This is a genomic window from Pusillimonas sp. SM2304, from assembly GCF_031628915.1.
Taxonomy (GTDB): domain Bacteria; phylum Pseudomonadota; class Gammaproteobacteria; order Burkholderiales; family Burkholderiaceae_B; genus Pusillimonas_C.
In genome coordinates this window covers 790,579-848,249 of record NZ_JAVLUJ010000003.1, presented here as the reverse complement: position 1 = coordinate 848,249, position 57,671 = coordinate 790,579, and the positions used below count along the sequence as shown (strand labels likewise).

The 57,671-nt window shown below is 61.1% G+C and carries 47 protein-coding genes and 2 tRNA genes (2 of these 49 only partly in view); 36 read left to right on the top strand and 13 right to left on the bottom strand.

All coding sequences use genetic code 11. The features are described 5' to 3' along the window. A protein-coding gene (locus RE432_RS18910) for an ABC transporter ATP-binding protein (protein WP_310935072.1) crosses the window boundary here: on the top strand, positions 1 to 590 show its 3' portion. The gene continues 220 nt to the left of window position 1, outside the view; 590 of the gene's 810 nt are visible here — the last part of the coding sequence; its start codon lies off the left edge, out of view; it ends in the stop codon at positions 588 to 590. Position 591: 1 nt separating this feature from the next. Continuing rightward, entirely contained in the window at positions 592 to 1,383 is a 792-nt protein-coding gene (locus RE432_RS18905; protein WP_310935071.1) for an ABC transporter permease, read from the top strand. Positions 1,384 to 1,498: 115 nt separating this feature from the next. On the opposite strand, the gene tal is transcribed toward RE432_RS18905, so the two are convergent. Further along, on the bottom strand, positions 1,499 to 2,458 hold the full coding sequence (tal, locus tag RE432_RS18900; RefSeq protein WP_310935070.1) for a transaldolase: 960 nt from the start codon (positions 2,456 to 2,458) through the stop codon (positions 1,499 to 1,501). Between the two features lie 200 nt (positions 2,459 to 2,658). On the opposite strand from tal, the gene carA reads away from it, so the two are divergent. Genes carA through RE432_RS18885 form a run of 3 tightly spaced genes read left to right on the top strand, consistent with a single transcriptional unit; the run spans position 2,659 to position 7,837 of the window. Continuing rightward, positions 2,659 to 3,813 carry a glutamine-hydrolyzing carbamoyl-phosphate synthase small subunit gene (carA, locus tag RE432_RS18895; RefSeq protein ID WP_310935069.1) on the top strand — a complete coding sequence of 385 codons (1,155 nt, stop codon included), beginning with the start codon at positions 2,659 to 2,661 and terminating at the stop codon, positions 3,811 to 3,813. A 9-nt stretch (positions 3,814 to 3,822) separates the two neighbouring features. Continuing rightward, a complete protein-coding gene (gene carB / locus RE432_RS18890) occupies positions 3,823 to 7,065 on the top strand; it encodes a carbamoyl-phosphate synthase large subunit (RefSeq protein ID WP_310935068.1) in 3,243 nt (1,080 codons plus the stop codon). A 10-nt stretch (positions 7,066 to 7,075) separates the two neighbouring features. Then, entirely contained in the window at positions 7,076 to 7,837 is a 762-nt protein-coding gene (locus tag RE432_RS18885) for an SDR family oxidoreductase (protein ID WP_310935067.1), read from the top strand. Between the two features lie 80 nt (positions 7,838 to 7,917). Here the strand turns inward: RE432_RS18885 and RE432_RS18880 are convergent, their stop codons facing one another. Next, positions 7,918 to 8,553: a histidine phosphatase family protein gene (locus RE432_RS18880; protein ID WP_310935066.1), complete on the bottom strand. Its 636-nt coding sequence runs from the start codon at positions 8,551 to 8,553 to the stop codon at positions 7,918 to 7,920. A gap of 143 nt (positions 8,554 to 8,696) precedes the next feature. Here RE432_RS18880 and RE432_RS18875 point away from each other — a divergent pair, with 143 nt between their 5' ends. Together RE432_RS18875 and greA are read left to right on the top strand one after the other, a co-directional pair. Next, entirely contained in the window at positions 8,697 to 10,019 is a 1,323-nt protein-coding gene (locus RE432_RS18875) for a solute carrier family 23 protein (protein WP_310935065.1), read from the top strand. Positions 10,020 to 10,338: 319 nt separating this feature from the next. Beyond that, a complete protein-coding gene (greA, locus tag RE432_RS18870; protein WP_310935064.1) occupies positions 10,339 to 10,815 on the top strand; it encodes a transcription elongation factor GreA in 477 nt (158 codons plus the stop codon). A gap of 146 nt (positions 10,816 to 10,961) precedes the next feature. Here the strand turns inward: greA and RE432_RS18865 are convergent, their stop codons facing one another. Next, a complete protein-coding gene (locus RE432_RS18865) occupies positions 10,962 to 11,534 on the bottom strand; it encodes a YhbY family RNA-binding protein (RefSeq protein WP_310935063.1) in 573 nt (190 codons plus the stop codon). Between the two features lie 17 nt (positions 11,535 to 11,551). Here RE432_RS18865 and RE432_RS18860 point away from each other — a divergent pair, with 17 nt between their 5' ends. The 5 genes from RE432_RS18860 (at position 11,552) to RE432_RS18840 (ending at position 17,242) form a co-directional block, all read left to right on the top strand. Continuing rightward, entirely contained in the window at positions 11,552 to 12,187 is a 636-nt protein-coding gene (locus RE432_RS18860; RefSeq protein WP_310935062.1) for an RlmE family RNA methyltransferase, read from the top strand. Positions 12,188 to 12,302: 115 nt separating this feature from the next. Continuing rightward, positions 12,303 to 14,195 carry an ATP-dependent zinc metalloprotease FtsH gene (gene ftsH / locus RE432_RS18855; protein WP_310935061.1) on the top strand — a complete coding sequence of 631 codons (1,893 nt, stop codon included), beginning with the start codon at positions 12,303 to 12,305 and terminating at the stop codon, positions 14,193 to 14,195. A 17-nt stretch (positions 14,196 to 14,212) separates the two neighbouring features. Continuing rightward, complete coding sequence (gene folP, locus RE432_RS18850; RefSeq protein ID WP_310935060.1) at positions 14,213 to 15,055, top strand: dihydropteroate synthase; 843 nt, start codon at positions 14,213 to 14,215, stop codon at positions 15,053 to 15,055. Continuing rightward, the gene (glmM, locus tag RE432_RS18845) at positions 15,048 to 16,394 is read left to right on the top strand and encodes a phosphoglucosamine mutase (RefSeq protein ID WP_310935059.1); all 1,347 of its coding nucleotides are present in this window, start codon (positions 15,048 to 15,050) and stop codon (positions 16,392 to 16,394) included. Before folP ends, glmM begins: the two co-directional genes overlap by 8 nt. A gap of 65 nt (positions 16,395 to 16,459) precedes the next feature. Then, positions 16,460 to 17,242 (top strand): GNAT family N-acyltransferase, encoded by a 783-nt coding sequence (locus tag RE432_RS18840; protein WP_310935058.1) that lies wholly within the window; start codon positions 16,460 to 16,462, stop codon positions 17,240 to 17,242. Between the two features lie 43 nt (positions 17,243 to 17,285). Here the strand turns inward: RE432_RS18840 and ppx are convergent, their stop codons facing one another. Then, positions 17,286 to 18,776 carry an exopolyphosphatase gene (gene ppx / locus RE432_RS18835; RefSeq protein WP_310935057.1) on the bottom strand — a complete coding sequence of 497 codons (1,491 nt, stop codon included), beginning with the start codon at positions 18,774 to 18,776 and terminating at the stop codon, positions 17,286 to 17,288. A gap of 202 nt (positions 18,777 to 18,978) precedes the next feature. Between ppx and ppk1 the strand changes: the two genes are divergently transcribed. The 13 genes from ppk1 to RE432_RS18770 all read left to right on the top strand — a co-directional run bounded on the left by ppk1 (position 18,979) and on the right by RE432_RS18770 (position 34,963). Then, a complete protein-coding gene (gene ppk1, locus RE432_RS18830; RefSeq protein WP_310935056.1) occupies positions 18,979 to 21,051 on the top strand; it encodes a polyphosphate kinase 1 in 2,073 nt (690 codons plus the stop codon). 103 nt (positions 21,052 to 21,154) lie between these two features. Further along, a complete protein-coding gene (pstS, locus tag RE432_RS18825; RefSeq protein ID WP_310935055.1) occupies positions 21,155 to 22,198 on the top strand; it encodes a phosphate ABC transporter substrate-binding protein PstS in 1,044 nt (347 codons plus the stop codon). Positions 22,199 to 22,368: 170 nt separating this feature from the next. Beyond that, positions 22,369 to 23,307, top strand: a complete 939-nt coding sequence (pstC, locus tag RE432_RS18820) for a phosphate ABC transporter permease subunit PstC (protein ID WP_310935054.1) — start codon at positions 22,369 to 22,371, stop codon at positions 23,305 to 23,307. Between the two features lie 9 nt (positions 23,308 to 23,316). After that, on the top strand, positions 23,317 to 24,177 hold the full coding sequence (pstA, locus tag RE432_RS18815; RefSeq protein WP_310935053.1) for a phosphate ABC transporter permease PstA: 861 nt from the start codon (positions 23,317 to 23,319) through the stop codon (positions 24,175 to 24,177). 42 nt (positions 24,178 to 24,219) lie between these two features. After that, positions 24,220 to 24,996 carry a phosphate ABC transporter ATP-binding protein PstB gene (gene pstB / locus RE432_RS18810; RefSeq protein WP_310935052.1) on the top strand — a complete coding sequence of 259 codons (777 nt, stop codon included), beginning with the start codon at positions 24,220 to 24,222 and terminating at the stop codon, positions 24,994 to 24,996. A 106-nt stretch (positions 24,997 to 25,102) separates the two neighbouring features. Continuing rightward, positions 25,103 to 26,443 carry a S8 family serine peptidase gene (locus RE432_RS18805; RefSeq protein WP_310935051.1) on the top strand — a complete coding sequence of 447 codons (1,341 nt, stop codon included), beginning with the start codon at positions 25,103 to 25,105 and terminating at the stop codon, positions 26,441 to 26,443. A 19-nt stretch (positions 26,444 to 26,462) separates the two neighbouring features. Continuing rightward, entirely contained in the window at positions 26,463 to 26,702 is a 240-nt protein-coding gene (locus tag RE432_RS18800; protein WP_310935050.1) for a hypothetical protein, read from the top strand. A 348-nt stretch (positions 26,703 to 27,050) separates the two neighbouring features. Continuing rightward, positions 27,051 to 28,427 (top strand): substrate-binding protein, encoded by a 1,377-nt coding sequence (locus RE432_RS18795; protein ID WP_310935049.1) that lies wholly within the window; start codon positions 27,051 to 27,053, stop codon positions 28,425 to 28,427. Between the two features lie 67 nt (positions 28,428 to 28,494). Continuing rightward, positions 28,495 to 29,349 (top strand): branched-chain amino acid ABC transporter permease, encoded by an 855-nt coding sequence (locus RE432_RS18790; RefSeq protein WP_310935048.1) that lies wholly within the window; start codon positions 28,495 to 28,497, stop codon positions 29,347 to 29,349. Beyond that, positions 29,346 to 31,256, top strand: coding sequence for a branched-chain amino acid ABC transporter ATP-binding protein/permease (locus RE432_RS18785; RefSeq protein WP_310935047.1), 1,911 nt, complete (start codon positions 29,346 to 29,348; stop codon positions 31,254 to 31,256). The genes RE432_RS18790 and RE432_RS18785 overlap by 4 nt, the downstream gene beginning before the upstream one ends. After that, the gene (locus RE432_RS18780) at positions 31,253 to 31,957 is read left to right on the top strand and encodes an ABC transporter ATP-binding protein (RefSeq protein ID WP_310935046.1); all 705 of its coding nucleotides are present in this window, start codon (positions 31,253 to 31,255) and stop codon (positions 31,955 to 31,957) included. Before RE432_RS18785 ends, RE432_RS18780 begins: the two co-directional genes overlap by 4 nt. Before the next feature lie 33 nt (positions 31,958 to 31,990). Further along, a complete protein-coding gene (gene acs, locus RE432_RS18775) occupies positions 31,991 to 33,970 on the top strand; it encodes an acetate--CoA ligase (protein ID WP_310935045.1) in 1,980 nt (659 codons plus the stop codon). Between the two features lie 216 nt (positions 33,971 to 34,186). Next, the gene (locus RE432_RS18770) at positions 34,187 to 34,963 is read left to right on the top strand and encodes a helix-turn-helix transcriptional regulator (protein WP_310935044.1); all 777 of its coding nucleotides are present in this window, start codon (positions 34,187 to 34,189) and stop codon (positions 34,961 to 34,963) included. On the opposite strand, the gene RE432_RS18765 is transcribed toward RE432_RS18770, so the two are convergent. Both RE432_RS18765 and RE432_RS18760 read right to left on the bottom strand, forming a co-directional pair. After that, complete coding sequence (locus RE432_RS18765) at positions 34,960 to 35,370, bottom strand: DoxX family protein (protein WP_310935043.1); 411 nt, start codon at positions 35,368 to 35,370, stop codon at positions 34,960 to 34,962. The two genes, RE432_RS18770 and RE432_RS18765, sit on opposite strands and share 4 nt — an antisense overlap. A gap of 116 nt (positions 35,371 to 35,486) precedes the next feature. Further along, positions 35,487 to 35,960 carry an AMP-binding protein gene (locus RE432_RS18760; RefSeq protein WP_310935042.1) on the bottom strand — a complete coding sequence of 158 codons (474 nt, stop codon included), beginning with the start codon at positions 35,958 to 35,960 and terminating at the stop codon, positions 35,487 to 35,489. Positions 35,961 to 36,084: 124 nt separating this feature from the next. Here RE432_RS18760 and RE432_RS18755 point away from each other — a divergent pair, with 124 nt between their 5' ends. Next, positions 36,085 to 37,203 (top strand): PLP-dependent cysteine synthase family protein, encoded by a 1,119-nt coding sequence (locus tag RE432_RS18755; RefSeq protein WP_310935041.1) that lies wholly within the window; start codon positions 36,085 to 36,087, stop codon positions 37,201 to 37,203. 12 nt (positions 37,204 to 37,215) lie between these two features. On the opposite strand, the gene RE432_RS18750 is transcribed toward RE432_RS18755, so the two are convergent. Continuing rightward, positions 37,216 to 38,079: an alpha/beta fold hydrolase gene (locus RE432_RS18750; RefSeq protein WP_310935040.1), complete on the bottom strand. Its 864-nt coding sequence runs from the start codon at positions 38,077 to 38,079 to the stop codon at positions 37,216 to 37,218. 92 nt (positions 38,080 to 38,171) lie between these two features. Between RE432_RS18750 and RE432_RS18745 the strand changes: the two genes are divergently transcribed. After that, positions 38,172 to 39,809: an acyl-CoA synthetase gene (locus tag RE432_RS18745; RefSeq protein WP_310935039.1), complete on the top strand. Its 1,638-nt coding sequence runs from the start codon at positions 38,172 to 38,174 to the stop codon at positions 39,807 to 39,809. 80 nt (positions 39,810 to 39,889) lie between these two features. On the opposite strand, the gene RE432_RS18740 is transcribed toward RE432_RS18745, so the two are convergent. Further along, positions 39,890 to 39,966 (bottom strand) — tRNA-Pro (locus RE432_RS18740). Positions 39,967 to 40,000: 34 nt separating this feature from the next. Continuing rightward, on the bottom strand, positions 40,001 to 41,584 hold the full coding sequence (locus tag RE432_RS18735; RefSeq protein WP_310935038.1) for a TerC family protein: 1,584 nt from the start codon (positions 41,582 to 41,584) through the stop codon (positions 40,001 to 40,003). 168 nt (positions 41,585 to 41,752) lie between these two features. Here RE432_RS18735 and RE432_RS18730 point away from each other — a divergent pair, with 168 nt between their 5' ends. Beyond that, positions 41,753 to 42,334, top strand: a complete 582-nt coding sequence (locus RE432_RS18730) for a DJ-1/PfpI family protein (protein ID WP_310935037.1) — start codon at positions 41,753 to 41,755, stop codon at positions 42,332 to 42,334. Here RE432_RS18730 and RE432_RS18725 read toward each other — a convergent pair. Beyond that, a complete protein-coding gene (locus RE432_RS18725) occupies positions 42,331 to 44,220 on the bottom strand; it encodes an LTA synthase family protein (protein WP_310935036.1) in 1,890 nt (629 codons plus the stop codon). The two genes, RE432_RS18730 and RE432_RS18725, sit on opposite strands and share 4 nt — an antisense overlap. Before the next feature lie 393 nt (positions 44,221 to 44,613). On the opposite strand from RE432_RS18725, the gene RE432_RS18720 reads away from it, so the two are divergent. From RE432_RS18720 to RE432_RS18705, 4 genes are read left to right on the top strand one after another with little or no spacing between them, the layout of a single operon-like run. After that, on the top strand, positions 44,614 to 45,810 hold the full coding sequence (locus RE432_RS18720) for an ABC transporter substrate-binding protein (protein ID WP_409079893.1): 1,197 nt from the start codon (positions 44,614 to 44,616) through the stop codon (positions 45,808 to 45,810). 50 nt (positions 45,811 to 45,860) lie between these two features. Next, entirely contained in the window at positions 45,861 to 47,744 is a 1,884-nt protein-coding gene (locus tag RE432_RS18715; protein WP_310935034.1) for an ABC transporter permease, read from the top strand. Next, positions 47,741 to 48,520 carry an ABC transporter ATP-binding protein gene (locus RE432_RS18710; protein WP_310935033.1) on the top strand — a complete coding sequence of 260 codons (780 nt, stop codon included), beginning with the start codon at positions 47,741 to 47,743 and terminating at the stop codon, positions 48,518 to 48,520. Before RE432_RS18715 ends, RE432_RS18710 begins: the two co-directional genes overlap by 4 nt. Further along, entirely contained in the window at positions 48,517 to 49,266 is a 750-nt protein-coding gene (locus tag RE432_RS18705; RefSeq protein ID WP_310935032.1) for an ABC transporter ATP-binding protein, read from the top strand. The genes RE432_RS18710 and RE432_RS18705 overlap by 4 nt, the downstream gene beginning before the upstream one ends. Before the next feature lie 15 nt (positions 49,267 to 49,281). Here the strand turns inward: RE432_RS18705 and RE432_RS18700 are convergent, their stop codons facing one another. Continuing rightward, positions 49,282 to 52,839, bottom strand: a complete 3,558-nt coding sequence (locus RE432_RS18700; RefSeq protein WP_310935031.1) for an indolepyruvate ferredoxin oxidoreductase family protein — start codon at positions 52,837 to 52,839, stop codon at positions 49,282 to 49,284. Positions 52,840 to 52,899: 60 nt separating this feature from the next. Continuing rightward, the gene (locus RE432_RS18695; protein WP_310935030.1) at positions 52,900 to 54,210 is read right to left on the bottom strand and encodes a phospholipase A; all 1,311 of its coding nucleotides are present in this window, start codon (positions 54,208 to 54,210) and stop codon (positions 52,900 to 52,902) included. Between the two features lie 99 nt (positions 54,211 to 54,309). Between RE432_RS18695 and RE432_RS18690 the strand changes: the two genes are divergently transcribed. The 3 genes from RE432_RS18690 (at position 54,310) to RE432_RS18680 (ending at position 56,685) form a co-directional block, all read left to right on the top strand. Beyond that, positions 54,310 to 54,386, top strand: a tRNA-Arg gene (locus RE432_RS18690). Positions 54,387 to 54,716: 330 nt separating this feature from the next. Then, positions 54,717 to 55,688 carry a tripartite tricarboxylate transporter substrate binding protein gene (locus RE432_RS18685; protein ID WP_310935029.1) on the top strand — a complete coding sequence of 324 codons (972 nt, stop codon included), beginning with the start codon at positions 54,717 to 54,719 and terminating at the stop codon, positions 55,686 to 55,688. A 67-nt stretch (positions 55,689 to 55,755) separates the two neighbouring features. After that, complete coding sequence (locus RE432_RS18680; protein ID WP_310935028.1) at positions 55,756 to 56,685, top strand: alpha/beta fold hydrolase; 930 nt, start codon at positions 55,756 to 55,758, stop codon at positions 56,683 to 56,685. Positions 56,686 to 56,708: 23 nt separating this feature from the next. On the opposite strand, the gene RE432_RS18675 is transcribed toward RE432_RS18680, so the two are convergent. Then, positions 56,709 to 57,428, bottom strand: coding sequence for a helix-turn-helix domain-containing protein (locus RE432_RS18675; protein ID WP_310935027.1), 720 nt, complete (start codon positions 57,426 to 57,428; stop codon positions 56,709 to 56,711). A gap of 203 nt (positions 57,429 to 57,631) precedes the next feature. On the opposite strand from RE432_RS18675, the gene RE432_RS18670 reads away from it, so the two are divergent. Next, on the top strand, positions 57,632 to 57,671 hold the beginning of the coding sequence (locus tag RE432_RS18670; protein ID WP_310935026.1) for a hydroxymethylglutaryl-CoA lyase. Its footprint extends 935 nt past the window's final position; the window shows 40 of its 975 coding nt (coding positions 1–40); its start codon is at positions 57,632 to 57,634; the stop codon falls past the right edge of the window.

Here is a 57,671-nt window from a genome sequence, read left to right as displayed (position 1 = left end):
AAACCCTGAACGGCGTGAACCACCGGGCGGGCTATATGTTCCAGGGCGAGGCGCTCATGCCCTGGCGCAGCGCCTTGTCCAATGTCACGGCGGGCCTGGAGTTCGCGGGGGTGCCGGCAGAGCAGGCGCGCGCCCAAGGCATGGAATGGCTCAAGCGGGTCGGGCTGGGCGGCTTTGAAAACCGCTATCCCCACCAGATGTCCGGCGGCATGCGCAAGCGCACCATGCTGGCGCAAACGCTGATTCGCGACCCCGACATCATCCTGATGGACGAGCCATTCTCGGCGCTCGACATCCAGACTCGCCAACTGATGGAGAACGAGGTGCTCGAACTCTGGATGGCCAAGCGCAAGGCCGTCCTGTTCATCACCCACGACCTTGACGAAGCCATTGCCATGAGCGACAGGGTCGTAGTGCTGTCGGCCGGGCCGGCCACGCATCCCATCGGCGAATTCGCCATCGATATCCCCCGCCCACGCGACGTGGCCGAGGTGCGCGGCAACCCCCGCTTCATCGAGTTGCATCAGGCAATCTGGAGCGTCCTGCGCGACGAAGTATTAAAGGGCTACGCCCAACAGAAACGGGCTTGATATGTCGAAACACCAATCCAACTCACTCGTCATGCGTTTCTGGCAGATCTCGCTGCTGGTCGTTGTGCTGCTTGCCTGGCATTTTTTATCACTCGATCGAAACTTCGCCTTCTTCTTTGGCCAGCCCGTTGAAGTGGCTCGCGTCATCTGGGCCTGGTTCGTCACCAATGCCGACATCTACCGGCACCTGGGCATTACCCTGACTGAAACCGTGCTGGCCTTCGTGATAGGCACGGTGGCGGGGCTGGCTTTTGGACTGTGGCTGGGCCTGTCGCGCGGGGCCAGCGCCTTGCTCGACCCCTACATCACGGCGGCCAACTCTATGCCGCGTGTCATTCTGGCGCCCATATTCGGCATGTGGTTCGGGCTGGGCATCTGGTCGAAAGTGGCGCTGGCCGTCACCCTGGTGTTCTTTATTGTGTTCTTCAACGTGTACCAAGGGGTGCGCGAGGTCAGTTCCACGCTGCTGGACAATGCGCGCATGCTGGGGGCGAATCGCAAGCAGTTGCTGCGCCACGTGTACATCCCCTCGGCCACCAGTTGGGTGTTTTCCAGCCTGCATACGTCGGTGGGCCTGGCGTTCGTGGGCGCCGTAGTGGGTGAATACCTGGGTTCAGCCAGCGGCGTCGGCTACCTTATCCTGCAGGCCGAAGGTACGCTGGACGTCAATACTGTGTTTGCGGGTATTGTGGTCCTGACCGTATTTGCCCTGTTGCTGGACTGGCTGGTCACCGTGGTAGAAGACCGCCTGCTGGCCTGGAAGCCCAAGGCGGGCGAGACCGAAAAACTGTGATGCGACCCATGCAATAACGATGCGTCGGGCAGGCTGCGCGCCTGATCAATGCATGGAACAACGCCGCCCCGTGGGGCGGCGTTTGCTTGGCCGGCATAGGCATGCCGGCAGTGTGTCACTTTTGCCGGGCCTGCGCGATGATGGCATCCAGCTTGACGCCGTCGGCGGCAAACGCCCTGATGCCTTCGGCCAGTTTTTCCGTGGCCATGGCGTCCTGATTCAATTCGGTCCGAAAAGCGACCTCGTTGCTGGCCAGCCACTCCGGTGCATTCCGCTTGGCGCTGCCGGGGTCCAATTGGCGTTCCAGCGGCTCGGTGCTTTCCGATAGCTGGTTCAGCAGGTCGGGGCTGATGGTCAGCAGGTCGCAGCCTGCCAGCGCCCGGATCTGGCCGATATTGCGGAAGCTGGCGCCCATGATTTCGGTAGGGATGTCGTAGGCTTTGTAATAGTCGTAAATGCGCCTGACCGACTGCACGCCGGGGTCGGCCGCGCCCGTGTTGGCCGCTTCGTCCCACTGCGCGCCTGCCGCTTTCTTGTGCCAATCGTAAATCCGCCCCACAAAGGGTGAAATCAACTGTACCTTGGCCTGTGCGCAGGCCAGCGCCTGGGGCAGGCAGAACAGCAGGGTCATATTGCAGCGTATGCCCTCTGACTGCAGCACCTTGGCCGCCTGTATGCCTTCCCAGGTCGAGGCCAGCTTGATCAGCACGCGCTCGCGCGCGATGCCGGCGCGCTCATACAGTTCGATGATCTGGCGGGCACGCTCGATGCTGGCCTGGGTATCGAAGGACAGGCGGGCGTCGACCTCGGTGGATACCCGCCCGGGAATGATGCCCAGGATTTCGCGTCCGAAAGCAACCAGCAACTGGTCGACCAGGTCGCTGACCGGCGCGCTGCCGTGGTCGGCGATCACCTTGTCGAGCAGATGGCGGTTTTCTTCTTGCCCCACGGCTTTGAGGATCAGCGAAGGATTGGTCGTGGCGTCGGTGGGCCGATGCCGGCGCATGGTCTCGAAGTCGCCTGTATCGGCCACCACGGTTGTAAACTGACGAAGGGAATCAAGCTGGTTGGACATAAGTTTTTACACCATTCAAAACGGGCCAGGGCCTACCCTTGCCACTGTAGATCATTTTTACAGCGCTGAGCGTCGCGCCGAAGGGGCAAGGCGATCCGCGCGCGGCGTTCTTTGTGCATTTGCGCCCGTTCAATCAGGGCGCAGCCTTCTCAATGTATAATTAGAAGGTTTAATTATCGACTTTACAACCGGGGTTTACAGTGCTGCCGTCACTCTTTTCCGAGGGGTCCAATCAGGCTCCTTCTGCAATTCTTGCCTTGGCAGACGGTACCATCTTCAAGGGTGTCTCTATCGGCGCCGATGGTTATTGCGTCGCCGAAATCGTATTCAACACGGCCATGACAGGCTACCAGGAAATCCTGACCGACCCCAGCTACAGCGGTCAGATCGTCACTTTAACGTATCCGCACATTGGCAATACCGGCGTCAACGAAGAAGACGTCGAGTCCAACCGTGTGCATGCCGCCGGGCTGGTGGTGCGCGACTGTTCTTTGCGCGTGTCCAATTTCCGCGCTACGCAATCGCTGCCCGACTACTTGAAGGCGGAAGGCATTGTCGCCATTTCAGGGGTCGACACCCGCAAGCTCACGCGTATTTTGCGTGACGGCGGCGCGCAGGGCGCCTGCATCCTGGTGGGCGACGATGTCGGCCGCGCCGTGCAGCTGGCCAAGGATTTTCCCGGCATGTCGGGCCAGGATCTGGCCAAGGGCGTCTCCATCAAGGCCGCCGACAACTGGCGTGAAGGCACCTGGCAACTGGGCAAAGGCTTCAGCCAGCCCTCCGATGCCTCGTATCATGTCGTGGCCTACGACTACGGCATCAAAACGAATATTTTGCGCCTGCTGGCCGACCGCGGCTGCCGTATTACGCTGGTGCCCGCCCAAACGCCGGTCCAGGATGTCCTGGACCTGAAGCCCGACGGCATTTTCCTGTCGAATGGCCCCGGCGATCCGGAACCCTGCAACTATGCCATCGATGCCTGCAAGGCCGCGCTCGAGCAAAAGATCCCGCTGTTCGGCATTTGCCTGGGCCAGCAGATCCTGGGGCTGGGCCTGGGCGCCAAAACCATCAAAATGAAAACAGGCCACCACGGCGCCAACCATCCGGTGCAAGACCTGGATACCGGCAGGGTGTTCATTACCAGCCAGAATCACGGCTTCAACGTCGACAAAGACAGTCTGCCGGCCAATGCCCGCATGACGCACGTGTCTTTATTCGACGGCACCCTGCAGGGCTTCGAGCTTACCGATACCCCGGCCTTCTGCTTCCAGGGGCACCCCGAGGCCAGCCCCGGCCCACATGACATTGTGGTGCTCTTCGACAAATTCATCAGCCTCATGGCCGGAAAAAAATAATTCAGCATCATGCCAAAGCGTTCAGACATAAAAAGCATTCTTATCATCGGCGCGGGCCCGATCATCATTGGTCAGGCCTGCGAATTCGACTACTCGGGGGCACAGGCCTGCAAGGCGCTGAAAGCCGACGGCTATCGCACCATCCTGGTCAATAGCAACCCGGCCACCATCATGACCGACCCGGAAACGGCCGATGTCACCTACATCGAGCCCATTACCTGGCAGGCCGTCGAAAAAATCATCGAGCGTGAAAAACCCGATGCGCTGCTGCCCACCATGGGCGGCCAGACCGCGCTGAACTGCGCGCTCGACCTGGTCCACCAGGGCGTGCTGGCCAAGCACGGGGTCGAACTGATCGGCGCCAACGAGCATGCCATCGAAAAGGCGGAAGACCGCCAGAAATTCAAGCAGGCCATGACCAAGATCGGCCTCGAATCGGCCAAATCCGGCGTGGCGCATTCCATGGACGAAGCCTGGGCGGTGCAGCGCCGCATCGGCGAAGAGGCCGGCAATGCGGGCTTCCCGGTCGTCATTCGCCCCAGTTTCACCATGGGCGGCTCCGGCGGCGGCATTGCCTACAACAGCGAAGAATTCGAAAGCATCTGCCGGCGCGGGCTGGAAGCATCCCCGACCAACGAACTGCTGATCGAAGAATCCCTGCTGGGCTGGAAAGAATACGAAATGGAAGTCGTGCGCGACAGCGCCGACAACTGCATCATTATCTGCTCCATCGAAAACCTGGACCCCATGGGGGTGCACACGGGCGATTCCATCACCGTGGCTCCGGCGCAAACCCTGACCGACAAGGAATACCAGATCATGCGTAATGCATCGATCGCGGTATTGCGCGAAATCGGCGTCGATACGGGGGGCTCCAACGTGCAGTTTGCGCTCAACCCCCAGAACGGCCGCATGATCGTCATCGAGATGAATCCGCGCGTGTCGCGTTCGTCGGCGCTGGCCTCCAAGGCAACCGGCTTTCCCATTGCCAAGGTGGCGGCCCGCCTGGCCGTCGGCTATACGCTGGACGAGCTCAAGAATGAAATCACCGGCGGCGCCACGCCGGCTTCGTTCGAGCCCGCCATCGACTACGTGGTCACCAAGGTACCGCGTTTCGCCTTCGAAAAATTCCCGCAGGCCGATTCCCGCCTGACCACCCAAATGAAGTCCGTGGGCGAGGTCATGGCCATAGGCCGCACCTTCCAGGAGTCCTTCCAGAAGGCCTTGCGCGGCCTGGAAGTCGGGGTCGACGGCCTGAACCAGAAGACCACCGACCGCGAAAAGCTCCAGATCGAGCTGGGCGAGCCCGGACCCGAGCGCATCTGGTACGTGGGCGATGCGTTCGCCCAGGGATTCAGCCTGGATGAAGTGCACAGCCTGACCAGCATTGATCCCTGGTTCCTGGCGCAAATCAAGGAAATCGTCGATATCGAACTCGCGCTCGAGCAAAAGACGCTGGCCGACCTCGACTACGACACGGTCTGGCAGCTCAAGCGGCGCGGGTTTTCCGACCGCCGCCTGGCTTTCCTGCTGGACACCTCCGAAAGCGAAGTGCGCAAGCTGCGCCATCAACTGGGCGTGCGTCCGGTGTACAAGCGCGTGGATACCTGCGCCGCCGAATTCCCGACGCGCACAGCCTATATGTATTCCACGTACGAGGACGAGTGCGAATCCGCGCCCACCGATCGCAAGAAAATCATCGTGCTGGGCGGCGGCCCCAACCGTATCGGCCAGGGCATCGAGTTCGACTATTGCTGCGTGCACGCCGCGCTGGCCCTGCGCGATGATGGCTATGAAACCATCATGGTCAACTGCAATCCCGAAACGGTTTCCACCGACTACGATACGTCCGACCGCCTGTATTTCGAGCCGCTGACGCTTGAAGACGTGCTCGAGATCGTCCACAAGGAAAACCCCGTCGGCATGATCGTGCAATACGGCGGCCAGACGCCATTGAAGCTCGCGCGCGCGCTCGAAGCCAACGGCGTGCCCATTATCGGCACCAGCCCCGAATCGATCGACGTGGCCGAAGACCGCGAGCGCTTCCAGAAACTGCTCAACAAGCTGGGCTTGCGCCAGCCGCCCAACCGCACGGCGCGCACAGAAGGCGAAGCCCTGGCGCATGCCGCCGAAATCGGCTACCCGCTGGTGGTCCGCCCCAGCTACGTGCTGGGCGGGCGTGCCATGGAAATCGTGCATGAACAGCAAGATCTCGAGCGCTACATGCGCGAAGCCGTGAAAGTCAGCAACGATTCACCGGTATTGCTGGACCACTTCCTGAACAATGCCACTGAAGTCGACGTCGACTGCCTGGCCGATGGCGAGGTCGTGTTCATCGGCGGCGTCATGGAGCACATTGAACAGGCCGGCGTGCACTCGGGCGACTCGGCCTGCAGCCTGCCGCCGTACTCCTTGTCGGCTGACACCATTGCCGAGATCAAGCGGCAGACATCGCTGATGGCGCGCGCCCTGAATGTAAAAGGCCTGATGAACGTACAGTTTGCGATTCAGGACGGTGATGTCTACGTGCTGGAAGTGAACCCCCGCGCCTCGCGCACGGTGCCTTATGTGTCCAAGGCCACGGGCCTGCAACTGGCCAAGATCGCCGCGCGCGCCATGGCCGGCAAAACGCTGGCTGAGCAGGGCATACGCAAAGAAATTGTCCCTCCGTATTTTTCGGTCAAGGAAGCGGTGTTCCCCTTCGTGAAGTTCCCGGGCGTGGACACCATCCTGGGGCCTGAAATGAAGTCCACCGGCGAAGTCATGGGCGTAGGCGAAAGTTTCGGCGAAGCCTTCGTGAAGTCGCAACTGGCGGCCAGCGCCTGGCTGCCCGAGTCGGGCACGGTATTCATCAGTGTGCGGGCGCAAGACAAGCCGCGCGCGGTGGACGTGGCCCGCGGGCTGTCCGACCTGGGCTACAAAATCGTTGCCACGCGCGGCACCGCCGCGGCCATCGAAGCGGCGGGCCTGCAGGTTCAGGTCGTCAACAAGGTCACCGAAGGCCGTCCGCACATCGTGGACATGATCAAGAATGGCGAAATCGCCATGGTCATCAACACGGTGGAAGAACGGCGCAACGCCATTGCCGACTCACGGGCCATACGCACCAATTCGCTGGCGGCGCGCGTGACGTTCTTTACCACCATCGCGGGTGCGCGGGCGGCGGTAGAGGGCTTGCAGTACTTGCGCCAGGGCAGCGGCCTGAAGGTCTATTCCTTGCAAGACCTGCACGCCTCCTTGCCTGCGCAATAAAGGCAGCGCGTTGCCACGACGCGTATTCATTACCGGAGCCAGCAGCGGCATAGGTGCCGCGCTGGCTTTGTCGTATGCGCAGCAAGGCGCCCAGGTCGGTCTGTTGGGCCGCCGCCGCGATGCCTTGCAGGCGGTCGCGGACAGCCTGCCGGGCGCGGGGCATTCGATTTATGCGCTGGACGTGCGCGACCGGGCCGCGCTGCATGCAGCCGCCGCCGATTTTCTGGACGGCGGGCCCGTCGACATCGTGATTGCCAGCGCCGGGATCAGCGTGGGTACGCTGACCGAAGAGCTGGACGACTATCGCGTCTTCGAGGCCATCGTGGCGACCAACCTGAACGCTACGGTCGCCACGTTCGAGCCCTTTGTCGCGGCCATGAAGCAGCGCGGGCAGGGGCGTTTGGTGGGGGTTGCCAGCGTGGCGGCGGTCCGCGGCTTGCCGGGGGCCGGCGCATACAGCGCGTCCAAGGCGGCCGTGCGCACCTATTGCGAGAGCCTGCGGGTCGAACTGAGCCAGACAGGCGTCAAGGTGGTGACGCTGGCGCCGGGGTTTATTCAAACCCCTATGACGGCGCACAATCCTTACAAAATGCCTTTCCTGATGCCGGTTGGCCGATTTGCCGCCGCCGCGCTGCGCGCCATAGACCAGGGTGTTTCGTACCGGGTCATTCCGTGGCAGATGGGCTGGGTGGCCCGATTGCTCCGCGTGGTGCCCGACCCGCTGTATGACTATTTTGCCGTCAGGCGCAAGCGCAAGCCCCGGCAGGCATAAATAATCCCGCTTCGCTCCCGGCTGTTCCACCAGGCCTGGCACGCCGTCCCAGGGGCGCGGGGTCTCAAGCCGGGGGCGGTCTATATGACATCGTCCAGCGCGGCATCTTCCAGGTGCGTGGTCTGGCCCCAGGCGTGGGCGCTCCAGAGGCGGTCTTCGCTGATGGCGAACTGATTGATGCTGGCGTTCATGATGGGGGCATGCCGGGGAGCGTCCAGCGCCACCCCGCTTGTTTTGCGCCAGGCAATGTCGATGACGCCGCCGTGCGAAAACACCATGATGTTGCGGCCGCGATGGCGCTGCGCCAGCTCTTCGAATGCATTGACGATCCGCTGCGCAAAGACCGGCAAGGTTTCGCCCTGTTCGACCGCCTGTTCCGGATCGCGAAAGTTCAGGGCGCGCAGGCTTTCCAGGCTGGCCCAGTCCTGCCCCTCGTAGACCCCATAGCAGCGCTCGCGCAGTTGCGGGCTGCGTTCGATGGACAGGCCGAAATGGCTGGCGGCCGCCACCGCGGTGGCATAGGCGCGGCCCAGATCGCTGCTGATCAGAACGTCGATGCGCGCATCGAATGACGGCGAGCGCAGGTATTGCCCCAGGCGCTCCGCCTGCAGGATGCCTGCGGCGTTCAAGGGAATATCCAGGCTGCCCTGAAGGCGCCTTTCGGCATTCCATTGGGTTTCGCCATGCCGGATCAGCCAGAATCGAGTCGTATTCATATCGGGAATATCGCTGCTGCGGACCAAGCCGCCAGATTGTGCGTAAACCAAGAGTATAGGAATTATGTTGCGGTTTCGCCTACCGTAACCGTACACTTTCGCCTCAGCAAAGCTCCAATTTTAATAAAAAGGCGTATTTCCCCATGTCCAACACCTATTTTCCCCGCTGGCGCAAAGTACAGGGCGGTGCCAGCGGCGCCGTCGTGCAGCCCGACGAATGCATGTCGTGGCCGCAAAACATTGCCATGGGCGCGCAGCACGTCGTGGCCATGTTCGGATCCACGATTCTGGCCCCTTTGCTGATGGGCTTCGATGCCAATGTGGCGATTCTGATGTCCGGTATCGGCACCCTGATCTTTTTCTGCTTCGTGCGCGGCAGGGTCCCCAGCTACCTGGGGTCCAGCTTCGCCTTTATCGGCGGCGTGATCGCTGTCACCGGCTACGCCGGTGCGGGCGCCAACGGCAACATCGGGGTCGCCCTGGGGGCCATCATCGCCTGCGGTTTCGTCTATACGCTGATCGGCCTGGTCGTTTGGTGGGTGAATGCCCGGTCGGGGGGCGGCGCCCAATGGATCAATAACTGGATGCCTCCGGTGGTAACGGGCGCCATCGTTGCCGTCATCGGTCTGAACCTGGCGCCTATCGCGGCCAAAGGGGCGATGGGCGGCTCGACCTTCGATGCCTTGATGGCCTTGATGACCGTGTTGTGCGTCGGCGGGGTCGCCGTCTATGCGCGCGGCACGGCCCAGCGCCTGCTGATTCTGGTCGGCCTGCTGCTCGCCTGCGTCATTTACGCTGTGCTGGCCAATGGCCTGGGCTGGGGCAAGCCCATCGATTTCAGCGGCGTGGCCAACGCCGCCTGGGTCGGGCTGCCTCGGTTTGCGGCGCCTGTGTTCGAGCTGCACGCCATGAGCGTGATCGTGCCCGTGGCCATCATCCTGGTGGCCGAGAACCTGGGCCACATCAAGGCCGTCAGCGCCATGACGGGGCAGAACCTGGACCGCTATCTGGGCCGTGCCTTCGTGGGCGACGGCGTGGCCACCATGGTGTCGGGCGCGGTGGGCGGCACGGGCGTCACCACTTACGCCGAAAATATCGGCGTCATGACCGTGACCCGCATCTACTCGACCCTGGTGTTTGTGGTGGCTGCCTGCATCGCCATTCTGTTGGGTTTTTCACCCAAGTTCGGGGCCTTGATTCAAACCATACCGGGGCCTGTGCTGGGCGGCATGTCGGTGGTGGTGTTTGGCTTGATCGCCGTGGCCGGCGCCCGCATCTGGGTGGTGAACCAGGTCGATTTCAGCGATAACCGCAATCTTATCGTTGCCGCCGTCACGCTGGTGCTGGGCGCGGGCAATTTCTCGGTCCAGTTCGGCGCTTTCAAGCTCGACGGCATCGGCACCGCCACCTTCGGGGCGATCATCCTGTACGCCTTGCTGCGCAAAGGGTCGGCGCCGCGCGTATGATGATCGTTTATGCACGGCCGGCATGCGTTTGTTTTCAACCATGCTGACACGGCAAAAATAAGTCAAACCCGCCGTGAGCCTGTATTTAACACGGCGGCTTGCAATTTTCGCCAACTTTGCCGACAATAGACGCATATCCCCGGTTTGTGTCCAGGCCGGGGTTTTATTTTGAGCTAGACCTAATCCCTGTTTACAGCTATAACAACCCAGCGATTCCTTTAGTTCAACTCACCGGGCGGTGAATCTCCCGCCCAGGCAACGATTTTATTAGGCGCTCCTTTGTGGGGAGCGTCTTTTTACTTTTTACTCAGGAATACCTATGTCTGCGATACCGTTGACAGCACGCGGCGCTGAGCGCCTGCAAGCAGAATTACATCGTTTGAAAACTATCGAGCGTCCGGAAGTCATTAATGCCATCGCCGAGGCCCGCGCCCAGGGCGATCTCTCCGAAAATGCCGAATATGATGCCGCGCGCGAGCGCCAGGCTTTTGTCGAGGGCCGCATCCAGGAACTGGAAGGCACCTTGTCCAACGCCCAGATCATCGACCCGTCCACGCTCGATGTCGAGGGCAAGGCCGTATTCGGCGCCACGGTCGAGATCGAGGACCTTGAGTCGGGCGAGCGCGTCACCTACCAGATCGTGGGCGACGTCGAGGCCGATATCCGCTCCAACCTGATTTCCGTCTCCAGTCCGGTTGCCCGGGCGCTGATCGGCCGCGGCGAAGGCGATGTCGTCGAGGTCAAGGCCCCGGCGGGTATTCGCGAATACGAAGTGCTTAACGTCAGCTATCGGTAGAAACAGCCGTGGCCCGGATGCGCATGTAAAATGCGCAAGGCGGGTGCTGGACAGCATGCAATGAACAAAGCCCATACGCAGGAATGCGATGGGCTTTATAATTTGGGCGCTTTGATCGGCCGGCAGGCCGCCGCCGGCGCAAGCCGCTAGCGTTTGCCGGTACGGGCGCCACTGCGCCGGGCGCCGGCGCGCAGCGACAAGGCGCTGCCGGCACGGCGCGGAATACCGTGAGCCGGGCGTTCGGCGGCCGCGGCGCCCGCCCGGCGCGCGCGTGGGGCTGCTGTTTCGGGCCTTTCGGCTTTCTGGCTTGCGCGCTTGGCTTTTTCAGTGCGGCGCGTGCGGGTAACGCCCTGGGCCGCCTGTTTTTTCGGGGTGTGGGGTTCCGTCGGCTTGCGTACGGCGCGGGTGGCGTTTTCGGCCTCGGCCTTGGCTTTTTGGGCGGCGGTATCGGGGCGATAGATGATCAGTGTTTTGCCCAGATGGTGAACCAGTGCGCACGACAGCGTGTCGCAGATGGTTTCCAGCATGGCGTTGCGCGCTTCGCGCTCTTCGCCCGCAATACGGACCTTGATCAACTGGTGGGCATTCAGGTTAAGGTCGATTTCTTTAAGTACTGAATCAGACAGGCCTCGGTCGCCAATCAGCACGACGGGACGCAAAGGGTGGGCGGCAGCGCGCAGTGCGCTACGCTCTTGGGAAGTAATGTCGAGTTTTGGCATAATGAGATTGTACGGGAATGGCCAAAAAAAAATTCTCAAAAGAATGGGTTATGCAGCATATAAATGACCCTTACGTCAAAATGGCGCAACAAAAAGGGTATCGGGCCAGGGCGGCGTTCAAGCTCACCGAAATACTCGATGCCGAAAAACTGCTCAGGCAGGGCGATGTCGTGGTCGATCTGGGTTCCGCCCCCGGCAGTTGGTCGCAGGTGGCCCGTGAACGGCTGGCCGGGGCGGGCGGCGTCGTGCAGGGCCGCATCATTGCGCTGGATATGCTCCCCATGGAGCCCGTTGCCGGCGTCGAGTTCATCCAGGGCGATTTCCGCGAAGACGCCGTGCTGGAACAACTGAAAGAACTGCTCGGCGATGCCCGGGTGGATCTTGTTATTTCCGACATGGCCCCCAACTTGTCCGGTGTGGGTTCGGCAGATTCAGCTAGAATTCAGCATGTGTGCGATTTGGCGCTGGACTTTGCCTGCCAGCATCTCAAGCCCGAAGGGGCGCTGATCGTCAAGGCATTTCACGGCAGCGGCTTTTCACAAATTGTGGAATCGTTCAAGCGCCACTTCCAGCGAGTGGTCGAGCGCAAACCCAAGGCGTCCCGTGACAAGTCGTCTGAAACATTCCTGGTGGCGCGTCGTCTAAAGCCGTAGGATTTCTTAAAACATGATTCGCTCTATCTCAGGTAGAATGAGTTATTGACATACTTGTTTTGCTGCCGTTATTGCGGAAGTCTGGCAAGCCGAAGTTACAAGTAGGAGGTTGGCTTTGAACAACTCGTTTTCCAAGGTTGCGATCTGGATGGTGATCGCGCTGGTCCTGTTCACTGTATTCAAGCAGTTCGACGGGCGCGCGACCACGACCGAAACCGTGACCTACACCCAGTTCATGAGCGATGCACAGGCTGGGCGCATCAACAAGGTCGATATTCAGGGCGATACGCTGTATGTCACGCCCGATGCCGGCCGGCCGTACAGCCTGACCTCGCCAGGCGACCTCTGGATGGTGCCTGAACTGGTCAAGTCCGGGGTGCAGGTGTCCGGCAAGGCGCGCGAAGAACCATCCTTCCTGACCAGCCTGTTCATTTCCTGGTTCCCCATGCTTCTGCTGATCGGGGTCTGGATCTTCTTCATGCGTCAAATGCAGGGCGGCGGCAAGGGCGGGGCATTCAGCTTCGGCAAGTCGCGCGCCCGCATGCTCGATGAAAACACCAATCACGTCACCTTTGCCGACGTCGCCGGCTGCGACGAAGCCAAGGAAGACGTCCAGGAACTGGTCGACTTCCTGCGCGATCCCACCAAGTTCCAGCGCCTGGGCGGCCGCATTCCGCGCGGCGTGCTCATGGTCGGCTCGCCGGGTACGGGTAAAACCCTGCTGGCCAAGGCCATTGCGGGCGAGGCAAAAGTACCGTTCTTCAGCATTTCGGGTTCCGACTTCGTCGAAATGTTCGTCGGCGTGGGCGCCGCCCGTGTGCGCGACATGTTTGAAAACGCCAAGAAGCAGGCGCCTTGCATCATCTTCATCGACGAAATCGATGCCGTGGGCCGTCAACGCGGCGCGGGGCTGGGCGGCGGCAACGATGAACGCGAGCAAACCCTGAATCAATTGCTGGTCGAAATGGACGGCTTTGAAACCGGCCAGGGCGTACTGGTCATTGCGGCCACCAACCGTCCCGACGTACTCGACCCGGCGCTGCTGCGCCCGGGCCGCTTCGACCGCCAGGTCGTGGTTTCCCTGCCCGACATCCGCGGCCGCGAGCAAATCCTTAAAGTGCACATGCGCAAAGTGCCGCTGGCCACCAACGTCGATGCGCTGGTCCTGGCGCGCGGCACGCCCGGGTTCTCGGGGGCCGATCTGGCCAATCTGGTGAACGAAGCCGCCTTGTTCGCGGCGCGGCGCAATGGCCGCACGGTCGAAATGAGCGACTTCGAAAAGGCCAAGGACAAGATCATCATGGGTGCCGAGCGCCGTTCGCTCATCATGCCCGAAGAAGAGCGCCGCAACACCGCCTACCATGAGTCCGGCCATGCGCTGGTGGCGCGCCTGCTGCCCAAGACCGATCCGGTCCACAAGGTCACCATCATCCCGCGTGGCCGCGCACTGGGCGTCACCATGCAGTTGCCTGAAGGCGACCGCTACAGCATGGATAAAGAACGCCTGCTCAACACCATTGCGGTGTTGTTCGGCGGGCGCATCGCCGAAGAAGTCTTCATGAATCAAATGACGACGGGCGCATCCAACGACTTCGAGCGTGCCACGGCCATTGCGCGCGACATCGTCACGCGCTACGGCATGACCGACTCCCTGGGGCCTGTTGTGTACGCCGAAAACGAAGGCGAAGTCTTCCTGGGCCGCAGCGTGACCAAAACCACGCATGTCTCTGAAGCCACCATGCAGAAGGTCGATCACGAGATTCGTGCCATCATCGACGAGCAATACACCATTGCCCGCAAGCTCATCGAAGACAATCGCGACAAGATGGAAGCGATGACGGCGGCCTTGCTCGAGTGGGAAACCATCGACGCCGACCAGATCCAGGACATCATGGAAGGGCGTCCGCCCCGTGCGCCGCAAACGCCGGCGCCCAACGATACGTCCGATCACACCCCGCCAACCGGGTTGTCGTCGGCGGGTGGCAACGCGGCGGCAACCCCTGTATAGGGCTCAACAGCACGTCAATGGGCTCTACTCTACTTTGTGGGCGCTTCGAGCTCGATCTCGAGCGCCCATTAATGATGGGGATCGTCAATGTCACCCCCGACTCTTTCTCCGACGGCGCCCAGCATTTCAGGCCTGAGCAGGCCATCGTCCACGCCAGGCTGCTGATAGAGCAGGGCGCCGACATCCTGGATATCGGCGGCGAATCGACCCGGCCCGGCGCCGATCCGGTCTCGGCCCAAGAGGAACTGCAGCGGATACTGCCTGTGATCGCAGGGCTGCGCGATGCCGGCGTGCCGCTGTCGGTCGATACGTTCAAGCCCGAAGTCATGCGTAGCGTGCTCGAGGCCGGCGCCGACATGATCAACGACATTTACGGTTTTCGCCGTCCCGGCGCGCTGGACGCGGTGGCGGGGTCGCGCTGCGGCCTGTGCGTCATGCATATGCAGGGCGAGCCCAAGACCATGCAACAGGCCCCGCAGTACGATGATATCGTGCATGACGTCGAGCATTTCCTGCATGAGCGCGTGGCGGCGCTGCGCGCGGCAGGTGTCGATCGGCGCCGGATTGTCCTGGACCCCGGCTTCGGCTTCGGCAAGACCCCGCAACAAAATTACTTTTTATTACGAAATTTGCATCAACTCGACAGCCAGGCATATCCCTGGCTGGTCGGCCTGTCGCGCAAATCCATGATCGGACATGTCACCGGCCGTGCGCCCGCGGAACGTGTGCCGGGCAGTGTGGCGGCAGCGCTGGCGGGCGTGGCGCGCGGCGCGCGCATCGTCCGGGTGCACGATGTGGCAGCAACGGTGGACGCCATAAAAGTGTGGCATGCAATTGAACACGGAGTTTCTTATGACTGAACGCAAATATTTCGGCACCGACGGGGTGCGCGGTGAAGTAGGCGGCCCAACGATCAATGCCGAATTTGCGCTTCGCCTGGGCTATGCGGCCGGGCGTGTGCTGGCGCGCAAGCATCCTGGGCGCGGCCGGCCCGCTGTGGTGATCGGCAAGGACACGCGCATATCGGGCTATATGCTGGAATCAGCGCTCGAGGCGGGCTTGTCCGCCGCCGGCATCGATGTTCTGCTGGCCGGGCCGGTTCCCACGCCCGCGGTAGCCTACCTGACGCGGGCATTGCGGCTGGTTGCGGGTATTGTGATCAGTGCGTCGCACAATCCTTTTCAGGACAACGGCATCAAGTTCTTCTCGGCTCAGGGCATGAAGCTGCCCGACGAAATTGAAGCCGAGATCGAAGCCGCGATTCACGAGCCTCTGGGTTGCGTCGGATCGGCGGCATTGGGCCGGGCACGCCGTATCGACGATGCGGCCGGGCGCTATATCGAATTTTGCAAAAGCACTTTTCCCAATGAGCTGGACTTGTCCGGCCTGTCCATCGTGGTGGATGCCGCCCACGGCGCCGCCTATCAAGTGGCCCCCCACGTGTTTCGCGAGCTGGGGGCGGAAGTATTCGCCATAGGCTGCCAGCCTGATGGTTTCAATATCAATGAAGGCGTGGGCGCCATGCACCCCGAGCGGCTCGTTGCCGAGGTGCAGGCACGGGGCGCCGACCTGGGCATCGCGCTGGACGGCGATGCCGATCGGCTGCAGATGGTCGATGGCTCCGGACGCCTGTTTAACGGCGACGAGCTGCTGTATGCCATCGTGCGCGACCGCATGACGCAAGGCAAGGTCGATGGCGTGGTCGGGACCCTGATGACCAATCTGGGTTTTGAAAAACAGATGGAGGCGCTCGGGGTGGGTTTCGAGCGGGCCAACGTGGGCGACCGCTATGTGCTGGAAGGCATGCAGAATCGCGGCTGGCTGTACGGCGGCGAGAGCTCGGGCCATTTGCTGTGCCTGGACTGCCATACGACCGGGGACGGCATTATTGCCGCCTTGCAGGTACTGACCGCCATGAGCCGCAGCGGCGCGAGCCTGAGCGGGCTGATATCCGGCCTGAAAATGTATCCGCAGAAGATGGTGAATGTGCCGCTGGCCCCGGGTGTGCAGTGGCAGGATCACCCCGGCTTGCAGGCTGCCCGCCAGAAAGTTGAGCACATGCTCGATGGCCGAGGGCGTGTTTTGATACGCGCCTCGGGCACCGAACCCAAGCTGCGCCTGATGGTCGAGGCTGAAGACGAAGCGCTGGCCGAAGAAGGCGTCCGGCAATTAGTGGCGGTGGATTTAACAAACGCGTAACGTCGGCATAAAATACTTGCAACATTCCGGGCTCATAATGGCAGAACGTTTACGGAGTTACACGTATGTTAGAGCTTGCACGTATTCAGCCAGAAGCCGCGGCCGGTCCAAACTGGCCCACCCCCAGGGCATCGGGCTTTGTCCTGGGGCTTGCGCGCACCAACGAAGAGCTTGAGTCCATACAGCGCCTGCGCTACAACGTTTTCACCGACGAAATGAACGCCGTGTTTCCGGATGCCGTCGATGGCCTGGATGCGGACCGCTACGATCCGTGGTGCGAGCATCTTATGGTCAAGGAGCTCGGCACGGGGCTTGTGGTGGGCACCTACCGTTTGCTGACGCCCGCCAATGCCCGCAAGGCGGGCGGCTACTATTCCGAAACAGAGTTCGATCTATCCGGCCTGGGCGCCTTGTATGGCGAGGTCGTCGAGGTCGGGCGCTCGTGCACCCACGCCGATTACCGCAACGGATCGGTCATCATGCTGCTGTGGTCCGGCATTGCCGGCCTGGTCCAGCAGTATGGCTTTCGCTATGTGCTGGGCTGTGCCAGCGTCAGCTTGCGCGACGATGGCGTCACCGCCGCCGAAGTATGGCGCACCGCCCGCACATCCATGGCCGGCAGCCCCGATCTGCCCCGGGTCGTGCCGCGCTACCGCTATCCGGTCGAGCGCCTGGACAGCGTCTTGCCGGCCCGTATGCCGCCGCTGATCAAAGGGTATCTGAAGCTGGGCGCCGCCATTTGCGGCGAGCCGGCCTGGGACCCCGACTTCAATACTGCCGACTTCCCGGTTCTGCTTGACATCACGCACATGGATGCCCGCTATCGCCGCCATTTCGGCATGGAATAGCCGTTGTATCCATCGCACAGCTGCCCGTCCGGGCAGGCCGGGCCTAATGCGTCAGCAGCTCGAGCTCAAAGCCCGCTTTGTCCCATTCGCGCTTTTCCCCCTGCAGCGAGTATTCCGACAGCGGGTGTGCATCCAGCCATTTTTTATTGACGCTAACGGTTACGTTTTTGCCGTTGGCGCTCAAGGATACGGGCGGGTTTTCCTTGTCTTCGCGGCGGCGTGAAAGCAATACGGCCAGCCGCAGGCACAACAGGGTCAGCCATTTACTGCGCGTAGGCTCGTGCACCGGAAGTTTGCTGATTTTTCCCTGGTGTCCAAGCGCCAGCCTGGCCAGCAAGAGCTGATCGTCCCGGGAAAAACCCGGCATGTCGGCATGCTCGAGAATGTAGGCGCTGTGCTTGTGGTATTCGGCATGGGCAATACTGATGCCGATTTCGTGCAGGTCCGCCGCCCATCCCAGCGTGCGTTCAAGTTCCTGCGTCTCGGGGGCGTCCGGCAGGCCGAGCTGGGCAAAGAACGCCAGGGCGATCCGCTTGACGCGTTCCGACTGGCGCAGGTCGACATGATAGCGTTTGACGAACTGGCGGGCTGTTTCGTCGCGCTTGTCGTGTTCGGAGTCGCGGCCCAGCAGATCGTAGAGCACCCCTACGCGCAATGCGCCTTCGCCGGGCGCCATGTTGTCGATCTTGAGTTCCTTGAACGCTGCCATCATGATGGCCAGGCCGCCCGACAGCACCAGGGAGCGGTCATGTTTCAAGCCCGGCAGCTCGCTCATGATGACCTTGCCGTCGCGCACGAGCTTGTCCTTGAGCTTTTCCAGGCCGTCCAGCGTGATGCCTTTTTTGGACATCCCGCCTTCTTGCAGGACGGCCAGCAGGCCCTTGGCGGTGCCCGAGGACCCGTAGGCCTCTTGCCAGCCCGTTTTCCGATACTGCCGGGATATGCCTTCAAGCTCGCGGCGCGCCGCGATCTGGGCCTCTTGCATGCGCGCTTCGGTAATACGGCCATCCGGGAAGAACCGCCGCGTATAGCTGACACAGCCCATATAGAGCGACGACATGTGCAGCGGCTTGAAACCCTTGCCGATAATGACTTCGGTGGACCCGCCGCCGATATCGATCATGAGGCGGCGATTGTCGGAGGGCGGCAGTTCGTTGGTAATGCCCGAAAAGATAAGCCGCGCTTCTTCCTGGCCGGCAATCACCTCGATCGGAAAGCCCAGGGCCGCTTCCGCGCGGGGCAGTATCTCATCCACATTGCGGGCCACCCGGAAGGTGTTTGTGGCGACGGCGCGCACTCGGTTGGGATGGAAGCCCTGAAGCCGTTCGCCAAAGCGCTTGAGCACCGTAATGGCGCGCTGGATGGCTTCTTCGTCGATGACTTTGTCATCGCCCAGGCCCGCAGCCAGCCGGACCGATTCCTTGAGGCGATCGATGGCGTAGATTTGTGCCTTGCCATCTTGTTGCACGACGCGTCCGATTGAAAGTCGGAAGCTGTTTGAGCCTAGATCGACTGCGGCAAGTAGGTGGTCCATATTGGATAAACTCGGGTGAATACCGGTGAATTATAAGGACCCAGCGCCCGGCGGCGGGCGCGGCGGCATTCAAACGCCCCAAAAAGGCTGCAAAAACTGGCATATTGCCAGTATTGACACTGTTTGCTGAATTTTGGCCGGGCGTCATATAACGGTAATAAAAATGAAGTAAAACGTTGTCTCCTTTCTTATGGGCGCCTATATGCTTCCTTCATCGTCTGATCCCACCTTATTGAATCGGGAATTGTCCTTGCTCAAGTTCAACGAGCGGGTGCTGGCCATGGCTGAAAACCGCAATACGCCCTTGCTGGAGCGCTTGCGCTACCTGTGCATCGTCAGTTCCAACCTGGATGAGTTTTTCGAGATCAGGATTTCCAGCTTGAAGGAGCAGCAGCGCCAGACGCCCAACGTGGTCGGTGTCGACGGCTACACGCCGGGCGAAGCGTTCGAACGGGTCCAACTGGCCACGCATGAGCTGGTGGACCGTCAGAACAGCCTGCTGACCAACCAGGTGCTGCCCAAGCTCAAGGCGCACGGCATTGCCTTGATCGAGCCGGCTGACTGGGGCGAGGAGCTGCACGCATGGGCGCACGCGGGCTTCGAGCGCGAGGTCATGCCCATGCTGACCCCCATCGGGCTGGATCCGGCGCATCCCTTTCCCCGGGTCTACAACAAGAGCCTGAACTTCATCGTGGCCTTGTCCGGGCAGGATGCGTTTGGCCGCAGCGCGTCGATCGCCATCGTCCAGGCTCCCCGCGCACTGCCTCGGGTCATGAAGGTGCCGGCCGACATCGCCGGCATGCCCCATGGTTACATTTTGTTGACGGCATTGATCAGCACTTTTGTCGGCGAGCTTTTCCCGGGCCTGGATGTCAAGGGGGTCTACCAGTGGCGCGTGACCCGCAACAGCGACCTTTTCGTCGATGAGGAAGAAATCACCAATCTGCGCCAGGCGCTGCAGGGCGAACTGTCGCAGCGCAATTTCGGCGCTGCGGTCCGGCTGGAAATCGATCAGTTCATGCCGCCCGACCTGGAAGCCTTCCTTCAGCAGGAATTCATGCTGCAGCCGCAGGATACCTATCGGGTCAGCGGGCCGGTGAATTTGTCGCGGCTGATGCAGTTGTGCAATGTGGTCGACCGGCCCGAGCTGCTGTTTCCCGATCACCGCCCCAAAATGCCCGCGCCGTTCGACCAGGCGGGCGATGACCCCGAGTCGATGTTTGCGGCGATTGCCCAGCAGGACCAACTGCTGCACCATCCCTACCAGTCTTTCCAGCCGGTGCTGAGCTTTCTTACGGCCGCGGCCCTGGATCCGGCCGTCGTGGCGATCAAGCAGACCATTTACCGCACGGGCGAGGACTCCGAGCTCATGCGTCTGCTGCTGGCGGCGGCCAAGGCGGGCAAAGAGGTGACGGTGGTGGTCGAGCTCATGGCCCGGTTCGACGAACAGACCAACATCAATTGGGCGGCCAAGCTGGAAGAGGTCGGCGCCCATGTCAGCTACGGGGTGGTGGGGCATAAAACCCATGCCAAGATGGCCCTGGTGCTGCGGCGCGAAAAAGGGCATATTCGCCGTTATGGCCATCTGGGCACCGGTAACTATCATCCCCGGACCGCCAGGCTCTATACCGATTTCGGCCTGTTGACCGCCGATCAGAAAATGTGCGAGGACATGGACAAGGTGTTTTCCTTGCTGACGGGGCTGGGCGCGCGGCGGCCGCTGAAGTTGCTGCTGCAGTCGCCTTTTACCCTGCATGAAACCATGGTGGCCCTGATCCGCAGCGAGGCGGCCCATGCCAAGGCGGGCAAGAAGGCACGCATCATGGCCAAGATGAATTCGCTGCTCGAACCCGTCATTATCGACGCCCTGTACAAGGCGAGCGCGGCGGGCGTCAAGATAGACCTGATCATTCGCGGGGCGTGCGCGCTGCGCGCCGGCGTGCCGGGCCTGTCCGAGAATATCCGGGTGCGGTCCATCGTCGGCCAGTTCCTGGAGCATTCACGCGTGTTTTATTTCTATAATAATGGGGCGGAGAACGTGTATTTGTCCTCTGCGGACTGGATGGACCGTAATTTTTTCCGGCGTGTCGAGCTTGCTTTCCCCATACTCGACAAAACGCTGAAAAAACGCGTCATCAACGAAGCCTTTACTTACGCCTTGCGCGATAACCAGCTGGCCTGGCGCGCCCTGCCCAATGGGGGCTACGCAAAGGTCAGCGGCCGAGGCAAAGCCTTCAATTTGCACCAGCATCTGGTCAAGCAACTGGGATCGTGAAAGTTTTGCCCACTGTCACGAACATGTCATATTACTTACTTACTATGACGGCTGTACAGGATTAACCCTGTCTTCAACCAGTACAGATCAATAGGATACCCTTATGTTCAAGCGCGTTTTATTACAGGTTTCGGTCGGTATCGCCTTTGGCGCGGCCACGCTGGCAGCCCAGGCTGCCGATATCACCGGCGCGGGTGCGTCGTTCCCCTATCCGATTTATGCAAAATGGGCTGACCAGTACCAAAAAGAAACCGGCCATCGCGTCAACTACCAATCGATCGGCTCGGGCGGCGGCCAGCAGCAGATTATTGCGAAAACGGTCGATTTCGGCGCTTCCGACGACCCGATGAAGGGCGACGCGCTCGACAAGAACGGCCTGTTCCAGTTCCCCGCCATTGTGGGCGGCACGGTGCCCGTCATCAACGTCGACGGCATCAAGCCGGGCGAACTGAAGCTGTCGGGCGAAATTGTCGCCGACATCTTCCTGGCCAAGATCACCAAATGGAATGACCCGGCCATCACGGCCATCAATCCCGACGTCAAGCTGCCTGACGCCGCCATCATCGTGGTGCACCGTTCCGACGGTTCGGGCACGACTTTCGGCTGGACCAACTACCTGTCCAAGGTGTCGGCCGAGTGGAAAGAAAAAGTCGGCGAAGGTAAAGCTGTAAAATGGCCCACAGGCCAAGGCGGCAAGGGTAACGAAGGCGTGGCCGCTTACGTTCGCCAGCTCAAGAACTCGATTGGCTATGTCGAGTACGCGTATGCCAAGCAGAACAATCTGTCCTGGACGCAGTTGAAGAACCTGGACGGCCAGTTCGTCCAGCCTACGCAAGGCGCCTTTGCAGCGGCTGCCGCCAATGCCGACTGGAAAAGCGAGCCCGGCATGGGTGTTGTGCTGACCAACGAGCCCGGCGCCGAGTCCTGGCCTGTGACGTCCGCCAGCTTCATCCTGGTGCACAAGAAGCAGGACAAGCCCGAGAACGGCAAGGAAGTCCTGGCATTCTTCGACTGGGCTTTCAAGAACGGCGGCAAGTCGGCCGAAGAGCTGGACTACGTGCCCATGCCCGACAGCGTGACGGCTCAGATCGCCGAGGGCTGGAAAGCGGAAATCAAGGCTGCTGACGGTAGCGCAGTCTGGAAGTAACAGGTGAACTCGGGGCTGCCTGGCGGCCCCGACAACACCCGTCAAGACGGTGCTGTGCAGATGGCACCGTCTTTGTTGTGTTAAAAACCCGGCGGTTCACGTGCGATCACTTTGTTTGATGTCCGTGTATTTATCTTACTGGTCTTACTGCGAAATGCTAAAAAACCGACATGAAAAATAATCAGAACGCACTCATGGACGCCGTATTCAAGAATCTGACGCGTACGTTTGCGTTTCTGGTGTTTATTTTGCTGGGCGCCATCATGGTGTCCTTGATATACGGCAGCAGGGAGTCCATTGCCCAGCACGGGCTGGCCTTCCTCTGGACCAATAACTGGGACCCTGTCCAGAATATCTACGGCGCCATGGTCCCCATTGTGGGCACGGTGCTCACGTCGGCCATTGCCCTGGTCATCGCCGTGCCGGTGTCTTTCGGCATTGCCATGTTCCTGACCGAACTGTCGCCGGTCTGGCTGCGCCGGCCATTGGGCACGGCTATTGAAATGCTGGCGGCGATTCCATCGATCATTTACGGGATGTGGGGGCTGTTTGTATTCGTCCCCCTGTTCCAGCAGTATGTGCAGCCCCACGTCATCGACTTTTTCGAGGGTGTGCCCGTGCTGGGCGACATTTTTGCGGGCCCCCCGTTTGGTATCGGGGTGTTCACGGCCGGCCTGATCCTGTCCATTATGGTCATCCCTTTCATTACGGCGGTGATGCGCGATGTTTTCGAGCTGGTCCCGCCCATGCTGAAAGAGTCCGCCTACGGCCTGGGCAGCACGACCTGGGAGGTGGTCTGGCGGGTCGTATTGCCTTTTACCAAGAATGGCGTGATCGGCGGCATTATGCTCGGGCTTGGACGGGCCCTGGGCGAAACCATGGCTGTCACCTTCGTGATCGGCAATGCCTTCAATCTGCCGAATTCGATTTTCGCGCCGTCCAATTCGATTGCCTCGGCATTGGCCAACGAGTTCAACGAGGCCGGCGGCATGCAAAAGTCGGCGCTGCTTGAACTGGGGCTGATCCTGTTCCTGATCACCACTGTGGTCTTGGCTTTTTCCAAAATCCTGCTCCTGCGCCTGCAAAAGGGCGAGGGCACATCGCACTAGGCCGGCTCCATGTTCTCTTCCGATTCCCTCGTCAATGTATCGAATCCGGTCTACAAGAAGCGCCAGCGCGTAAACCGGGTCTTGCTCACCTTGTCCAGCGCCACGGTGGTGTTCGGCCTGTTCTGGCTGTTCTGGATTATCCTGACCTTGCTCCTGAAAGGCGGCTCGGCCCTGTCTCTGACCCTGCTGACCGAGCCCACGCCTCCGCCAGGCGCCGACGGCGGCCTGCTGAATGCCATTTTTGGCAGTGTGGCCATGGCCGTGGTCGCCACCCTGATCGGCACCCCCATCGGCGTGCTGGCCGGTACTTACCTGGCCGAATACGGCCAGCGCGGCTGGCTGGCCCCCGCCACCCGGTTTCTGAACGACGTGCTGCTGTCCGCGCCGTCCATCATCATCGGCCTGTTCATCTATGCCGTCTATGTGGCGCAAGTGGGGCATTATTCCGGCTGGGCCGGCTCTTTCGCCCTGGCCATCCTGGTCATCCCGGTGGTGGTGCGTTCTACCGACAATATGCTGTCGCTGGTGCCGAACAGCCTGCGCGAGGCGGCGGCGGCCCTGGGCTGCCCCCAGTGGCGCATCGTCATGTACATTTGCTATCGCGCGGCGCGTTCGGGCATTATTACCGGCGTGTTGCTGGCCATTGCGCGTATTTCGGGTGAAACCGCGCCCTTGCTGTTTACCGCGCTGAACAACCAGTTCATGTCGATGAACATGAATGCGCCCATCGCCAACCTGCCCGTGGTGATCTTCCAATATGCCGCCAGCCCTTACGAGGACTGGAACCGCCTGGCCTGGGCGGGCGCCGTGCTGATCACGTTGTTGGTACTGGGCATCAATATTATCGCTCGCAGCCTCTTTCGCAAATAACACGTAGGTAAAGGGGCCTGGCCCCTTGCCCGGGAAACGACTATGCAAACTTCTCCATCCACAGAACGCACGAAGCTGGAAGTCAAGAACCTTAATTTCTATTATGGCAAGTACCAGGCTATAAAAGATGTGAATCTGTCCATCAAGGAAAACAAGGTAACAGCTTTCATCGGCCCGTCGGGCTGCGGTAAATCGACCTTGCTGCGTACCTTCAACCGCATGTACGAACTGTATCCCGGCCAGCGCGCTGAAGGCGAAATCAATCTTGATGGAGAAAACCTGCTGGCGTCCAAAATGGACATCTCGCTGATCCGCGCCAAGGTGGGCATGGTTTTCCAGAAGCCTACGCCGTTTCCCATGAGCATCTACGACAACATCGCATTTGGCGTGCGGCTGTTCGAAAAACTCAGCAAGGGCGAAATGGATGAACGGGTCGAATGGGCCTTGTCCAAGGCGGCCTTGTGGAACGAAGTCAAAGACAAGCTGAATCAAAGCGGCAATGGCTTGTCGGGCGGCCAGCAGCAGCGGCTTTGCATTGCCCGCGGCGTGGCCATCAAGCCCGAAGTGCTCTTGCTGGACGAACCCTGCTCGGCGCTCGATCCGATCTCCACCGCGAAAATCGAAGAGCTGATTGCCGAAATCAAGTCCGAATACACGGTCGTCATCGTGACGCACAACATGCAGCAGGCGGCGCGCTGTTCCGACTACACGGCCTACATGTACCTGGGCGAACTGATGGAGTTTGGCGAAACCGATCAGATTTTCGTCAAGCCGGCGCGCAAGGAAACCGAAGACTACATTACCGGCCGCTTCGGCTGACGACATCAAATGTAGCAGTTTCGGCTTGACGCGTCGGCCGGCTGCTTGCATGCTGTCTGGGTAACGGAATGCGTGCCGCGTTCCGTTGCATGCCCAGGAGACCGCAATGCCACGCGAGCAGCATGAAACGGGCCGCTACCTGGTTCTGTTGTGCCAGGACCGGCCGCAGGAAGGCGTAAAAAAACTCATTCAAATCACCGGCGCCAGTCTGGTCCGCGCCTCTGCCGGTAAAAGCAAAACAGGTAAAAGCGCCAAGCTTGCGCCGCAATGCGCCCTTGTCTTCGATCGCCTGGGCGTTGCGCTGCTGCGTTGCGAACTGAGCAAGCAGGCGATGCTGGAACGGGCCGTCGCCGACAGCGACGGCGCCATACTGGCGGTGGAGCCTGAAAGGACGGTGTATGCGGTGGGACGCAGCCAGGTGTCGATACCGACACCGGTGCCGCCCGATGCAAGCCTGGATGCGCACGATCACGATCATGATGCTTTGCTCCAGGCCTATCTGAAGGGCTATGGCGATGCGGTCGATGACCTGGCGGAACGCTTGGCTTTGGGGCGCTGGAAGGCCGAGGAAACGCGCCCAGGGGCTGCGGCCGATGAGTCCCGGCTGACGTGGGGCATTCAGGCGATCAAGGCGGGGCAATCGTCTTATAGCGGCAAGGGGGTGCGCCTGGCGATCCTGGATACCGGCATGGATATGCAGCATCCCGATTTTGCCGGGCGCGACATGGCTTCCCGTTCGTTTGTCGACGGACAGACGGTGCAGGACGGCAACGGGCATGGCACGCACTGCGCGGGCATTGCCTGCGGTCCCGCCCAGCCGGCCGGAGGGCCGCGCTATGGTGTGGCCGGCGATGCGCAACTGTATGTCGGCAGGGTATTGAGCGACGAGGGCAGCGGGGGCGATGGGGGCGTGCTGGAAGGCATCAACTGGGCTGTCGAGAATCAGTGCCGAGTCGTATCCATGTCGCTGGGCAGTCCGGTGGAGCCGGGGCAGGGATATTCCAAGGTGTTCGAAGAGGCAGCCCGAAGAGCCCTGGCCGCCGGCACGGTCATCATTGCCGCGGCCGGCAATGACAGCCAGCGGCCCGGCGTCATTGCGCCGGTATCTCATCCCGCCAATTGCCCCGCTATCATGGCGGTGGCGGCCATCGACCAGCACATGCGGATAGCCCCTTTTTCCAGCGGCGGGCTCGAAGCCGATGGGGGGCAGGTCGACGTGGCGGGGCCGGGGGTTGCGGTACTGTCTGCCTGGCCCGGGCCCGCTCGCTATCGCAGCCTGAGCGGCACCAGCATGGCGACGCCTTTTGTCGCGGGCGTTGCCGCCTTGCTGGTCGACGCCCAGGGCGATATCAATGGGCATGCGCTACTGGGCCGTATTGTCCAGAGCACGCGCAGGATGGCGCTCCCCTCGCGCGATGTGGGGGCGGGGTTGATTCAGGCCCCCTGACAGCAAGCAAGGTGCCGTCGTGACCCATACCCAATTATCGATATCCGTTGAAGAGGCCTATCTGGACCGATACGCCGAGGTGGTCGAGGATTGCCGCAGGGCGGGCATGCGGGTGGAGCGGCAAATGGCCGCCGTCGGCATTATTAGCGGGACGATCGAAACATCGAGGATGCACGATTTATACAAAATTGCCGGCGTGCGCCATGTAGAACCCTCGCGCGTCAATCGTTGCCTGGGCCCCGCCGACGGCCTGGAATAGGGCATTCATTTCAATATCTCCCCCGTTTATCGCATTCACGTTAACCCTCGACTTTATTTATAAAGTCTGATTCAAGACAGTTAATGTCCGTTTCAAGGGAGTTGCGGCGACTTCCTTTTGATAATCTGGGCCGCATCCGTAGCAACAACTACAAGCAATACGGATTCGCTCTTGATCATAAAACGGCAGACAAAAACAAGTTTGCGGTGCTTTCAGGCATTGCGGATAAAAAAAATTCCCATGTACGGCTGACGCCTTTTCCGCTCCTGGAAAGGGGGCGTAGCTTTGCACAGGAAACCTGCGAGGCGGCTTGCATGCGCCACGGGAAACACTAAAAGGAGATTTACGGTGGAAGACAAGAAAGTTCAAGCTATGCAGTCAAGCGCCACGGACCGTCGTGGTTTTTTGAAGACCAGTTCCGCCGTGGCGGGTGGCTTGCTGGTTCCGGGGGCATACAGCTCTGCCGCGTTTGGCCAAGAGAAACAATACCCCAAGCTGGGCAACTACCCCGATGGTGTCGCGGGCGATACCGTTGTAGCCGGCCTGACGCTGGACCTGACGGGGCCGTATTCGGCCGAAGGGGCCGGGCAGAAGCGCGGCTTTGAGCTGGCCGCCGAGATGATCAACGGCGGCGACCCCCGCGTCAAGAAAGTATCGCCGCTGACCAAGCAGGGCATACTGGGCAAAAGAATCGTACTGGCCATCGGCGACGCCGAAACCAAGCCCAATAGCGCGGTACAGGCGGCCACCCGCTTCATCCGCCAGGACAAGGCCATGATGATCGCCGGCAGCGTCAGCAGTTCGGTGGCCATTGCACTGCAAAATACCTGCGAGCGCGCCAAGACACTGTACTTCCCGATCATCAGCGGTTCCAGCGACACCACCGGAAAGGACTGCCGGCGCTACGGTTTCCGCCTTTGCCATCATGCCTACACCGCCTCCAAGGCCATCGCGCCCGTCCTGGCCCAGGCCTATGGCAAAAACATGAAAGCCATCTATCTGGTGCCCGACTACAACTATGGGCACTCCATTCACGATCACATGCGTGAATTCACCGAAGCGCAAGGCTGGACCACCATCGATACGCCCCAGATCCACCCGCTGGGCGCCACCGATTACAGCGCCTATCTGCTGAACGTTGCCAATAGCGGGGCCGACATCCTGATCAACCTTGACTACGGCGCCGATGCGGTCAACTCCGCCAAACAGGCGCACCAGTTCGGCGTGCTCAAGAATATGAAAATGTGCGTGCCCTATATGCCCGCCTACATGCTCGAGGAAGTCGGGCCCGAGATCATGGAAGATGTGCACGGCACCATGGTGTTCTGGTGGACCCAGGCTGAAAAGAACGAAATCGCCAAAGACTTCGTCGACGCCTACGAGGCCAAGTTCAATGCCAAGCCCCGCGATCCGGAGCACAACGCCTACATGACCATGCTGCTATGGGCCGATGCCGTCGAGCGCGCCGGCACCTTCTATCCGGCCGAGGTCGTCAAGGCCTTCGAGGACAGCATCCATCACAAGCGTCCCTACACCATGGGCGGCGAGGTCTATTTCCGCGCCGAAGACCACGACGGCGCAGCGAACTTTGCCGTGGTGCGGGGCAAGAAACCCTCTGAAATCAAGAATAAAGACGATCTGGTCGATGTCGTGGCCGTGGCCGATGGCGTGGAAACGCTGCCGCCCATCGGTTACGCGGGCTGCAAGATGGCGCCTGCCGCCTAAGCAAACGTTGATTCGATCGTAGTCATAAAAAACGGGGGAGACAGGTATGCCTAGCCTTGGCCTATTCATGTCACAAGTTTTCAATGGTCTGGCGCTGGGGGTGCTGCTCTCCCTCATTGCTGCCGGTTTGACCATTATTTACGGCACGCTTGGCGTGATCAATTTTGCGCACGGCGCGTTGTTCGTAGTGGGCGCTTATGCCGGCTTTTCGGTCTTTACCAGCACAGGTTCCTTTGTGCTGAGCATTATCGGCGGTGCATTGGCCGCCATGGCGGTGGGCCTTGTCATGGAAAGAGGCCTGATCAAGCGGTTCTATAACCGCCCGGTCGAAGACCAGATTCTGGTTACCTTCGGCATCAGCATTGTCATCGTCGAGATCATCCGCGCCATCTTCGGCGGGGTGGGGCAACGCGTCCCGGTCCCGACCTGGGGCGAGGGCGTGGTCGATCTGGGGTTTGTCGTCTACCCCCTGTACCGGATCCAGATCCTGGCCATCGCCGCCGCGGCGCTCGGCCTGTGCTGGCTGGTGCTGTACCGCACGCGTCTGGGCCTGATCATTCGTTCGGGCATTGAAGATGCGCTCATGACACGTCTGCTGGGGATCAACATCCAGCGTGCTTTCCTGATCGTGTTTGGCGTGGGGGCGGCGGCGGCGGGGTTTGCCGGCATGATCTACGCGCCCATTGTGTCCATCGTGCCCGACATGGGGTTCCGCGTGCTCATTCAGTCGTTCGTGGTCGTCGTCCTTGGGGGCGTCGGGTCCTTCCCCGGCGCCATCCTGGGCGGCCTGATTGCGGGGCAGATCCTTAGCCTCACTTCATTGTTCAATCCCGTGTATTCAGACGTCATGCTGTTTGCAGCCATGGCGCTGATCCTAATATTGCGGCCACAAGGTCTGTTGGGTGTGGAGGGCAGGGCATGAGCCAGACTGAAAATTCCGTTGCGATCGAGTCGGGCGATGGCGTTTCGCCCGCCGGACAGGTGCATAGGCCTGCCGGGACAGCGGGCGCATTGCGGCGCCGCTACAGCGTCGAGCTGATCACAGCCATGGTGCTTTGCGTGGCGCCCTTTATGGCGCCGCTCATCGGCGCCGGCCCCGACTTGCTGGGGCGGGTCCTGATCTGGGGTCTGTTCGGCCTGGGCTTCGACCTGTTGTTCGGCTATGCCGGCCTCCTGTCCTTCGGGCAGGCAGCCTTCTATGGCACAGGCAGCTTCGTCACGGCTTATCTGCTCACCACCGGCATCATTCCCAACATGTTGCTGGCCTTGGTCGTTGCCATGCTGGTGGCGTCGGTGCTGGGCTTGATGATCGGCTACCTGACCTTGCGGCGCAGCGGCATTTACTTTGCCATGAGCACGCTGGCCTTTGCCGAAATGATTTACTTTCTGGAGTTCGGCCCATTACGTGACTGGACGGGCGGCGAGAACGGCATCCCCGGCATTCCCGAGCCAGCGATCGACCTGGGCTTCTTCAGCTATACCATACAGCCTGGCTGGCCCATGTATACCTTCCTGGCCATCATGTTCTTCCTGGGCTTTGTGATCGCCCGGCGTATTGCGCTGTCGCCGTTTGGCGTCATCCTGACCGCTATCCGCGGCAATCCGCTGCGGGCCATGGCGGTCGGCCACAAAATACAGCGCTACAAGCTGGCTGTATTCGTGGTCGCCGCGGCGTACGGCGGCGTGGCGGGCGGGCTGCTGGGTCTGTTCCAGGGTTATATGCCGCCAGACGCGTTCAACCTGCATACGTCGGCCGAGCTCGTCATTCAAACCGTCATGGGCGGGGCCGGCACCTTGTTCGGGCCTTTGCTGGGCGCGCTGATCTGGCTTTATCTGTTCGAGGTGCTGCAGTTTGTGGATGCCGTCGGCCCTTACTGGCGGCTGATCCTGGGGGTCATTTTCGTGATCCTGGTCACGGTGTTCCGCCGAGGCATTTGCGGCGAGTTCATCGCCTGGCGCAACAAGCGCATGACGCGGCGCATTGCACGGGCAGAGACCAGCGGTGCGACGGCCGCCCCACGCCGCCAGGGTGTTCAACTGGTCATGCGTGAATCAGCGCCCATGGCAGCGGGGATCCCCGTGCTGCAAGCGCATAACATTGCCAAGCATTATGGCGGTCTGAAAGCCGTCAAAGGGGTGTCCATCTCGGTCGCCGAAGGCGAGCTGCGGGGGCTGATCGGCCCCAACGGCGCCGGCAAATCCACGTTCTTCAAGATGCTGGCCGGTGAAATCCTGCCAACCTCCGGCGAAGTCTTCCTGCGTGGCGGCAATATCACCGGTATTGGCGTGACCCAAGTCTGCCAACTGGGCATGAGCAAAAGCTATCAGGTCAACGAGCTGTTCGATGCCCTGACGGTCCGGCAGAACATCCTGATGTCGGTGCTGGGCCAGAAGCGCGGTTCCTTCCGCTTCGATGCCCTGGCCAGCCTGAACGGGGTCAGCGGCTATGGCGAACAGGTCGAGGCCGCGATGGAACTGGTCGAGCTCAGCCACAAGGCCGATACGCCGGTCCACGAGCTGTCCTATGGCGAGAAGCGGCGGGTCGAAATAGGCCTGGCCTTGGCCACCGGCGCCAATGTCCTGCTGCTCGATGAGCCCCTGGCCGGCATGAGTCCGGAAGAGCGTGTGCATGCAGTGGCTCTGCTCAAGAGCATACGGCGCGGACGCACGGTGCTGATTGTCGAGCACGACATGGACGCCATGTTCGAGCTCGCCGACAAGATCACGGTTCTTTATGACGGCAACTTCCTTGCGGAAGGCACCCCTGAAGAAATCCAGGCCAGCAAGGCCGTGCAGGACGCTTATCTCGGAGGCGTAGTCGAGTCATGAGTCTATTAGAAGTCGAAGGCATCAATACCTTTTACGGCGATTCGCACATTCTGTTCGATGTGTCGCTCGAGGTCCGTGAAAACGAAGTCGTCGCCTTGCTGGGCCGTAACGGGGCCGGCAAGTCCACGCTGTTGAAGACGCTGGCTGGCGCGCTGACTCCCAAGTCGGGCCAGATCACTTTTGACGGAACGCCCATCCAGCACATGCCCGCGCACCTTATCGCCCGGCTGGGCCTGCAACTGGTTCCCGAAGAGCGGCGGGTGTTTGGCGGCATCACCGTCCACGAGAACCTGCAGCTGGCGGCCATGACAGCCAAGAAGCCCTTGAGCTTCTCGGAAATCTACCGCACCTTTCCGCGCCTGGACGAGCGGCGCGGCAACAAGGGCCGTGAACTGTCCGGCGGCGAGCAGCAAATGGTGGCTATTGCGCGTGCCATGATCCGCGATGCCCGGTTGATCCTGCTTGACGAGCCCTTCGAAGGCCTGGCGCCGCTGATTGTGCGCGACCTCATGAATGTCTGCCAGGAATTGGCGAGCCAGGGGCGCACCATCGTCGTGGTTGAGCAGAACGTGACGGCGGCCTTGTCCATGGCCAGCCGTTGTTATCTGCTCAACACCGGCCATATTGTTTTCGGGGGAACGTCACAGGAGTTGCAGCAGAAGCCCGAGATCATGAACCGCTACCTTGGGGCAGCGGCGTGATGTTCATGTTTTGAAGAAGCAGGAGTGTATGCTATGTCGTCTACCATTGATTCCATCCTGGTCGAGAACAGGGTTTTCTCGCCATCGGCCAAGGCTGTTGCAGGTGCAACGGTGTCGGGCATGGAACATTACCAAGCCCTGTGTACTGAAGCCGAAAACGATCATGACGGTTTCTGGACGCGCTTGGCCAACGAGCATCTTGTCTGGCGCAAGCCGTTCACCAAAGTGCTTGATGCGTCGAACGCGCCGTTCTATACCTGGTTCGACGATGGCGAGCTCAACGTTTCCGAGAACTGCCTGGATGTTCACCTGACCAACGGCAACGCCGATAAGACGGCCTTGATCTTCGAGGCCGACGACGGGGCTGTCGAGCAGGTCTCGTACCGGCAATTGCATGCGCGCGTCTGCCGCATCGCCAATGGCATCAAGTCGCTGGGCTACAAGAAGGGGGACAGGGCCATCATTTACCTGCCCATGTCCATCGAAGCGATCGCCTGCATGCAGGCCTGCGCCCGCCTAGGCGTGATCCACTCGGTGGTCTTTGGCGGGTTCTCGGCCAAAAGCCTGCACCAGCGTATTGTCGATGTGGGGGCGGCGCTGGTCATTACGGCCGACGCGCAGATGCGGGGCGGCCGCGCCATAGGCTTGAAGTCCGCGGTGGACGAGGCGCTGGCGGAAGAGGGCGGCGATATCGTCAAGCACGTTATCGTCTACCAGCGTGCGGACATCGACATTGCCTGGAACCGCGCGCGCGATGTCTGGCTGCATCATCTTGCAGACAGCCAGCCCGATACCTGCGAGCCCGTCCCGGTCGAGGCCGAACACCCTTTGTTCATCTTGTACACGTCCGGTTCTACGGGCAAGCCCAAGGGCGTCCAGCACGCCTCGGCGGGCTACCTGCTGTGGACGGCACTGACCACCAAGTGGGTATTCGATGCGCGCTCCGACGATGTATTCTGGTGCACGGCCGATGTGGGCTGGGTCACCGGCCATAGTTATATTGCCTACGGTTCCCTGGCCGCCGGCCTGACGCAGATCGTCTTCGAGGGGATTCCCACTTATCCCGATGCGGGCCGGTTCTGGGAAATGATACAGCGGCACAAAGTCAGCGTTTTCTATACCGCGCCCACAGCCATCCGCTCGCTGATCAAGGCGTCGCAGGCCGACCCCAACACCCATCCCCAGCGTTATGACCTGTCCAGCCTGCGTCTGCTGGGGTCGGTGGGCGAGCCCATCAACCCCGAAGCCTGGATCTGGTACTACAACAACGTCGGCAATGGCCGCTGCCCCATCGTCGACACCTGGTGGCAGACGGAAACGGGCGGCCACATCCTGACGCCGCTGCCCGGCGCCACGCCGCTCAAGCCCGGCTCGTGCACCTTGCCCCTGCCGGGCATTTCCACCGGGGTCGTCGACGAGGCCGGCAATGACGTGCCTGCCGGCCGAGGCGGCTTCCTGGTGATCAAGCGCCCCTGGCCTGCGATGATACGAACGGTCTGGGGCGATGCCGAGCGCTATAAAAGCAGCTACTTCCCCACCGATCTAAAAGGGTACTACCTGGCCGGCGACAACGCGCAGCGTGATGCCGACGGCTATTACTGGATCATGGGCCGCACCGATGATGTCCTGAGTGTATCGGGCCACCGGCTGGGCGGCACCGAGATCGAATCGGCGCTGGTCGCGCACGAAAAAGTGGCCGAAGCCGCCGTGGTCGGGCGGCCCGATGCCACCACCGGCGAGGCCATCGTGGCTTTCATCATGCTCAAAGAACCGGTGCCCGACGGCGAAAAGGCCGATGCGATTGCCAAGGAGTTACGCGACTGGGTGGCCAATGAAGTGGGTCCGATTGCCAAGCCGCGCGATATCCGGTTTGGCAATAACCTGCCCAAGACGCGTTCAGGAAAAATCCTCAGGCGGCTGTTGCGGGTGGTGGCGGAAGGCAAGGAGGTCACGCAAGACGTATCCACGCTGGAAAACCCGGATGTCCTCAAGCAGTTCACCGGCGTTTATTAATGACCGGTCCGGGCCTTCGCGGGCCCGTTCTGAAACGCAGGGCCGGCCCTTGGCATCGTATGGGCCGTTCATGTATTGCGATGGGGGTTTTCCTCCATGGCTATAAGTGCAGGGTTTACTAGAATCAATGTACGGATAACGCGATGTATGGCGAATCTGTCGTCTTGATCATTATGTGGTGGCAAGCCATTATGGTTTTGGGGGTAGGTATTCGCTATGGATTCGCAACTTGGCATCGGCTCAGCCCATGCTTACGCCGGCATTCTGGCTGGCAGCCTTAGCCGCGACTTTGCCGATTCAACCATCCTGACCGACCACACGCACGAAATGGGTCAGATCAAGTTCGCGTTAAGCGGCATCATGGTGGTGTCCAGCACGGAAGGGCACTGGGTCGTCCCGCCCACCCGGGCGCTGTGGCTGGCCCCGAATGTACGGCATCGGGTCCGCATGTTGGGCAAAGTGCGCCTGCGGTCTGTGTTCGTGAATCCCGCCTTCTCGCATGGGCTCCCGGAACAAAGCTGCTTGTTACCCGTCTCGCCCCTGTTTCGCGAAGTGATTGCCGCGGTGGCAAGCGCCAGCTTCAGCGCCATGCCCAGCCGCCGAATCAAGCTGTTGATGAATCTGCTGCTGGAAGAGGTCAATCAGCAGTCTGCCCTGCCTTTGCATTTGCCCACACCGCGCGACCACCGCCTGGCCACCATATGCATGCATATCCAGGAGCATCTTGACGACATGAAAACCCTGAAAGAATGGTCGAAAGACCTGGGGTACGACCAACGCACGCTGCACCGCCTGTTCATCCATGAACTGGGCATGTCGTTCGGGCAATGGCGTCAGCAGGCAAAACTGCTGGCGGCGCTGGAATGGCTGGCCGAGGGGCGGCAGGTGTTGGGTGTTGCGCTTGATCTGGGCTACCAGACCCAAAGCGCATTTACCGCCATGTTCCGGCGCAATCTGGGCATCACCCCCAGCGATTTCCTCAAGTCCATCTAGTTCCAGCGGCCGCCCTTGCCGCCGACGCTATAGCGCCCGGCGCCCAGCATGGCGATGGCCAGGCCCCCGAACAGGTACAGGCCTTGCAGTTCCAGGCGCCATCCGCCGCTGCCGGTAAGCTGTGTCAGGTGCCCCATGTGCGCCAGGGCGATGGCGACCAGCATGTTGGCCACGACCAGCAGGCCGCCCAGGCGGGTATACACGCCAAGAATCAGGAACAGCGGGGCGATCACTTCACCGATGTACACCGCCCAGGCGAAGAAGGCAGGCAGCCCCTGCGCCGCGACCATGCCCTCGATGCCGCTGACGCCGTTGAGCAGCTTGGCGATGCCGTGCAGAAGCAGCAGCACGCCGACGCTCAGGCGCAAAGTGAGTTTGCCGAAATCTTCCAGGGTCGTATAAGACATGTATCGCCGCTCCGCGTGTAAAGGTGACTGCCCGCCATCGCATCGTTGGCGGGCCGCGACATTATTGCACAGGGTCCGGGGCCGCCGGCGCCTGTGCGGCTGCGGAGGACCGCGACTTATACCGCAGGCGAGCCGACGGCGCCGTCCGCGTCTGCCGGCTGGCTGTCGTGACGGGCCGGCGTCTGGTCGCGATAGGTGCGGACCAGGCCTTCGAATTGGGAAAACTGGATGGTGAACTCATCGTCGGCACGGATCTTGTCGTGGCCTGTTTCATCGACGATGACCGTCGAGCAGCGCGAATCGTTGATAATCTGATGCAGGGCCTCGGTGCTGCCGTGGCAGTTCAGCGGCACGAGCACTTTCCCCGCCGCCAGGATGGCCAGCACACTGACCAGGTACTCCAGCGATTGTTCGGCGCACAGCGCCACACGCGACCCCGGTATAGGGTCTTTGGATTGCAGGGCGACGGCCAGGGCATTGACGGCAACCGAGAGTTCGGCATAAGAAACCTGGCTGTCGGCGTCTTCCAGGGCAATTTCCTGGCCATGCTGTTGAACCAGGTTCGTCCAGAAATCAAGGGTAGGCATCATATACGGGAAACCTTTGAATAAGGAAAGTGATCGTGTCGAATGAAACGGATAGTATCGAGTATAGACGGGTGTCGCTTATCATGCGGTGTTGCAGGAATCTATTACGGATAGCAGGAGGTGGGTGATGGTCAAGGCGCGCGAGTCGTGGGTGCAGCAAGCAGTTCGAAAAATCGAGGCGGATTTCAACCGCTCGGCGGATACGCACCTTATTCCGCTTTCCCTGCCCGCCTATCCCGGGGTGGATTTGTACCTGAAGGATGAGTCCAGCCACCCCACGGGCAGCTTGAAGCATCGCCTGGCGCGTTCCTTGTTCCTTTATGCGCTGTGCAATGGCTGGCTGCGTGAAGGAAGCACCGTGATCGAAGCCTCGTCCGGATCGACAGCGGTGTCCGAAGCCTATTTCGCGCGCTTGATCGGCCTGCCTTTCATGGCGGTGATTCCCAAGAACACGTCCCGGGAAAAGATCGCGGCGATCGAGTTCTATGGCGGACAGATTCACCTGGTGAATTCGGGGCGCGAAATCTATGGCGAGTCCGAGCGCCTGGCGCGCGAACTGGGCGGGCATTACATGGATCAGTTCACCTATGCCGAGCGGGCAACGGACTGGCGCAGCAACAACAATATCGCCGAATCCATTTTCAGCCAGATGCGGCAAGAACCCCATCCTGTGCCGGACTGGATCGTCTGCAGCTGCGGCACGGGGGGCACCACGGCAACCATAGGCCGCTACATACGCTATCAGGGCTACGATAGCCGGGTTTGCGTGGCCGACCCGGAAAACTCGGTCTTCTTCGACGCTTACGCAAGCGGTGACCCTACGCTGCAGATCGAGGCGGGATCGCTTATCGAAGGGATAGGCCGCCCCCGCGTGGAACGCTCGTTCATTCCCAGCGTGATCGATCGCATGGCCCGGATTCCCGACCTGGCCTCATTGGCGGCCTTGCGGTATCTGGAAAAAAGCCTGGGGCGGCGTTGCGGCGGCTCGACGGGCACCAATTTCATCGCCGCCCTGCAGCTTGCCCGCCGTATGCATGGGGCGGGCGAAGCCGGTTCCATTGTCATGGTGCTGTGCGATGGCGGCGAGCGTTATTCCCAGACCTACTACAACGATGCCTGGCTGCGGGAGCGCGATTTCGATGTGGGCCCGGCCGAATGGGCCATCGCGCAAAGCGCCGAGCAGGGTGAAGCCCTGCCCTGGGAGCTGGAAGAGCATGCGCACGAGGACCACGTGCCGGCGCGCTAGCTCGCCGGCACGTCAGCGGCGGGCAAGCGCGCCGGCTTTGTCGATGAACTGCCGCACGGCTGCCTGGTACTCGGGATGGGAGCTGGCGTTCGAATGGGAACCGCCGTCGATCTGGACCAGTTCGCGCAGCGCGCTGCTTGAAGCGGCCGAAGCCTGGAACAAGGCATCGCTCATGGCGTGCGGCACAATGCGGTCATGGGTGCCGTGCAGGATCAGCAGCGGGTTTCGGATGTTGCCGATGGCGGACAAAGAATCGAAGGGCTGGGTGATCAGCAGCGCCAGGCCGGGAATCCGTGACCACTTGCTTTGCGGAATCATGTCCTGGATGCGGGTGAAGGTGGACTCGACGATCAGCCCGTTGAACTCCGGCTGGCCTTGGCGGGCCGCCAGCGCGATGGCAATGGCGCCGCCCAGGCTGTGTCCGTATACAAAGCGGCGGTCGGCCTGGGGCTGGCGGCGGGCAAGCTCTTGCAGCGCGGCGCCCGCGTCGTCCACCGCGCTGGCTTGCGATGGCAGGCGGGGGGTGGATTGGCCAAACCCCCGATAATCGACAGCCAGGATGCCATAGCCCATGGAAGCCCAGCGTTCAATCCGGAACACGCTGCTATTCAGATTCCATCGTGAACCGTGCAGGTACAGGATGGTGGGCGCGCCGGCATCGGCCGCGGGCAGATACCAGGCCTGCAGCCGGTCGCCGTTATCCAGGCCGATGTAGAACACGTCGGTGCCTTCCGGCGGCTCGCGCCACCAGCGGCTTTCGCCCAGCTCCACCGAAAAAATAGCCGTGCGCTGCCAGCGGTCCAGGAAAACATAGGCGCCCGCAAGGCACAGGAACAAGACACAGGCGGCAGAAAGCAGGTACAGGCGTTTACGCATAGGGGAAAGCAGGGTGATTGCCTAGGTTCATAAGGGTGTTTCGAGCTTAATATAACGATACGAGCGACTTATTCGAAGGCAGGTACGCATCCATGTTGCCACTGAAACCGGACAGCTATGAAGATATCGGACAACGATTCAGCTGGAACATTCCCTCTCGCTACAACATCGGCGTGGATGTGTGCGGGAAGTGGGCGGAGCACGAGCCGGGGCGCCTGGCCCTGATCCATGTCGACCAGGGCGGCGCGGCCCGCCATTACAGCTTTGGCCAGATCCATGAAGCGTCGAACCGGGTGGGCAACTTGTTGTTGGCCCATGGACTGGTTCCGGGCGACCGGGTGGGCATTCTTTTGCCCCAGGCGCCCGAAACCGCCTTGGCCCATGTGGCGGCCTATAAAACAGGCTGTATCGCGATCCCGCTGTTTGCGCTTTTCGGGGTCGAGGCCCTGCATTACCGCCTGAAAGACAGCGGCGCGCGTGTCGTCATCACCAACGCCGAAGGGGCGGCGAAACTGGCCGAAATACGCGACCAGCTGCCAGCGCTTCAGGTGGTGTTCACGATAGACGGCGCCCAGGCGGGTACCTTGGACCTGCATCGTGAAATCGCACAGCACAGTTCCGACCTGACGCCGGTCGATACCGCTGCCGATGATCCCGCGGTCATTATCTATACATCGGGCACCACCGGTCAACCCAAGGGCGCCTTGCACGCGCATCGTGTGCTGCTGGGCCATTTGCCAGGGGTAGAGATTTCCCACAACCTGTTTCCGCAGGAAGGCGACCGGATGTGGACGCCGGCCGACTGGGCCTGGATAGGCGGCCTGTTCGATGTCCTGCTGCCGGCCTGGCATCATGGCATCGCGGTGGTGGCGCACCGCTTCCAGAAGTTCAGCGCCGAAGCTGCCTTCCAGCTTTTGCAGGACTACGGTATTCGCAACACCTTTTTGCCGCCCACCGCGCTGAAAATGATGCGCTCGGTTGCCGAGCCCGAAAAACGCTGGAATTATCAATTGCGTTCCGTGGCCAGCGGCGGCGAGTCGCTGGGGTCCGAGCTGCTGGACTGGGGCCGTCGCAGCTTCGGCCTGACCATCAACGAGTTCTACGGCCAGACCGAATGCAATATGACGGTGTCGTCATGCGCCGACTTGATGCCTGTCAGCCCCGGCGCCATAGGCCGTCCGGTTCCCGGCCATCATGTCGCCATCATCGATGACGGCGGCAAGGAGCTTGAACCCGGCGCAACCGGCAATATTGCCGTGCGCCGCCCGGACCCGGTCATGTTCCTGCAGTATTGGAACAATGCGCGCGCCACTGACGAGAAATACTTGGGCGATTGGCTGCTGACGGGGGATACCGGCTGCATGGACGCCGCCGGCTACGTCCATTTCGTGGGGCGCAACGATGATGTCATTACCTCTGCCGGCTACCGTATCGGCCCGGGGGAAATCGAAGACAGTATTTTGCAGCACCCGTCGGTGAAAATGGTGGCGGTGGTGGGGGCATCCGACCCGCAGCGCACCGAGATTGTCGCGGCCGTGGTCGTTCTGCAGGAAACACATGCGCCCAGCGAGGCGCTGAAGCGTGAAATACAGGAACACGTGAAATCGCGCCTGGCCGCCCATGAGTACCCGCGCGAGATCTTTTTTGTCGATGAGCTGCCCATGACGACGACCGGCAAGGTCATCCGCCGCGAGTTGCGCCAGCAGGTAGAGGCCTGGCGGCGGGGATAGAATTGCCTTGGAGCGGCCCTGCGGCAAAAAAAAAGAGCTTACGCTGGTAAAGTGCGTAAGCCCTGTTTTTTACTATTGCATGGTCGGGGCGAAAGGATTCGAACCTTCGACCCTCTGGTCCCAAACCAGATGCGCTACCAGGCTGCGCTACGCCCCGAATTCACAATAGCCAGCTACTATAACATGAAAGTTCAGGCGGCGTCGGCGGCCCCGGCGGGCGGCGCGTCGTTGGCGGGACGGCACCTGACCTGCACCTTTGCAATCCGGCGTCCTTCCAGTTCCAGGACCTTGAGGCGAAACTCGTTGCCGCCCCGCGAAAACTTGAGCTTGTCGCCCACTTCAGGCAATCGGCCGAACTGGCGCAGCATATAGCCGGCCAGTGTGCTGTATTCGTCGGCGTCGTCCTGCAGGCCTTCGATGTTCAATGTCTGTTCGAAGTGATGCAGGTCGGTGGCGCCGTCCACGATCCATTTGCTGTCGCCAGCGGCAATGATGTCGGGGGTTTCGTCCTCGTCGGGGAAGTCGCCCGCAATGGCCTCGAATACGTCTATGGGCGTGACCAGGCCCTCGACGGCGCCAAACTCGTTGATGACAATCACCAACTGGCCGCGCGCCGTCTTGAGCGTTTCGATCAGGTCCAGGATACGGACGGTTTCGTGCACGATGATGGGCGGGCGCAGCTTGTTCTGGTTCAGCGTCCGATGCTGGATCAGATCGGTGATCATGTCTTTGGCCCTGCCTATGCCGACGATGTCATCCAGCGATCCGCGGCAAACAGGGAAGAATCCGTGCGGCGTCTGGCTGATCTCCTGCCGGATATCATCAGGGTCGTCTTCCAGATCGATCCAACTGATATCGTTGCGGGGGGTCATGATGGAGTGCACGTTGCGGTCCGCCAGGCGCAGTACGCCGCTGACCATATTGCGCTCTTCGACGGCAAATGGCATGTCGGTGACGGTCTGCGCTTGCGTCTCGGCGTCCTCTTCGGTGGTGGCGGGGCGCTTGCCCAGCATGCGCAGTATCCCCTCGGCGGTACGCTCGCGCATGGGCCTTTGCGTATCGGAATTAAGCAAGTTGCGGCGTGCGATCTGGTTCAGCGTTTCGATCGCCACTGAAAACCCGATGGCGGCATACAGATAGCCCTTGGGTACTTTGAAGCCGAAGCCTTCGGCCACCAGCGCAAAACCGATCATCAGCAAGAAGCCCAGGCACAGGATGACAACAGTGGGATGGGCGCCGACGAAGCGCGTGAGGGGCTTGGAGGCAACCAGCATGATGCCGATCGCGATGATTACCGCGGCCATCATGACTTCCAGGTGGTCGACCATGCCGACCGCGGTGATGACAGCATCCAGCGAAAACACGGCGTCCAGTATGACGATCTGGGTCACAATGACCCAGAAGCTGGCGTACATGCGCGAGCCCGATATGGCGTGCGACTTGCCCTCCACGCGCTCGTGCATTTCCATCGTGCCTTTGAAGACGAGGAAAAATCCGCCAAGTATCAGAATCAGGTCGCGCCCCGAGAAGGCAAGGGGGCCAACTGAAAACAAGGGTTCGGTGAGCTTGAACAGCCACGATATGCCGGTAAGCAGCGCCAGGCGCATGACCAGCGCCAGCGACAGCCCGATGACGCGGGCGCGGTCGCGTTGAGCGGGCGGTAGTTTATCTGCCAGGATGGCAATGAAAATAAGGTTGTCGATGCCTAGAACGATTTCCAGGACAACCAGTGTCAATAGGCCGACCCACACGGTGGGGTCAAGCAGCAACTCCATTATCAGTTTCCTTCAGTTTTATGTAAGTATTGTATTGTGCTTGTTTTTTAATTGGAATGGATTGAAGATCACAGAAGGCCGGCCGCGACGCCTGTTGCCGCCGGCAGGGTTGCCGCCGGCGTTGCCTGTGGCTTTCGTGAATTTTGTAACACCAGGACGAGACTGATCATGAGCAAGAAACTGTTGATGCTGGTCGGCGACTATGCCGAAGATTATGAAACCATGGTGCCATTCCAGACCCTGCTGACGGTGGGGCATGTGGTTCATGCCGTATGTCCGGATAAAAAAGCGGGCGATACCGTGGCGACTGCCATACACGATTTCGACGGCGCGCAAACATACAGCGAGAAGCCGGGCCATCGTTTTACATTGAACCACGATTTCGACCAGGTCAATGTGAACGACTACGATGGCCTGGTCATTCCGGGCGGGCGCGCGCCCGAGTACCTGCGCCTGAATGACAGGATACTGGAAATCGTGCGACAGTTTGATGAAGCCGGAAAACCGATAGCGGCGGTGTGCCATGGCGCGCAAATACTGGCGGCCGCCGGCATATTGAAAGGCCGTAGCTGCTCGGCGTACCCGGCGTGCGCGCCCGAGGTCCGCCTGGCAGGCGGCACTTATGCCGACATCGCCATCGACCAGGCCCATACCGACGGCCATCTGGTAACGGCCCCCGCGTGGCCCGCCCATCCCGCCTGGATGGCGCAATTCCTGGCGGTGCTGGGCACGCGCATCGAGCACGCCTAAGTCTTTTGCCTCAGATGCGGCAGGGTGTAGGCCTGGTTCCGGTAGGCCCAGGCCGGCCACAACACATGCGCCAGCGCTTCTTGGGCCAGGACCGGGTCGAGCGCTGTGGGCGTGTAAGTGGCGGGCGCCGTGTAGCGATACTGGCTGGCCGCCTTGTGCGGCTCCAGGACGATCAAGGCGTCTTCTTTCAGGTATCCGTAGTTTTCACCGTACTGCATCATGGCGCGGCCGCCGTCCATTTGCGTCAGGTCCCGCCCTATCATGGGGTGTTCGGTGGCCAGCCCCATGATGGACAGCAAGGTGGTGGGCAGGTCGATCTGGCTGATGAGCCTGTCGTCGCGTCTTGCGCTCACGTCGGCGCCCAGGATCAGGGCGGGAATATGGAAGTGGCGCAGGGGAACCAGGCTTGCGCCCGCCACCTTGGAGTCGTGGTCCGCGACAATCAGGAAGACCGTGTCGTTCCAGTAGTCCGATTGGCGGGCCTGTTCGAAAAAGCGGCCCATAGCCCAGTCGGCGTAGCGAACGGTGTTGTGGACCGTGGCGGGATTGCCGTCGGGGACAATGCGCCCTGACGGGTATTCCCAGGGCGAGTGGTTGCTGACTGAAAACGCCAGCGTGAACGTGGGCTGGCCGGGGGGCGCGGCAAGCAGGCTGTGCAGCTTGTTGAACATGTCTTCGTCGCTGGCGCCCCAGGTGCCGACAAAGGCGGGGTCCTTGAACGTCTGCCGATCGTACAGATCGTCAAAACCGTTGCCCAGGAAAAAGCTTTTCATGTTGTCGAAGTGGGCTTCGCCGCCATAGATGAAGCGCGACCGGTAGCCGTGCTGTTTCAGCAACTGCGCCATGGTAAAGAAATTGCTTTGCGCGCCGGACAGGCGCAGCACCGCGTCCGAGACGGTGGGCGGAAACCCCGCCGTGACGGCTTCCAGCCCGCGCACCGAGCGTGTGCCGGTGGCATACGCGCGGGTAAAGGTCCAGGCGATGTTGGACAGTTCGTCCAAGTGGGGGGTCAGCGACGCGCCGCCCAGGTGGCCGATATACTGCGCGCCCAGGCTTTCCTGTACGATCATCACCACGTTCAGCGGGCGGCTGCGCTGGGCGGCCGGCACCTGCCGGTGCAGGGTGGGAATCTGGCTGGTTCCGGCCGGCAGGGCGGCGCATTGGCGGATCACGGCGTGCATGGCGTCGACAGGCAGGCCGCCATAGACATCGGCGGCCGAACGTTCGTTCTTCATGCTGTAGACGGCATAGCTGACGCTGTACAGCGAATTGAGCGGCAGGGTGTTGAGCATGCTGTCGCCGCAGTAGGCGACGGTGGACGGGTTGATGGGCCTGTGCTTGAATGTGCCGCGCACGGCCAGGACAAGCAGGGCGGCCACGCTCAGGAAAAACACAATGTTCTGCCACCACACCATGTCCTGATCGGGAACGCCTTGCCCAAACAGGGCATAGGCCAGCCATGCGAGCAGGCCCAGCGCCAGCACGGCAGCCAGTATCATGGCCTTGTAGCCTTTCCAGAGCATGCCGAAAACTTCCTGCGGATGCTTCAGGTATTCCACATACAGGCGGTTGGGGCGGGTATCGTATTCGTGGATGAACTGGGGGGTGGAGACTTCCAGCAAGACCAGCAGGAACCAGGCAAGCTGGAACCAGATTTCCGTTACGTCTACCGCCAGCGGCCATTCTTCCATCCAGGGCGACAGCAGCAGCGGGATCCCCGCCAGCAGGGCGATCTGGTTGGCGTCGATGCGCAGGCCGCCCTTCAAGATGGGCAGCAGCCCCCCCGCCTGCCGGACTCGTTTCCATTGCCAGGCCGCCAGCAGACAACGGCTGAACGTCAGCAGGCAAAGGCTGGAGATAATGAAGATCAGGGAAAGATTGCGCATGGCGGCAAATAAGGCCTTCGGTTGTTGAAATACGTGATTCTGATCGGTATACGGCGCGTGCGCTGTAATATTACGTACAATTTATCGAATTTTCCACGCATCTAAAGCACAGGAATGACAGCTATGCACTTTGCCGGATTGTATTTGAAGTTTTTTGCCGCCGGGCCGCCCCAAGGCAAAAAGCACCCCCTTGGGGGGCAGCAAGCAGGTGCCAGCCTGCGCAGCGTGGGGGCCTCTTTTGCCGCCGGGCCGTCCCAAGGCAAAAAGCACCCCCTCGGGGGGCAGCAAGCAGGTGCCAGCCTGCGCAGCGCGGGGGCCTTTTTTGCCGCCGGGCCGTCCCAAGGCAAAAAGCGCCCCCTTGGGGGGCAGCAAGCAGGTGTCAGCCTGCGCAGCGTGGGGGCGTTCTTCTTCGGGACGCTTGCTTTGGCGGCGGCAAGCGCCGCAGCATGCGCCCAGGGCGTCATCAAGATCGGTGAGCTCAACAGCTATAAAACGCAGCCCGCCTTCCTGGGGCCATATAAAAAGGGCATGGAGCTGGCCGTCGAGCAGATCAATGAGGCGGGCGGGGTGAATGGCAAAACGCTGGAACTGGTCATTCGCGACGACAATTCAAACCCGGGCGATGCGGTGCGGGCCGCCGAAGAACTGCTGACCCGAGATAAGGTCGACGTGCTGACCGGTACTTTCCTGTCGCACATTGGCCTGGCGGTCACCGACTATGCCAAGCACAAGAAGCAGTTTTTCCTGGCCAGCGAGCCGCTGACCGACAAGATCGTGTGGGCGGACGGCAACCGCTACACCTACCGCCTGCGCAACTCCACCTATATGCAGGTGGCCATGTTGATTCCCGCGGCGGTCAAGATGAACAAGAAGCGCTGGGCCATTGTCTATCCCAATTATGAATATGGGCAGTCTGCCGTCTCGACGTTCAAGACCTTGTTGAAGCAGGCCCAGCCCGATGTGGAGTTCGTGGCTGAACAGGCGTCGCCGCTGGGCAAGATCGATGCCGGCAGTGTGGTGCAGGCGCTGGCCGATGCCAAGCCGGAAGCCATGTTCAATGTCCTGTTTGCGGCCGATCTGGCCAAATTCGTACGGGCGGGCACGCAACGCAATTTCTTCAATGACCTGCCGGTGGTCAGCATGCTGACGGGCGAGCCCGAGTACCTGGACCCACTGGGCAACGAGACGCCGGTGGGCTGGGTGGTGACGGGCTATCCGTGGTATGCCATCGATACGCCCGAGCACAACCGTTTCCTGGCGGCTTACCAAAAACGGTTTGACGATTATCCGCGGCTGGGAACCATCGTGGGGTATAACGCCATCCTGTCACTGGCGGAAGGGATCAAGAAAGCAGGCTCGACCGACACCGAAGCCTTGATCGAGGCCTTCAAGGAACTGGAAGTCGATACACCCTTTGGGCGCATCAGGTATCGCGGCATTGATCATCAATCCACCATGGGCGCCTATGTGGGCAAACTGGCCATCAAGGACGGCAAAGGCATCATGACCGACTTTGAATACGTGGATGGCGCTACGGTGCAACCTTCTGACGAGCAAGTCAGGCAGTGGCGGCCTGAATCGGCCAACTGAGCCTTTCATTCGATTAGCAAAACTGCGGCGTCCGGGGGCGCCGTCCCACTATGCACCTTACTGGTTTTATCGTTCAGTTTTTGAACGGCCTGGCGGAGGCATCTTCCCTGTTTCTGGTGGCCGCGGGCCTGTCGCTGATTTTCGGTGTCAGCCGCATCGTCAATTTTGCGCATGGTTCGCTGTATATGCTGGGCATATACGTGGCCTACACCATTGTGAACGCCTGGGGGCACAGTCCGCTGGGCTTCTGGTTCAGCCTGATATGCGCCGCGCTGATCGTGGGCGCCCTGGGCGCGCTGGTCGAGATCGTGCTCTTGCGGCGCATCTACCGCGCTCCCGAAATGTTCCAGTTGCTGGCCACATTCGCCCTGGTGCTGGTGTTCAACGACATGGCGCTCTGGATATGGGGGCCTGATGATTTGCTGGGGCCGCTGGCGCCCGGGCTAAACGGCTCCATACAGATCTTCAATCGCTATATGCCGGTGTATGACCTGGCGCTGATCGTGATCGGGCCAGCCGTATTGCTGATACTCTGGCTGCTTCTGACCCGCACGCGCTGGGGCACCTTGATTCGCGCCGCGACGCAGGACCGCGAGATGCTGGGCGCATTGGGCGTCAATCAGGCATGGCTGTTCACCGGCGTATTCGCCCTGGGCGCTTTTCTGGCGGGCCTGGGCGGCGCCCTGCAGATTCCGCGCCAGCCCGCCAGCCTGATGCTGGACCTGAGTGTCATCGGCGATGCGTTTGTGGTGGTCGTGGTGGGCGGCATGGGCTCCATCCCGGGGGCCTACCTGGCGGCCTTGATCATTGCCGAACTCAAGGCCTTGTGCATTGCCTTGGGGGTGGTGGAGCTAGGCGGCATCAGCATTGCCTTTCCCAAGTTGACCCTGGTCGTCGAATTCATCTTCATGGCCTTTGTGCTGGTCTTCAGGCCTTGGGGGCTGCTGGGCAAACCGCTGAGCACTATACGGCATAGCGCCGCCCCCGATGCGCCCCTGCGTCCAGCAACGGCGCCGTTCAAATGGATGGTCTTGGCATTGCTGATCCTGTTTGCCGCGTTTCCGCTGGTTTCGGGCAGCTTTCCTTATGCGGTGGTCCTGGCGCAGGACATGTTGGTGGCGGTGCTGTTTGCCGTGAGTCTGCATTTCATGATGGGGCTGGGCGGCATGCCTTCTTTCGGCCATGCCGCCTATTTCGGCATAGGCGCCTATGCCGCCGCGCTGTTATTCAAAGCAGCAGGGCTGGGGATGGCGGGGGCCCTGGTGGCGGCGCCGCTGGCGGCCGGGCTGGCCGCTATCGTGTTCGGCTGGTTCTGCATACGCCTGACCGGGGTTTACCTGGCCATGCTGACACTGGCCTTTGCCCAGATTGTCTGGTCCATTGTGTATCAATGGGACGATGTGACGGGCGGTTCCAACGGCATTGTCGGCATCTGGCCCGAGGCCTGGCTGTCGGGCGATGCCTATTATTATTTTGTGCTGGCTGTGGTGGTCATGGCGGTCGTCATAGTGCGCCGCATGGCGTTTTCACCGTTCGGCTATGCCTTGCGCGCGGTACGCGACTCGGCCCTGCGCGCCGACGCGTCGGGCATGCATGTGAAGCGCGTGCAATGGGTGGCCTTTATCGTGGCGGGCCTGTTTGCCGGGCTGGCCGGCGCGCTTTATGTCTTTGCCAAAGGCAGCACGTCCCCGGAAGTCATCACAGTGGGCAAGTCGGTGGACGGCCTGGTCATGGTGTTGCTGGGGGGGATACAAACCTTGTTCGGTCCGGTGGTGGGCGCGGCCGGCTTCACGCTTTTGCAGGATTATTTTGTAGGCATTACCGAATATTGGCGCGCCTTGTTCGGTGTGGTCATCCTGGTGATCGTGCTGGTGTTCCCGCAGGGGATCGCCGGCTATGCCGGGATGCTGATGCAGCGCAGGAGGCCGGCATGAACCTGCTCGAGGTGCGCGGGCTGACCAAGCGCTTTGGCGGCAATACGGCGGTCGACCAGATCAGCTTCAATCTGCGCGCGGGCGAGTTGCTGGCCCTGATCGGCCCGAACGGCGCAGGCAAATCGACCACCTTCAACATGGTGAACGGGCAGTTGGCGGCGTCCGGAGGATCGGTATTGCTGGACGGCAAGGAATTGCTGGGCATGCGATCCAGGAGCATTGCGCACCGGGGGGTAGGGCGCACCTTTCAGATTGCCGCCACGTTTGCCTCGTTGACCGTGCAAGAGAATGTGCAGATGGCCCTGGTGGCGCATCATCGCAAGGTGTTTTCGTTCTGGCGGCCCGCGGCGGCGCTGTATCGGGCCGAAGCCAGGCAGTTGCTGGAGCAGGTAGACATGCTGCCGCAGGCCGAGCGGCCCTGCAGCGAGCTGGCCTATGGCGATGTGAAGCGGGTTGAGCTGGCGATGAGCCTGGCGGGCAGCCCCCGCCTGCTGCTCATGGATGAGCCTACGGCGGGCATGGCGCCCGCCGAACGCAACGCCCTGGTTGGCCTGGTCAAGCGACTGGTAGAGGAACGCAACCTGGCGGTCCTGTTCACGGAGCACAGCATGGATGTGGTGTTTGCCTATGCCGATCGTGTGATTGTGCTGGCGCGGGGCAAGCTGATCGCGCAGGGCAGCGTGGAAGAAGTCCGCCGGCATCCCAAGGTTCAGGAGGTTTACTTCGGTACCGGTAAAACCTTTCAGGCAGGCGGTTCGGGGGCGGCGGCGTCATGAAGCACGATGGCACATTGGCCGGGAGCCCGGTCCTGTCGGTGGCAGGCCTGCATGCCTGGTACGGCGCAGCGCACATCTTGCATGGCCTGGACCTGGACGTGGGGCGCGGCGAAGTCGTGGCGCTGATGGGGCGCAACGGGGCGGGCAAGTCGACGACGCTCAAGGCCATCATGGGGCTGGTGGCGCAGCGCAAAGGCGGCATACGTTTCATGGGGCAGTCGATTGCGCATCGGCAACCCTACGAAGTCGCGCGCCGGGGGCTGGGCTATGTGCCCGAAGACAGGCGTATCTTTACCGAATTGACCGTCAGGCAAAACCTGATCACGGGGCAACAGGCCCCCAGGACCTGGCCTGACGGCTCGCAGGGCCTGAACTGGACGTTCGATTCGGTGCTGGCGCTGTTTCCCAATCTGGCGGGCATGCAAGACCGCCCAGCCTGCGCCATGAGCGGCGGCGAGCAGCAGATGCTGTCGGTGGCGCGCACCTTGATGGGCAATCCGTATTGCCTGCTGCTGGACGAGCCGTCAGAGGGCGTGGCGCCGCTGATCGTCGAGCAGATGGCCGAGATGATCCTGGCGCTCAAGGCGCGTGGCGCGAGTGTGCTGCTGTCGGAACAGAACATCCACTTTGCGCGGCTGGTGTCGGACCGGGCCTATGTGCTGGAGAAAGGCGCCATCCGTTTCAGCGGCGCCATGCAGGCGCTGGCCGAAAACGAAGCGGTGCGCCGGGAATACCTGGCGCTGTAGCGGCTGCCCCGGCGGTCAGGCAACCTTGTCCAGCGGCCTGGCCTGCCGATAGGCATCCAGCAACTGCGCCCGGCGCGATGCCGCCTGGGCCAGATTCCTTTCTTTGATGTGGCCGAAGCCGCGGATATCATCGGGCAGATTGGCCAGCTCGATGGCCGCGGGCAGGTTCTGGTCCGTCAGCCCCCGGGCGAACTCATCCAGCAAGTCAAAGTATTCGTCTCGCAGCGCACGTTCCTGGCGCCGTTCCTGTGTTTTGCCGAAGAGATCGAAAGGCGTGCCGCGCACGCCTTTCATGCGTGCCAGGAGCTTGAACACGGACATGACCCAGGGACCGTATTTTTTCTTGACGAGTTCGCCCTTGGCATTCTTCCTGGCAAGCAAAGGAGGGGCCAGATGAAAATGCAGCGTGTAGTCCTTGCCGGGTTCGCCCTCGAACTGGGCGCGCAGCTTGTCGGTGAAGGCGGGGTCGGCATACAGCCGGGCGACTTCGTATTCGTCTTTGTAGGCCATGAGCTTTGCAAGATGCGTTGCCACGGCGCGTGTCAGGCGCAAGCCCCGCGAGGTGGGCAGCGACGCTTCCGCCTCGCGGATACGAGCCACCGCTTCCTGATACTGATCGGCGTACGAGGCATCTTGATAATCGGTCAGCCATTGCGCGTTGCGTTCTATTATTTTGTCCAGCGGCTCGGGCAGGGACACGATCTGGGCCGGCATGCCGGCGCTGCGGGGGGTGATGGCCTGCGGACCATGGTGGGCCGCCGCGCGGCCCCATTCGAACGCGGACTGGTTTTTTTCTACCATGACGCCATTCAGCTCGATGGCGCGCACCACGCTTTCGTACGAAAGCGGTATCCAGCCCTTTTGCCACGCATAGCCCAGCAACAAGGGGTTGGCATAGATGGCATCGCCCATGAGCGCCACGGCCAGGGTGTTGGCGTCCAGAAACTCACAGCCCGAGCCGATGGATGCCGTCAGTTCGCCCTCGATGGCGGCATCAGGATACCGCCAGCGGGCGTCCTTGACGAAATCGGCGGTCGGTACCTGCGCCCGGTTCACCGCGGCACGGGTCAGGTCTTTCTGCGCCTTGGACAGCACCTCGGCCGAGGTGGTCACGATGGCATCGCAGCCAATGATGAGGTCGGCCTCGCCGGTCGCGATGCGCGTGGCGTGCAGGCCGGACGGGTCGGCCGCGATCTGGACGTGGCTGAGCACGGCGCCGCCTTTCTGCGCCAGGCCGGCCATGTCCAGCACCGTGACGCCTTTGTGCTCAAGGTGGGCAGCCATGCCCAGCAGCGCGCCGATGGTGACGACGCCGGTGCCGCCTATGCCGGTGATCAGGATGCCGTAGGTTCCCGCAATGGCCGGCAGGGCGGGCAGCGGCAGGTTTGCATTGCCGGGGCCGGCTGGATCGGATTGCGGCGGCCGGGGTTTCTTGACTTGCGCGCCCTCGGCGGTAATGAAGCTGGGGCAGAAACCGTTGATACAGGAAAAATCCTTATTACAGGACGACTGGTTGATGTGCCGTTTTATGCCCCGCGGCGTGCTCAGGGGCTCAACGGACAGGCAGTTGGACTTGACCGAGCAGTCGCCGCAGCCTTCGCAGACGGCATCGTTGATGAAGATGCGGCGGGCCGGATCGGGGTAGGCCCCCCGTTTGCGGCGGCGGCGTTTTTCGGTGGCGCAGGTCTGATCGTAAATGAGCACGGTGGTGCCCTGGGTATCGCGCAGCTCGCGCTGCACGCGGTCAAGTTCGTCGCGGTGATAGACGGGGGGATTGCCCGCCAGCGCCACGCCCTTGTACTTATCGGGTTCGTCGGTGACCACCACGGTTTTTCGGGCGCCTTCGGCGTGGACCTGCGCGATGACGTCGGTGACTTTAAGCACGCCGTCCACCGGCTGGCCGCCTGTCATGGCGACGGCGTCGTTGTACAGGATTTTGTAGGTGATGTTGGCATTGGCGGCAATGGCCGCCCGGATGGCCAGTATGCCCGAATGGAAGTAGGTGCCGTCGCCCAGGTTGGCAAAAACGTGCTTTTCGGTGGTGAAGGGTTGCTGGCCTATCCATGCCGCGCCTTCGCCGCCCATATGGCTGAAGGTTTCCGTGTTGCGATCCATCCAGATCGTCATGTAGTGGCAGCCTATGCCGGCCAGCGCGCGCGAGCCTTCGGGCACTTGCGTGGAGGTATTGTGGGGACAGCCGGAGCAGAACCAGGGTTTCCGGTCGGTGGCTGAAAGGGGTTTTTCCAGCTCGCGGTCCTTGGCGTCGATCATGGCGATGCGCGCGGCGATGCGCGCCCGCAGTTCTGGCGGCAGGTCGGTTTTTTCCAACCGCCGGGCGATAGCGCGTGCGATCAATGCGGGCGACAGCTCGGCCCGGGCCGGCAACAGCCATTGGCCGCGCGGCACAGACCATTCGCCGCCGGCGTTGTCCTTTTCATCGAACTTGCCATAGACCTTGGGGCGTACATCGTCGCGCCAGTTGTAAAGCTCTTCTTTGAGCGCGTATTCGAGTATCTGCCGTTTTTCCTCGACGACCAGGATTTCTTCCAGGCCGGTGGCGAATTCGCGTGCATCCTGCGCATTCAGCGGCCAGACACAGCCCACCTTCATCAGGCGGATGCCCAACTGCGCACAGGCGGCCTCGTCCAGCCCCAGATCCGCCAACGCCTGGCGGGTGTCCAGATAAGCCTTGCCCGCGGTCATGATGCCAAAGCGGGGGCGGGGCGAATCCATGACGATGCGGTTCAGTTTGTTGGCGCGCGTGTAGGCCAGCGCCGCGTACCACTTGTAGTCGATCAGCCGGGCTTCCTGCGCCAAAGGGGGATCCGGCCAGCGTATGCTCAAGCCATCGGGGGGCAGGGTGAAATCGTCCGGAATAATGATGCGGCTGCGGTCGGGGTCTATGTCTATCGACGCGGTCGACTCCACCACTTCGGTGACGCATTTCATGGCGACCCACAAGCCCGAATAGCGGCTCATGGCCCAGCCGTGCAGGCCGAAGTCCAGGTATTCCTGTACGTTGGCGGGATACAGAACCGGAATGCCCGCCGCCAGCAGGTCGTGTTCCGACTGGTGCGCGACGGTCGAGGATTTGGCCCCATGGTCGTCGCCGGCCAGCACCAGTACGCCGCCGTGACGCGCCGTGCCGGCCGAGTTGGCGTGCTTGAAAACATCCATGGACCGGTCGACCCCCGGGCCTTTGCCGTACCACATGGCGAACACGCCATCGCGTGTGGCGTCGGGATACAGGGTGACTTGCTGCGTGCCCCATACCGACGTGGCCGCCAGGTCTTCATTCAGGCCCGGCTGGAAGACGATGTCGTGGTCTTTCAGGTGCTGTTTGGCTTTCCACAGGGCCTGGTCCAGCGCGCCCAGCGGCGAACCGCGATAGCCCGAAATAAAGCCGGCCGTATTGAGCCCCGCCCGCTGGTCCCGCGCCTTTTGCAGCATGGGCAAGCGCACCAGGGCCTGGGTGCCGCTCATGTAGGCGCGGCCGCGCTCCAGTGTGTATTTATCGTCCAGCGATACTGTGGCCAGTGTCGATAATGCGGCCTGATCCAGCGGGGCATTCATGGGGCGGTCTCCTGCAGAGTTTTTCTTTAGTGCTCCGCCCCTAGTGTATGCACTTCTTGGCTAAGGTACCAGAGCGATCCCCAAGCGGACCTGGCCGTCGCTTTTGTGGTTGTAGCCCAAGAGGGTTTCGCTGTAGCCCTTGAAATACTGGACATGAATGTAGCCGTTCATGTTCAGGAAGGTTCGGCGCAGCGGCCACGCGGCTTCGATCTGCGTGGCATTGCGGCCTTTGTCGCCTTGCCGGTACAGGCCTGTAAGGACTAGCCCGTTATCCTGGGCAAAGCGCAGCTTCCAATCGACGTGGCCGGCATAATCGGCATAGTCGGGATTATGGCTTTCCAGCGAGAAGTAGCTTTTTATGCGCGGGGCGAACGTCAGCGTGCTGCCCCCGTCAAAGCGGTAGTTCAGTTCGGGTTGAATGTAGGCGAAGTTCAAAGAACGCGAATCGTCTCCGCTTTTGCCATTGGACTCGTGTTCGACGCCTGTGGCCAGGCCCACGAACCAATCTTTTTGCGCGGATTGCCACAAGGCATCCTTGCGCCAGAACAGACTGGGCTTGAACGAGGTGTCGACAAAGGGATGGGAGTCGGAATGAAGATCCCACAGAGCGGTTTGCGTATAGCCCAGATAGATGTTGTCGACGAACTCGGGGTTTTCCGGGTCGTTGGGCGTGAACAGACGGTACTTGAAGCTGACCTGGTAGCGGGCATTCTTGCCGCCCTTGTTGCCGACGTCGAAATAAATCGGTTCATAGGCGGAAATGGCGCTGCGGAAGTTTTCGAATGCCGAGTTTGAATTCGACGCCAGGCCATACCTGGCGGTGACCGGCGGCCCCTGGTCGGCGGTCGCGCCCGCTGCGGCCACAACATTCTCGGGCAAAGGCGGGTCGCTTCGGGAGCCGGCGCTGGCCGCGCCGGCATCAATCACCGGTACGGCGGCCGGCCCGCTGGCGATCAGGCTGTGCTCCTTCGGACTGGTATCGAGCGCCATCAAGGTGGGCTCGCCCTCGATATTGACCGCCTGCAAGCCTTGCGCTTCGCTGGGTACGACCGCCCGCCATGACAGCTTGACGAAGTTGTTGACCGGGACATTGATGGCGGCTTCCGCGCCGTCAAGATAGGCCAGGCTGCGTATGGTTTTTCCGTTTTCGCTACGCCATTGCAGAACCAGGTTTTTAGGGGTGGTCCAGGTCAGCGCCGTATCGGAATCGTTGAACAGCACTGCCCGCACATTGACGGTTTCGCCGGGAACGGCGTGGGTTTGTTCCAGCCTGTAGGTGATGCCCGCGGTCGCGCTGGAGGCCAGGCATGCGGCGCCGCACAACATGAGCGTAGACAGAAGAATATTCAGGTGGTGGGTCAGTCGTGTCATAAGACGTCTTGTTTGGTAGATAGACGAAAGGGAATGTAGCATTGCCCGGGAATGTTTACGCTACCTAATGTAAAATGCGCCCTCGCAGCAAGCAATGCAGCGGCAGTAGCTCAGCTGGATAGAGCACGGGCCTTCTAAGCCCGGGGTCGGGGGTTCGAGCCCCTCCTGCCGCGCCAGCAGCATCGTCATCCTTCATCCGTTCCGCCCGTCGCGGGCGGCGCCACGCCGGCACGCGCCAATGGCTTGGGTCCCTGGACTCAAGATTCAACCTCTCTTCACCATTCTCTTTTGTGATCGCCGCTCACGCTGGGCCGGGCGACGCCTCGTTGATGCCGGGTTCCCTTCTTGACGGCATTATCTTATTGTCTTTAAAATTCTATTTGATGTAATATAGTTCTATTAGATAGATTTAATAAACTTGCAATCATCCGCCTATCCAGACGGTGTGAGTGCCCCCACACAGAGCCGTTCCGACTCGAAACACATAGCCAAAACAGGAGATAACCTTGATCAAAACCTTCCATTGCGTCGTCAGCGCCGTTGCGTTTTCCCTGGGCCTGGCCGGCACGGCCGCAGGCGCGCAAGACTATCCGAACCAGCCCCTCAGGGTGCTGGTGGGTTTTTCCGCCGGAGGGCCGACGGATATTGTGGCGCGCGTTATGGCTCAGGGCATGTCGGAGGAGCTTGGCGTGCCGCTGGTTGTAGAAAACAAACCCGGCGCGGGCGGCAATATAGGCGCGACCGAGGCAAAATTGGCCAAGCCTGACGGCTATACGCTGTTTTTCGCGGGATCGAATCACACCATTAACGCCGGCATGTATGAGCATCTGCCGTACGATCCCGTCCAGGACTTCGAGGCGGTATCGATCGTGGCCGAAGCCCCCAGTGTGATGGTTGCGCGCCCGGATTTTCCGGCCGATGACGCCAAGGGCTTAATGCAACTGCTGAAAGACAAACCGGACTCTTTTGCGATTGCAACGGCAGGGGGCGGTCAGTTGCAGGCGCACCAGTTCATGAGCGCCACGTCCACGTCAATGATCGATGTGCCCTACAAGGGGGCCGCGCCGGCGATCATTGATCTGGCGGGCGGGCATGTGGACCTGTCTTTGGCAACGCTCGGATCGGTGCTGCCGCAGATCAAGGCGGGCCAGGTCAAGGCGATTGCGGCGGCCGCGCCCGAGCGCTCGGCCTTGCTGCCCGATGTCCCAACATTTGAAGAGCAGGGCTATCCTGGCATATACATGGGTTCCTGGTACGGCTTGCTGGTGCCGAAGGGAACGCCCAAGGCGTCGATCGACAAGCTTGCGGCGGCCGTCAGGAAAGTGGCGGGCTCCGACGGCTTTCGTGAAAAACTCGCCGCGGCCGGATTGGCGCCGGTGACCTCCATCGATGCCGAGCGATTCGCTCAGATCATCCAGGACGAAACAGGCCTGTATCGCAAGATTGGGCAAGTGTTGCGCAGCGCTGCGAGCAAATAAACCCGGATAATGCAGGCTTGTGGCGGGTGTCCGTGCCCGCCGCTTTTGATGAGGCGCCGCCGTGCACTTGAAAACAATCAAATCCTATTTCGTCGGCGGCCGCCCTTTGCAGCTTCAGGGCATACCGGCTCCTGAACGTGTCAGGGTGCCCGGCGAGCGTCCGGTGGCGCTGCAGATGAATGGCATGCACATGGTTGGGCAGATGTATGCCCAGCACTTTTGTTTACAGCAACCGCAGTCGCCGTATCCTGTGGTGCTCATTCATGGGGGCGGATTAAGCGGCTCCTTTTGGGAGTCGGACGCATATGGCGAGGAAGGCTGGCTGCACAAGTTCCTTCGCGCCGGTTTTGATACGGTGGTGACCGACGCGTTCGAGCGTGGTCGCTCCGGCTTTCCGGCAGTACCACATGTGCTTAGCGAGGCGCCGCATCACCGCACGCTCGAGGAAATGTGGCACGCATTCCGGCTTGGGCCGGTTGCAGGTTTCAGGCCGGGCGACCTGCGCCATGGCCATGCCGGGCAGCAATTTCCCGTTGAAAGATTCGAATGGTATGCGCAGCGATTCGTGCCTCGCTGGACTAACACCGAACAACAAACGCTGGCGGCGTATGAAGAACTCATCAGGCAGTTGGGCCCATGCATGCTGGTCGGACATAGCCAGGGCGCTTTCTACAGCCTGATGCTCGCGCAGCGGCTTCCGGATACCGTGCGCAGGGTGGTTGCCATCGAGCCGCCGGCAGTGCCCGAGGGCGAGCCTGCTTGCGCCTATCCGCCTCATCTGGCGGTATGGGGCGACTATATTTCCCAAAGTGAAATGTGGGTCAGGTATCGCGCCAAGCACGTGGATTGGGCTGAAAAGCTGGCCTGCGGCGGCGGGCCGGGACACGCATTCATTGACTTGCCCGCCGAGAACATCACCGGCAATTCACATTTGATCGTGCCTGACCGCAACAATCAAAAGATATTCGAGCGCATTCTTCGGTGGGTGCAGGGCTAGGGCTCGGCGCCGGCTGGATGTATTCAGGCAGGAAAGGTCCCGCCCATATCCTGGGTCAAGTCATGCGCATGCTTGCGCACGATATCTGTCAGCTTGTCGTGGAAACGCGTTGTGGGCACGGTGAGCGTCAGGGCGCCAACAAGCTTGGCGCCCGGGCCGAACACGGGCGAAGAAATGCCTGACAAGTCCGGAACGCGGTCGCCGTTCAAGGCAATGACCTTGTCGCGTTGAATGGCGTCATAGATTGCGCCTCGGCCTGACTCGTAAGCCGTCAACACTCTTCCGCCCGCGCCCGATTGAAGGGGCAGCAGGTCGCCCTGGCGGCCTTGGTCCGCGACCAGTTGGGGGGAATTGACGCGATAGAGCACTAAACGATGGTCACCTTGCCGGACATGAAATGATGCGCTTTCTTGCGTCTCTTCCACCATTGCCCGCAAGTGCGGCATGACCACATTTTCGAGAGAGAACGAGGTCATGTAGATGTTGTGCAGGCGAGCGACCTCTGCGCCCAGGCGATAACGGCCATCGGACGTTTTTTGAATCAAGCCGAAGTGAATCAATGAAGTGAGCATGCGTAATGTGGTGCTCTTGACCAGCTCGGTGCGCTCTACCAGCTCGTTGAGTGAAAGGTCGGTGTCGCCGAGCTGAAATGCGCACAGTAGGCTCAAGGCGCGATCGACGGCAATCACCCCTCCCTTGTCGGCGGAAGAGTTTTCTGGCGTTCGTGATGGATATCGAGCCATTTGGGCAGGCCTTTTAAAAATCGGATTCATCAAACTGTATACGAATTCTATCTTATAGAACGGCCAATGGTGGACCTGCGCGGGCTGCGCAGGCGCCGGCCCGTTTGAAAAGAGAAATGTAAAAGCAAATTGACACGCCATGATGAGTACGATATTCTATTAATTAGAACATTGGTCTATTTGATAGAAATTAAGGATTTGATATGGATGTCCTTGTAAGTGAAGTGGGGCCACGAGACGGTC

Excerpts from the sequence above, each read along its gene's own strand:
- RE432_RS18905 (WP_310935071.1), top strand. The coding sequence starts at position 592 with ATGTCGAAACACCAATCCAACTCACTCGTCATGCGTTTCTGGCAGATC.
- tal (WP_310935070.1), bottom strand. The coding sequence starts at position 2,458 with ATGTCCAACCAGCTTGATTCCCTTCGTCAGTTTACAACCGTGGTGGCC.
- carB (WP_310935068.1), top strand. The coding sequence starts at position 3,823 with ATGCCAAAGCGTTCAGACATAAAAAGCATTCTTATCATCGGCGCGGGC.
- RE432_RS18880 (WP_310935066.1), bottom strand. The coding sequence starts at position 8,553 with ATGAATACGACTCGATTCTGGCTGATCCGGCATGGCGAAACCCAATGG.
- RE432_RS18875 (WP_310935065.1), top strand. The coding sequence starts at position 8,697 with ATGTCCAACACCTATTTTCCCCGCTGGCGCAAAGTACAGGGCGGTGCC.
- greA (WP_310935064.1), top strand. The coding sequence starts at position 10,339 with ATGTCTGCGATACCGTTGACAGCACGCGGCGCTGAGCGCCTGCAAGCA.
- RE432_RS18865 (WP_310935063.1), bottom strand. The coding sequence starts at position 11,534 with ATGCCAAAACTCGACATTACTTCCCAAGAGCGTAGCGCACTGCGCGCT.
- RE432_RS18860 (WP_310935062.1), top strand. The coding sequence starts at position 11,552 with ATGGCCAAAAAAAAATTCTCAAAAGAATGGGTTATGCAGCATATAAAT.
- folP (WP_310935060.1), top strand. The coding sequence starts at position 14,213 with ATGGGCTCTACTCTACTTTGTGGGCGCTTCGAGCTCGATCTCGAGCGC.
- glmM (WP_310935059.1), top strand. The coding sequence starts at position 15,048 with ATGACTGAACGCAAATATTTCGGCACCGACGGGGTGCGCGGTGAAGTA.
- RE432_RS18840 (WP_310935058.1), top strand. The coding sequence starts at position 16,460 with ATGTTAGAGCTTGCACGTATTCAGCCAGAAGCCGCGGCCGGTCCAAAC.
- ppx (WP_310935057.1), bottom strand. The coding sequence starts at position 18,776 with ATGGACCACCTACTTGCCGCAGTCGATCTAGGCTCAAACAGCTTCCGA.
- ppk1 (WP_310935056.1), top strand. The coding sequence starts at position 18,979 with ATGCTTCCTTCATCGTCTGATCCCACCTTATTGAATCGGGAATTGTCC.
- pstS (WP_310935055.1), top strand. The coding sequence starts at position 21,155 with ATGTTCAAGCGCGTTTTATTACAGGTTTCGGTCGGTATCGCCTTTGGC.
- pstC (WP_310935054.1), top strand. The coding sequence starts at position 22,369 with ATGAAAAATAATCAGAACGCACTCATGGACGCCGTATTCAAGAATCTG.
- pstA (WP_310935053.1), top strand. The coding sequence starts at position 23,317 with ATGTTCTCTTCCGATTCCCTCGTCAATGTATCGAATCCGGTCTACAAG.
- pstB (WP_310935052.1), top strand. The coding sequence starts at position 24,220 with ATGCAAACTTCTCCATCCACAGAACGCACGAAGCTGGAAGTCAAGAAC.
- RE432_RS18805 (WP_310935051.1), top strand. The coding sequence starts at position 25,103 with ATGCCACGCGAGCAGCATGAAACGGGCCGCTACCTGGTTCTGTTGTGC.
- RE432_RS18790 (WP_310935048.1), top strand. The coding sequence starts at position 28,495 with ATGTCACAAGTTTTCAATGGTCTGGCGCTGGGGGTGCTGCTCTCCCTC.
- RE432_RS18785 (WP_310935047.1), top strand. The coding sequence starts at position 29,346 with ATGAGCCAGACTGAAAATTCCGTTGCGATCGAGTCGGGCGATGGCGTT.
- RE432_RS18780 (WP_310935046.1), top strand. The coding sequence starts at position 31,253 with ATGAGTCTATTAGAAGTCGAAGGCATCAATACCTTTTACGGCGATTCG.
- acs (WP_310935045.1), top strand. The coding sequence starts at position 31,991 with ATGTCGTCTACCATTGATTCCATCCTGGTCGAGAACAGGGTTTTCTCG.
- RE432_RS18770 (WP_310935044.1), top strand. The coding sequence starts at position 34,187 with ATGGATTCGCAACTTGGCATCGGCTCAGCCCATGCTTACGCCGGCATT.
- RE432_RS18765 (WP_310935043.1), bottom strand. The coding sequence starts at position 35,370 with ATGTCTTATACGACCCTGGAAGATTTCGGCAAACTCACTTTGCGCCTG.
- RE432_RS18760 (WP_310935042.1), bottom strand. The coding sequence starts at position 35,960 with ATGATGCCTACCCTTGATTTCTGGACGAACCTGGTTCAACAGCATGGC.
- RE432_RS18755 (WP_310935041.1), top strand. The coding sequence starts at position 36,085 with ATGGTCAAGGCGCGCGAGTCGTGGGTGCAGCAAGCAGTTCGAAAAATC.
- RE432_RS18750 (WP_310935040.1), bottom strand. The coding sequence starts at position 38,079 with ATGCGTAAACGCCTGTACCTGCTTTCTGCCGCCTGTGTCTTGTTCCTG.
- RE432_RS18745 (WP_310935039.1), top strand. The coding sequence starts at position 38,172 with ATGTTGCCACTGAAACCGGACAGCTATGAAGATATCGGACAACGATTC.
- RE432_RS18735 (WP_310935038.1), bottom strand. The coding sequence starts at position 41,584 with ATGGAGTTGCTGCTTGACCCCACCGTGTGGGTCGGCCTATTGACACTG.
- RE432_RS18730 (WP_310935037.1), top strand. The coding sequence starts at position 41,753 with ATGAGCAAGAAACTGTTGATGCTGGTCGGCGACTATGCCGAAGATTAT.
- RE432_RS18725 (WP_310935036.1), bottom strand. The coding sequence starts at position 44,220 with ATGCGCAATCTTTCCCTGATCTTCATTATCTCCAGCCTTTGCCTGCTG.
- RE432_RS18715 (WP_310935034.1), top strand. The coding sequence starts at position 45,861 with ATGCACCTTACTGGTTTTATCGTTCAGTTTTTGAACGGCCTGGCGGAG.
- RE432_RS18710 (WP_310935033.1), top strand. The coding sequence starts at position 47,741 with ATGAACCTGCTCGAGGTGCGCGGGCTGACCAAGCGCTTTGGCGGCAAT.
- RE432_RS18705 (WP_310935032.1), top strand. The coding sequence starts at position 48,517 with ATGAAGCACGATGGCACATTGGCCGGGAGCCCGGTCCTGTCGGTGGCA.
- RE432_RS18700 (WP_310935031.1), bottom strand. The coding sequence starts at position 52,839 with ATGAATGCCCCGCTGGATCAGGCCGCATTATCGACACTGGCCACAGTA.
- RE432_RS18695 (WP_310935030.1), bottom strand. The coding sequence starts at position 54,210 with ATGACACGACTGACCCACCACCTGAATATTCTTCTGTCTACGCTCATG.
- RE432_RS18675 (WP_310935027.1), bottom strand. The coding sequence starts at position 57,428 with ATGGCTCGATATCCATCACGAACGCCAGAAAACTCTTCCGCCGACAAG.